Source organism: Cytophagia bacterium CHB2, assembly GCA_030263535.1.
Classification (GTDB): domain Bacteria; phylum Zhuqueibacterota; class Zhuqueibacteria; order Zhuqueibacterales; family Zhuqueibacteraceae; genus Coneutiohabitans.
In genome coordinates, this window is record SZPB01000008.1 from 1 (window position 1) to 45,478 (window position 45,478).

The window sequence follows — 45,478 nt, forward strand, 5'->3', positions numbered from 1 at the left end:
GCGCTCGCCGGTTTGTGGTGGGGCGGAGGCAAGGGCATCATTCCGTTGCCGCCCAATCTCAACATGCCGGATGAGTTGCCGCCCGGCCCGGAGCGCCGCCGTCTCTTCGAAGCCTATGGCCGTTTCGTGGCGAGCCTGGGCGGCATTTACTACACCGCGGAAGATGTCGGCACCAAAACAGCGGACATGGATGCGCTGCTCAGCCAGAATCGTTTCACGACATGTATCTCTGAAAAACTCGGCGGCAGCGGCAATCCTTCACCCTTCACCGCGCAAGGCGTGTTGCGCGGCTTGCAGGCCGCGTGGCATTTTCTCACCGGCTCGGATGATCTCAAAGGCGTGCGCGTGGCGGTGCAAGGCGCAGGCAACGTGGGCCGCCCCCTGATCGAGCTGCTCAATGATCTCGGCGCGCGCGTCTGGATTGCGGATGTGAACGAGCAGGCGATTCAAGCGCTCAAAGCCAAGCAGCCGCGCTTGCAGGTGGTGGGGCCGGATGAAATTTTCGATCTCGAGGCCGACATTCTCGCGCCGTGCGCGCGCGGGGGTGTGATCAATGCGCAAACGATTCCGCGCTTGAAAGTGAAACTGGTGTGCGGGGCAGCCAACAATATTTTGCTGGAAGAACGTTACGATCCCGAGCGCCTGTGGCGGCGCGGCATCAGCTTCGTGCCGGATTATGTGTGCAACCGCATGGGCATTACCAATTGCTGCGACGAATGGCACGGCTATTTGCAGGACGATATTCGCGTGGCCGCCGAGCGCGTCTATCCCGATACGCTGCGCGTGCTGCGGCATGCGCACAATCTCTTTATTCCGCCGACGCAAGCCGCGAACGAGCTGGCAGACGTCGCGGCCAGCGAGCTGCACCCGATTCTCGGACACCGCGGCCGCCGCATCATCGATCATTTGATTGCTTCGAATTGGGCCGATTCGACAAGCTCACGGCAAGCTGGTTCGACAAGCTCACCACAAGTGGGTTCGGCAGGCTCACCGCAAGCCGGTTCGACCGAGCTAGCTGAAGCCTCTCGGCAGATAATGCGAACGCTTTTCGATCCGCCCATCGACGAGCCGGTGCTTTGCGTCACTTGGGAAAAACAGAATCGCTTTCGCGGCGAGGAGAAAGCCATTGCCGCTGCGCCGGTTTCAGCGATTTCGAGTCCCAATCTTTCCTCATTCATGTCGCCGCTGCTGCTAGATGTGCGTGCGCGTGCGCTTGAAATGTTGACGGAAAAACGGCCGCGGCGCGTGCTCGGCTCGGATCACGGCGGGCTGGCGTTACAGTTGGCAATCGAGCGGTCACTGCCTTATGAGCGTGAAGAAGTTGGCCGCGCAGATTTCATCGCGAAATGCCGCGATTATTACAATCGCAACGACGCCGCTATTCGCGAACAATTGCAGCAGCTCGGCATTGGTTTCGATCCGCCGGCCTGGCTCGATCCCATGGCGGAATCCGGCAAGCGCAGCGGTGAACGATTGTTTTACCGCCTCAAAGATGCCGGTTTGCTGGTGCGTGAAAAGCGCTGGGCGTATCATTGCCCGCGCTGCGAAACGGTTTTGGTGTCCTCGGACGTCGGCCGCAGCAAACTGAAAATCGATCATCATTACAGCATTCGTTTTCGCACGAAAGCGGGCGCAGTCGAGACGAAAACCCATTTTCCGGAATTGGTTTTGGGCGCAGTGGCGGTGGCGGTTAAAGCCTCCGGGACGTTTGGCAAATTTGCCGGGCAACAGGCGAAGCATCCGGTGAACGGCAATGACGTCCCAATCATCGCTGTTGATGAGCTTGCGGCAGACGCCGTCTTTTTGGTGCCGGCGCACAACCGCAGCGATGATCAAATCGCGCGTGACGCCGGCATTCGCGAACGCGTGGTCGTATTCGATGAAAAAGGCGCGGTGAGCATCGCCGGTTATACCGAGCTATCGCTTGAGGAAGCGCGCCGCAAAGTGCTGGGGCATATTGGCGCAGACGCCACGCAAATTGCCGGACATGAAGCCATTGATGCGCACCGCTGCCAGCGTTGCGAGGCCGTGGTCTATCAGCGTTATTCCGAGCAGTTCTTTGTCAACGTTGAAAATGGCGCCGGCCATTTGCGCCGCGCGATTGAAACGGGCGCCGTGCAGTTTTCGCACACGCGCTGGCGCGAACGCGTGCTGGCGCATCTTGAGAATTTGGAACCGTGGTGCATCTCGCGGCAACAGTGGTGGGGCAATGTAATCCCCGGCCATCCGGGCGCGGTGTTTTCGACGTGGTTCTCACTGGCCGCGTGGGCGCTGCAAGGCGCGGGCTGGCCGGCGCAACCCGCGCCTGCTCCGATTGACGAAGTCTTTGTCGATCCGGAATTGCTGTTGCGCTGGATCGCGCCCTCGCAAATCGTCGCATTGTTGATCACCGGCCGCCCGGCGTTTCAGCATATCATTGTACATGGCCGTTTGCAAATCTCCGAGCGCGCTTTGCAAACGCGCGCCGAAGTCAGCCCGGAAGCGCATGATGAGGAACGCTTTCTGTTCCGCGCGGTGCGGCGGCCGATGCGGCACAGCCTCGGCAACGTGGTGCAACCGAGCACGCTGATTCGCCGCTTCGGCGCAGATGCGCTGCGCCTCGGTTATCTGCTCTGTGTCGAAAACGGCTTTCAAGAAGCCGCCACCGCTGCCGAAAGCAAACTCAAGCGCGGCCGCAAATCCGTGCATCTGTTGACGGCAAAATTAGCGGGATTATTCAGCATGTTGCGCGAGCCTTGGCACGTTGGCGAGGCGCGGCCGGCGGACAAATTCATCATTGCGCAGGCGACTGCGGCGGCGGGAGAAGCGCGGCGCGCCTATGAAGAACATCGTTACACCGATGCCGCGGTTATATTAATCGAGATGATCGAAGCGTTTGGCCGTTACGTTAACCTCATCTCGGCGCGGCGGCAGGCCGGGCATAATCTCGGCGCTGTGACCGCAGCAACCGCGGCCGTGATGACGCGCATGCAGTCGGCGTTCAGCCCCATTTGTCCGTTTGTATTTGAGAAGATCGGCAAATGGATAGTCGCACAATGCGCCAATGCCGGCACCGAACCACTGGTCGAGCCGTGGATGGATGAATTGCTGAAACAGGCGTCCGTTTTGCGCCAGCGCGAGAGTATCGATTTCATGCAAACGCCACTGGCAAAATTGCCCGAGCGCGAGCGCGCTGAAATCTTGCATTTGACCAAGAGTTTTTTGACATGAAAGGGCATCGCTGCAACGGTTTTGAAGTTTTGGCTTGTCTTTTCAGTTTTGGCTTTTAGATTGTGGAAGGTTCCTGGAACTTCTTCTCGCCTGATGATTTTCCCATAATCTTGTTTTTAGAGCATCATAGAAAATTTTAACGGCTCTTCATGCAGATTTTTAAACAGTTCTGCGCTGGCTGCCGGTTTGCGGTGATATTGGCTTTAAAAAGAATTAAATGACTTTGCTCGAACGTTGGAAAATGTCGCAGTCTGGGATGAATATATTAATACGGAGGGCGCGATATGACGGCATTGAATTCAGGGCTTTTGCGAATTGCTGCGGCGATCTTGTTCGCATGCACTTGCGGGTGTTATCAAACACAATACGTTTATCGTCAGGTAGAGCGTCAGGTTGTTGTGCCGCAAAAGCATACGCCTCAGCGGCTAACCTGCGACATGATCCGGTACTTTGGTATTAGCCGCGAAGAGCTTAGAGGACTAGAATTCCGCCTTGAGAACGCTTTAATTTTGCAAGAGGTTAGACATGACGGTGAAAGCACTGTAACCGGAACTCGAAAATTAGATTTGAAGCGGACGGTCGTTCAGGATGAGATTGTTTTTCCGCACTTCATATGGGGGCAGCCAATTGACGTGCAGTATGATTGGTCACTCTGGTGCCGAGAGCCCACCTTTGCAATTTGGGTTCAGTTTGAAGCTCCGAAAAGCACCAATCCTTCACTAATAAAAAAGCTTACGCTGAAATTTACTCCCAACTTCTGTGGCGAATATGAAGTAGATAAAACCTTTTGGACAAACAAGGTCAGTTATCAGGGCAGGTGGTATCAAAGCTTGTTGTCAGGTGTCGATAATTTTTTGCTCGTTGATACCGATTTACTTGAAGAGATCATTCACCGGCGCAGAATAGTGGCCGGGATCAAATCCGGCCAGTAGCCGTCAGATGTCCGCGAAGCACTTTCTGTTTAAGTGTTGATTTTTCGATGACACCTCAAGATACGTCTCCGGAGCTTGTCTAATCACCAAAGAGGTTTTGTCAATTCTTATTACATTGTCTTTGAGCTTTTATTCAGCCCGCTTCATTATTCATGACGAAGTGGGCTTTTGTTTTGCGGTTCTTCAGTAAATTGCAGCCGTGTGTCACTCGTTTTATGGATAGATAAATGCCCTTGCTTCTCCACACGCATCCCGTTATATTGGAAAAAATAAGCGAGCCCCTTTGAGCCCGGGTTGGTTTTTGAATACGAATTTTGCCATCCCGCATTTTAGTAATGCTCGACAAGTACTGCGTCCGGGTGTACTATCCTTATTTTGAATGCCGAGAGCGCCAAAATGATCAATGCCGGTGTTTTGACATTTCGAGAGTTTGTCATGCGTGAATCGTTGCCGTTGGCCAGCCTTCACCAGGCGGTATTGGAGTTTTTGCACGACCGCAACGATGCCGTTTTATTTGGCGCGCAGGCCGTAAACGCCTATGTCAGTGAGCCGCGCATGTCGCAGGATATCGATCTGCTTTCGCCCCGCGCCGCTGAACTTGCCGAAGAGCTTCGAAATTATTTGAGCAAGTGCTTTCACATTGCCGTGTGGGTGAGAGAAATTGGTGAAGGGAGAGGATATCGCTTGTTTCAAGCGCGTAAATCCGGTGATCGTCATTTAGTCGATCTTAGGCCTGTTGCGAAATTGCCAGCGGCGAAACGTATTGACAAAATATTGGTAATGGCGCCAGAGGAATTGATTGCCAGCAAGGTGATAGCTTACCATCAACGACGTGGAAATCCCAAGTCCGGAACGGATTGGCGGGATTTGGCGATGCTTCTGTTAACTTTTCCGGATCTTAAACAAGACGACGGAGCGGTTGTTGATCGGCTCCTGGCCGCTGGCGTTGATCCTTCGGTTTTGCAAGTCTGGAAGGATTTGGCAGCGCAACAGATACAAGCGCCGGACGAGGACGATGAGTTTTAATCACGTTTTATGTCATTAATCATGAATCTCTTCGAACAAACCGCGCAGGAAAACGTGCAGCGCAGCACGCCGCTGGCAGAACGCATGCGGCCGCAGCGTATCGATGCTTTTGTCGGCCAGGATCATCTGCTGGCGCAAGGCAAGCCCTTGCGCGCCGCGTTTGAGAGCGGTGAATTCGGCTCGCTAATTCTCTGGGGGCCGCCGGGCAGCGGCAAAACCACTTTGGCAAAATTGCTCGCCGGCGCAGCCCGGGCGGATTTCTTCATGCTCAGCGCGGTCGCCAGCGGTGTGAGCGAGGTGCGCGAAGTGCTGCAAAAAGCGATGAATAACCGCAAAGTCGGCAAGCAAACGGTATTGTTTATCGACGAAATTCACCGTTTTAATAAGGCGCAACAGGACGCGCTGCTGCAGCGCGTGGAAGACGGCACCATCACGTTGATCGGCGCGACCACGGAAAATCCCTCGTTCGAAGTGATCTCGCCGTTGCTCTCGCGTTGCCAGGTTTATACTCTCAAAGCACTATCCGATGATGCGCTCCTGCAAATCATCGAGCAGGCGCTGGCGAACGATACGCAACTTAAAAATGCCAGGGCTGTAATCGACGAGAAAGCGCGACGCTTTCTGGTGCAGCTTTCCGCCGGCGATGCACGCGCCGCGCTCAACGGCCTGGAATTGGCCATCCGGCTCGCGAAACCAAATGCCTCGGGTCAGCGCGTTCTTGCGATTGATCATATTCGCGAGGCGGTGCAGAAGCGCGCGCTGAACTATGATCGCGCCGGCGAGCAGCATTATGACACGATTTCCGCGTTCATCAAAAGCGTGCGCGGCGGCGATCCCAATGCCGCGCTGCACTATCTGGCGCGCATGCTGGAAGCGGGCGAAGATCCGAAATTCATTGCGCGGCGTTTGATCATTCTCGCGAGTGAAGACATTGGCAACGCCGATCCCATGGGTTTGGTTGTCGCAACCTCGGCATTCACGGCGATAACTTACATCGGCCTGCCCGAAGGCGCATTGGTGCTGGCGCAAGCCACAACCTATCTTGCCTCTGCGCCCAAAAGCAACGCTTCATATTTGGCGCTCAAAGCCGCGACGCAGGAGGTGAAGGAAAAGCCGTTGGCCCCGATTCCCCTGCACATTCGCAATGCCCCCACCGGTTTGCTGGCAGCCGAGGGCTACGGCTTGGGATACAAGTATCCGCACGATTTTCCCGGGCATTTCGTGGAACAGAATTATTTGCCCGGCAATTTAACAGAGGCGCTGTATTACCGGCCCTCTCAAAACGGGGCAGAAGTCGAGATGAGCAAACGCTTGCAGCAGTGGTGGGAGAAATACCGTAAAGAAAACCCTGAGTCAAAAGATAAAAATGAAAAGTGATGTGCCAGTTTACCGGTTGCCATGGCCGAGGCCTTTTTATAAAATTCTTGTTCGCCTCGCGTTTTCGCGTATCGTTCATTTGCTTGCGGCGGTTTTTACTTTGCCTTCGGCTCTGTATGCCCAGGAACCCACTATCAAGGAAATTCTGTGGTCCGATAGCACGCATACGGCCTTGTTCAAACCGGATTCGATAACCACGGATTCCCTTGAGTCTTCCCCCATCACCGAAAAATCCGATCTTGATGCCCCAATCGATTACACCGCTTCTGCCATTGAGATTCTTGTGCCGGGACGCGTGATTGTTTTGACCGGCAAGGCCGTGGTGAAATACAAAACCGCCACACTCACGGCCGGGCGCATTACGGTTGACATGGACAAGCGCACGCTGCTCGCCGAGCCGTTGCCGGATTCATTGCGCACGACGCCGCCGAAAACAACGGAAGCCGCAAACGGCAAAGCAGAAGGTGAAGACGATTTCCCTACGTTTTCGGATGGCGGCGACAAAATTGTGGGCGAGCAGATGGAGTATAATTTCTCCACCGAAAAAGGCCGGGTCTTGCGCGGGCGCACAGAGTTTGACGGCGGCCACTATTACGGCGCCCGCATCAAACGCGTCGATGATAAAACGCTGAACGTCGGCAGCGGCACCTACACCACCTGCGCGCTCGATGAAAATCCACATTTTCATTTTTGGAGCCGCCAGATGAAAATCACGGTGCAGGATAAGGTCGTGGCCAAGCCGGTGGTGTTTTTTCTGGGCAAAATTCCGCTGGCGATTCTGCCGTTTGCCGTGTTTCCCACCAAAACCGGCCGTCATTCCGGATTGCTTATTCCCAAATACGGCCAAAGCGCGCTCGAAGGCCGTTTCCTGCGTGATCTTGGCTATTATTGGGCGGTGAATGATTATCTTGACGCGCGCGCCACCGTCGATTTCTATGATCGCTCGGGCTGGCTGCTGCGCGGCGATTTGGCTTATGTCAAGCGTTATGCTTATCGCGGCAGCATCGGCGGCTCAATCACGCGCAAAAATTTTGCACTCAGCGATACGGAAGAACGCTCGTGGGATTTGCGTATGAATCACAACCAACCCATTGGGGAAAGTTCGTCGTTGAATGCCTCCGGCACCTTCACCAGCGGCGGGAGTTTCTATAACAACACCACCTCTAACCGCGATCAACAGCTTCGCCAACGCTTGACCTCGCAGGCGACGTATTCGACGCGCCTGGGCAACAACAGCCTCTCGCTCAACCTTTCGGAAAGCAAGGATTTGCAGGACGGCTCGTTCACCCGCACGTTGCCGGCCATCAGCTTCAGCATGCCGCAACGCCCGCTATTTGCTCCGAAAAAAAAGAAGAAATCCGGCGGTGTGAGCACGATCAGCCTGGAAGAGATTCCGTGGTATCAAAACATTCAATTCAGTTATTCCGGCAATGCGAGTTATCAAGTCAGCCGCGGCCGGGAAGTGAACGGCGTGGCGGCGCCCAAGCAAACGCTGGGGCGCGCCAATCACGCGCTCAATCTTTCACAATACAGCCCAAAGTATTTCGGCTGGCTTTCGCTTTCACAATCCGTTGCGATGCGAGAGGATTGGTTTGATCGCCGTAAAGATTATTTTGCCATCGATACTAGCAAAACCGACCTTCCTGCCGGCGCTTCTTTGATTTCCTCGAGTCTCGCCTCGCGCGAAGACAAAGGTTTTTTTCAACGCTATACGTTCAACTACACCGCCTCTGCGAACACAAAACTCTACGGTACTTTTTTCCCAAAAATTTGGTCGATTCAAGCCTTGCGCCACGAGCTGTCGCCCAGCATTTCGTTCTCTTATCAACCGGATTTTGCTGGCAGTTTTTGGAGGTACTATCAAGAAGTGACGCTGCTCGACAGCACAACCCGAAAGCTCGATCGTTATGGCGGCACGAGTCAAGGCACGGTGGCGAGCTTAAACTTCGGCCTCAACAATCTTTTTCAAATGAAGACCGGCTCTGAAGAAAAACCGAAGAAGATCAATCTCTTCAACCTCGGATTATCGACGGGTTACAACTTCGCTGCCGAGCAGTTCAAGCAAAGCCCGTTGTTTTCCAATTTACAGGCCAGCCCGGCGCGCGGCGTGTCGGTGAGCTTGAACGCCTCACACAGTTTTTATGACGTCGATTCCACCGGCACGGAGATTCATCGTTTGCTGTGGAAGAAAAATGGCATCTTCAGCGGAAATTATCTCCGACTCACCAGCGCCTCGTTGAGTGCGAGCATTCAATTGCAAGGGAAAACCGGCGGCGCGCCGGAAGCGGCTCCGGTTTCCTCACAAAATGTTTTTGATGAGGACGAAACGCTGGCGCAACCGCCGTCGCCGTTTGGCCCCTTTTCTCCACAACAAGATTATGTTGATGCGTCAGTGCCGTGGAGCGCAAATTTTGGATTGAGCTACAGCTTGAGCCGCGCCAATCCGCTGCGGCCCACGAAGTATGCGCAACTCAATCTCAGCAACGCGCGCGTGCAATTGACCAAAAATCTCAGCCTGGATTATTCCGCGCAATTCGACCTGGTGCAAAAGGCGGTTATCTATCAAAGCTACAGCGTGTATCGCGATTTGCATTGCTGGGAGATGCGCGTCACGTGGATTCCCTCGGGCACGCGCCAGAGTTTTTACATGAGCATCAGTTTGAAATCGCCGTTGCAGGATATCAAACTCGAAAAGCGCGGTGGGCGGTCGAGTGTGTTTGGAGGGTCGTATTATTAAGAATTTTCTGCCTTGCGTTTTTGAGCGAGGTAGTTTAATTTAAATACAATTACATCCGTCTCGATTTGAACTTACAGCGAAATAACAATAATCCCCTTTTTGCTGACTGAGTTGGGAGAGCATTAGCATGTTCGAGAAGATTGAAATTACCTCAAATTTTACCGACAAAGCCCAAGTAATTATCCATCCCGGAAATTGTTTGAGTTTACTTAAACAAATTCCCGACAATGCACTTCAATTAATTGTTACTTCTCCGCCGTATAACATTGGTAAAAAATACGAACGCAGGCTGAAACTAGATTTGTATATTAAACAACAAGAGCTAATTATCAAAGAGTGTGTGCGGGTTCTGTCGATGACGGGCAGCATCTGTTGGCAAGTTGGAAACTACGTTGAGAATAGTGCAATTATTCCGTTAGATACTATTCTTTTTCCAATATTCAGTAAACTTAACCTCAAATTGCGCAATCGTATTGTGTGGCACTTTGAACATGGGTTGCATTGTAAAAAAAGATTTTCTGGCCGCTACGAAACAATTATTTGGTTCACTAAATCAGATGAATACGTGTTTAATCTTGACGCAATTCGCGTTCCTCAAAAGTATCCAGGCAAAAAGCACTTCAAGGGGCCCAAAGCCGGCCAGTACTCCGGCAACCCTCTTGGAAAAAATCCAGGAGATCTGTGGGCTATTCCCAATGTTAAAAGTAATCATGTTGAAAAGACTATACATCCTTGTCAATTCCCCGTCGAATTGATTGAGCGCCTGGTTCTATCTCTCACGAATAAAGGCGATTGGGTCTTTGACCCATTCATGGGGGTCGGCACAACGATTGTAGCCGCTATTCGTCATGAACGGAAAGGAGTTGGCGCTGAAGTTGTCCCTGACTACATCAAGATTGCTCATGACAGGGTTCAGCAGGAATCGCGAGGGATTTTGAAAACTAGGCCAATGAATCGACCAATTTATGATCCCGTGAAGGCAGGAAATAGTATGACGATTGTTCCCTGGACAAGAAAACAGCACGCCTCACAGTTGTCTTTGATTGAATAACAAAGAAAGTTTGGCATCTCGTGAAGATTATTCAGACATATTCTCATCTTAACGGTCTTGAGTTCCTTTTAGTGCATAAACCAATTCTTTGGAAAGAAATAAAGGCGGTCATAAAAGCTATAGATGCCGAAGCCTGCAGAACAAAGGTTTCTAATGAAAAAGGTATGAAAGGCAAGCTTTTGTATAGTCCCATAGCCATGAATGCAAACTTCAAGGAACTTCTCAGAATTAAGAACTGGAAAGAAAGTCGGGTAAGTTACTGGGTAACCAAGAGTGAAAAGCTCATTCGAAAGACATTGACCATGGCTTCAGATGAACAAAAAAGGAAATTGAAGCCGCGGGTGAAAAGCCTATTTACAGTTATAATCAAACGGATTTCGTTAAAGATCGCGTTGCTATTGAAGTTCAGTTTGGCAAATACTCTTTTGTTGCTTACGATTTGTTTGTCAAGCATCTTGCTTTTTATGTTGGGGATCATATTGATGTCGGGGTCGAGATTTTGCCGATGAAGAGCCTGCAAAGTCAAATGAGTTCAGGTGTAGCGTATTTTGAAGGAGAATTCTACAACGTTGTTCGTCAGGGGCGAGGTGTTCCCGCCGTGCCATTGGTGATTGTTGGCATCGAACCGTAACTGTTAGTCAGCAATTGCTGATCTGACGACAATCCCGTTGAACTCCCTGCCAAATTTCGGATATACACAATATTTAGTTGCTGTACATCTGTCCAGTAGCCGGAATTGACAAATCCTAGCCGTCTGTAAAAATTAGGCTTGCATTTCAGGCCACACTCGCCTAACTTTGTGCCATCTTTCGTGAGGAGATACGGCAATCATGGCGAGGACAATTTCGATTTCGAACCAAAAAGGCGGCGTAGGCAAGACGACGACAGCCGTCAATTTGTCGGCGTGCATCGCAGTAGCGGAGAATCCCGTGTTGGTGGTGGACATCGATCCGCAGGCCAACACCACCAGCGGCCTTGGAGTCGACCCGCGCAAAGTGCGCAACAGCATCTACGAAGTCCTTATCAACGATCTCGACATTAATCAAGCCATCATCAATACCGATCTCAAGTACCTCGATTTGTTGCCCTCCCACGTGCGCCTGGTCGGCGCGGAAGTTGAAATGGTCGGCGCGCTGTCGCGCGAGCAAATTCTCAAACGCGCGCTGTCGCGGCTGGAAAAAAACTACAAATTTATCTTCATCGATTGCCCGCCCTCACTTGGTCTTCTCACGTTGAATTCGTTGACCGCGGCTGATTCGGTTTTGATTCCGATTCAGTGCGAGTACTATGCGCTCGAAGGCTTGAGTCAGTTGTTGAACACGATACGCCTGGTGCAAAAGCATCTTAATTCACGCCTCGAAATCGAAGGCGTGTTGCTCACGATGTACGACGGCCGCCTCAATCTCAGCCGGCAAGTTGCGGACGACGTGCGCAAATATTTCGGTGACAAAGTTTATAAAACTTCGATTCTCAGAAACGTTCGCTTGAGTGAAGCGCCGAGCTACGGCAAGCCCATCATTCTCTATGATGCGGTGTGCAGCGGCGCGGAAAATTACATGAGTTTGGCAACCGAGATCTTAAAGAATGGCTACGAACCGGTTAGGAAGAGGGCTGCAAGCGCTCATTCCCGAGCTTAGCAACACCGACAGCGGCAAGTTAGATGCGGTTCGTGAGATCGAAATTGCCAAGATCTCGGCCAATCCCTTTCAACCCCGCCTGGAATTCGACTCTGCCCGCCTCGCGGAACTCAAACAATCCATTTCGCAAAACGGTTTGATCACGCCCATCACGGTGCGGCCGCACGGCTCCGGCTATCAATTGATTGCCGGCGAGCGCCGTTTGCGCGCGGTGCAAGAATTGGGTTACAAAGGCGTGCCGGCGTTCGTGCTGGACGTGAAAAACGATACGCAAATGCTCGAGCTGGCGATCGTAGAAAACGTGCAGCGCGAGGATTTGAACCCGATTGAGGAAGCTCTGGGTTATCAGAAATTAATCGAAGAATGCGATTTCACCCAGGAAGTGGTGGCGCAAAAAGTCGGCAAAGACCGCGTGACGATTGCAAACGCCCTGCGGCTGTTGAAACTCGCGGAGCCGATTCAAGAGAGCGTGAAGAAAGGCGAGTTATCTGCCGGCCATGCGCGCGCGATTTTGGCCGCGCCGGACAAGCAAAAGCAGCTTGCGCTGTGGAAGAAGACGATTAAGAATCAACTGAGCGTGCGGCAGGTGGAAAAACTCGCGCGCGCGGAAAATGGCGGCGCGGGTAAAGCTGCCAAGAAAAAAGCGCGCAACGTCACCGCAGATGTGCAGGAGGCGGAAGATATGTTGCGCCGCGCGTTGGGCACGCAAGTTCGCATTGAGAAGAAGGGCAAGGGCGGGACGATTGAAATCGAGTTTTATACCTCAGACGATCTTGAACGCATTCTCGAGTTGATTCAGAAGGGGTGAAGCATCTTCTCAACCTCCATGTTCGTTGCACACATTCCCCCCAAAACAAAAACTCCAATAGAGAATAACGGCGATATCAGTCGCCGCGTGAGAAAACTGCACATTGACACAGATGAAACACGGATTTTACTACTCGGAGAGTGAAATACTTTAATTTTTCCTTAATCAAAACCCGCTAAAATAGGGAATTTTCTTCATTTCTCAATTAAGCTTTATCATGCTCCGAGTAGTAAATAGACAAAGCGTTTAGACTCCAATTTTTCTGCTCTGAAATTGATGAGCAGCCTGACGTCTATTCCCATTGCTTCCTTCTCTTCTTCGTCATACCCCGCGCCAAACCACATAGATCCATCGAAATTTCACGTGCGGGTGCGCGATAACACAAACATTCCCCCCAAAAAGAAAATCATATTTCCCAACCACGCGCCAATGAGCGGCGGAAGTGAGCCGTTTTGGCCGAGTGATTGCCCGGTTTTGACCATGCCAAAATAGAGAAACGTAATAACCAGTGTGAGCGCCACGCCCACCGCGCCGCCGGAGCGCACACGCCCGGCAGCCAGCGGCGCGCCAAACAATACAATGATGAAGCTCGTGAAGGGAAAGGCAATTTTGAGATAAAGATCGACGTACCAGCGCTGCGGATCACCGCCGTTGTCGGCGACTTCTGCAATAAACTTGTTCAGCTCACGATACGACATTTCTTCGGGGTCCTTTTGCACTTTGACCAGCACTTGCGGCGTGAAAGAAAGCTGCGGCAATTGCAGCGTGTCGAACGGTGTTGCGGTTTCGCTTTCACCGGTAAACGTGCGTTGATACCCGTTGACCGCCTGCCAATACGTGCCGCGCCAATGCATCATTTTCGCATCGATGCGGTGCACGATGAAGACGCCCTCATAATCCTGAATGCTGATTTTGTTGGCGCTGCTGTCCGCGGCGTTATAATAGCCGATGAACACGCGCCGGCTGCGGCCGCCGTTTGCAGGCGCGCCGTTCTGCTGCTCGGGCAGGCGTTCCTGCAAATAAAGATTCGAGAGACGCGTGGGCAAATTGCGCGGCAGGCGATCGATATACTGGCTTTTCAACTCGGCTTTGCGTTGATTGGCCTCGGGCATCACGATTTCCGCAAAAGCCAGCATGAGCAGGCTCACGAACAGGGCCAACCCGAAAATGGGTGCGAGAATGCGATACATCGAAATGCCGGAGGACTTCATGGCGGTCAACTCGTTGTATTTGCCAAGCTGTCCAATGCTGAACATGGAGGCAAGCAGCATCGCGATGGGCAGCATCAACACGATGATGTAGGGAATGAAATAAAAATAGTAGCTCACGATAACCACGGCCGGCACCTGCCGGTCGATGTAATCCGATAAACGCTCGACCAAATCGATGATGATAAAAATGCTGATGACTGCCACCAGCGAGAACGCCAGAATGAACAGGAATTTTTGAATGAGGTAACGATCGAGCAAGCGCATACGATGCCAAACAAGTGGTTATTGATATTTGCAAGCGTAAATGGAAAATTACCGGGCGAAAACGTCAAGCACAGGTATTTTGTTTTATTGCGCAGTTGTATTCGATTCTGCCGGCAATGAGTCGCCGTTGCGCCAGTTTGAACTTGCTGCTGAAGTTGTGCGCCGTTTGAAGATTTGCGGCAGCCAGGATAAATCCGCGGTGGCGCGCACCGTTGCTGAACGCATGAGAAAAAAAATCCCGGCGATACCGACGATGATATTGGCCGACCACATTGCCATGAACGGAGAAATGATTTGGCGTTTCGCCAAATCCTCACCGCTGATGAGCGAGGTCCAATAAATCAAAAAAAAGAGCAGACTGAAACCGCCGGCGGTTGCCATGCCGCCGCGCCGCGCCATGGCGCCGAGCGGCGCGCCGATCAACACGAACACGATGCAGGCCACCGGGATGGAGTATTTTTTTTGAATCTCGACGTCCAGGGATTCAATCCGGCGCCGGTCTTGTTGAATCGAAGCCAATTGGCGATTGACTTGCGCCTGCACATGGCGTTGCGTATTCAAAAGATCGACCAGGCGCGCCTTTGGCGTTTGTCCGCCGGAATTCTGTTGCAAATGATTTTGGCCTACGGACAAGTTGGCCCGTTCGCGCGCGGCTAGGGCGCTGCCCGGCAACGGTTGCATATCTTCCGGCGAGGCGGCCGCGGTCGTGGAATCTTCCGGCATATCGAGCCATTGGCGCAGCGGCTGCGGCAAACTGAGTGCAACAGCGGCGTTGATTTGCCTGTGGCTTTCGGCGATTTCATTGCGATTCTTTTGCACTTCGTCGCGCATGTATGCCGCGCTTTTTTCGCGATCGCCGCGATATTCCGACTCGCTGCGGCTCAGGAACATGTCATCGACCGGAATAGAAATTCTATGCCGCGGAAACGCAATGCGCCGAAATTCTTCGGACTTCTTGAGGTCGATTTCCTGCATTTCACCGTCAAAGAGCGTCAACACCAGCGCCCCGCTCGCCTGGCTCAACTCGATCAAGCCGCGCTTTGCCGAAATCGTTCGGCTCAACTCCGTGCTGGTATAGTCATTGATGAGCAGGTTGCGCGCTTTCGCCACGCCCGCGCTGTCTTCCAGCTCTTGCACGAGCAAGCCGTAATTGGGAATGTCATCATACCACACGCCGGGCTCGATGCTGATGGTCGGTCGCTTGCGCGCGATGTCGCTGCCGAGTAGTCGCGTACGGTGATTGAAATCCGGCAGCACGTTGTTGTTGAACCAAATCATAAAAACCGTCAGGCCGGCGGCAGCGATGATTGCCGGACGGATGATGCGATAAATGCTCACGCCGCTGGCTTCCATTGCGGTAATTTCGTTGTCCGCTCCCAGCCGTCCAAAAGCCATGAGTGTGGCGGTGAGCACGGCCATGGGCACAGCCAGCGCAACGATCCACGCCAGGTTGAGCATGAAAAATTCAAGCACCACTGGCCACGGCAGGCCCTTGCTCAAGATGCGGCTCAATTCACGAAACAGCAGATTGAGCAGGAACAACAGCGTGATGATAAAAAACGCGAAGAAAAACGGGCCGACATGTTCGCGCAGAATGTAGCGCGCTAAAATGAATTTGGGCATGGCGCAATATAACCAACGCCGGATAGCTTTGCTATAAAATTTTCCCGGACTCACTTGCTCGAATGCATTTGCATTCGTGAAGCGTCTTTCAACAACTCTTTCACCGTTTCATAATAGTGCCGCATCTGCGCCTGATAGCGCTCGCCGGTTCCCGGGCCGTGGAAACCAACGTGAATCGCATGCACCCGGCCGTCGCGGCCAACGAAAATCGTGGTGGGATATGCAAAGAAATCATCTAACTGATTTGAGAGGCGGACTTGCACGTTGGCTTTGGCGGTGCTGCCGCAGAAAATGATGGGGAAGGTGAGGCCGTAACGCTGCTGAAACATGCCGAGATTCTTTTGCGCGGCAGTGAAATCGCCTTTGATTTCAAAGGCCAGCGAAATCACTTCCAAACCGTCGCCGTGAAATTCTTCATAAAGCTGCTGCAAGAGCGGCGCGGCATCCATGCAATTGTGGCACCAACTGCCCATGATGTCGAGCAACAAAACCTTGCCCTGCAAGCGCGGATCGGCGCTGGTGAGCGAATCTCCGGCTAGCGTCACGCCGCTGAATTGAAACGGCGCTGCCGGATTTTTCATGCGCGTCTGGCGCGGGTTGTGAGCCGGCGCCGGCAGTTCGCGCAGCGGTTTTAGTTTGAAATGAGAGGGCTTTTCGGAGCGAACATAAAGCCTGCCGGCCCAATCTCCCTGTGTTTGTTCCAATTCGACCAGCAATGCCTGCCAGCCCGTGAAGCGATTGAGCTGCACGCGATTTTTATCTTGCACGCCTGCCAATAAACCGTAATCGCCGCTGGGATCGAGGATCGTGCCGAAGATCGAATCATGTTTCACCCAGAAAGTTGCCGTGCTCGCGCTGTCAATGCCGTTGTCATATTCAAAATAAACGCGATAGGCGCCGACCGGCGGCACGCTGGGTTTTACTGCGCGCGCTGCTTCTTCCGGCGTTGCCGGACCGGCGACAAACGTGAACGAAGTGGTGTCCTCGCGAAAGCGCAAATACTGGCCGTGAAGCCAGCCGTTTTGCCATCGCGCCTGCATCAGCGCGCCGTATTCCGAAAAATTGAGCAGCAGCGAGTCGCCGCGCTGCGTGATTTCGGGAATGGGTGTGCGCTCATCTCCCACGAGAAAATAGCCGGAAGGAGGCGTCGCGGTGAGATCAAGAAACATGTGAAACGGCAGTTGGCGATCGTCGGCGAGTGAAGCAGTTCCCCACCAAAATGATGTTTTAGGAAATGTGTGTTGTTGACAGACTAGGCTTAAGATAGCAGCAAAGAGTATCTGGGCGAAGCGAAAGTTTTTGGCTTTCATGTGGCTCCCAAAATGGTTGACGAGATTTGATTTTTGATATAGGGATTCGTCAGTAAATAATCAACCCCAATTCCGTCTTGCCTTTGCCGGTGAAAATCAAGATATTTGCTCGCGATTTCAAAGGGATCAACAAACGCGAGGCTGAGACGCAGTGTTTTTCAATAAAACATTACGAGGCATTTTTTATAACACGAGCGCGCTTGTTCTTTTGCTCTGGCTGCCGGCGTTCGCAGATTCGCCGCACGCGAACAACAACGTTCCCACACCCGAATCCTTCTTCGGTTTTCGCTTAGGCTCGGATAAGAAACTTGCGGATTATCATCAGATCGTCGACTACTTCAAAGTGTTAGACGCCGCCTCCGGGCGTTTGCAGTTGCAAAATTTGGGTAAAACCACTGAAGGCAATGATTTGATTGTAGCCCTCATCAGCTCGGCGGATAATCTCAAACAACTTGCCAAATGGCAAACGCTGCAAGGCGGGCTGGCCGATCCGCGCAGAATTCGAGAAACCGAGTTGCCGGCACTTCTGGCTGCGGCGCGCAGCGTGGTTTTGATCAATTGCAGCATTCACGCCACTGAAGTGGGCGCAACTCAAATGGCGCCTGAGTTGGCGTTTGATTTGATCACGAATGAATCGCCTGACGCGCAAGAGATTTTGCACAACGTGATCACGTTGTTAATGCCCTGCCACAATCCCGACGGCCAGTTGCTGGTGGTGGATTGGTACCGCAAAAATCTTGGCACCGCGTTCGAGCAGGCGGACATGCCGTGGCTGTATCACAAATATGTGGGCCACGACAACAATCGTGACTGGTTCATGTTTACTCAAAGGGAAACGCGACTCACGGTCGAAAAGCTGCACAATGTTTGGCATCCGCATATTACGATTGATATGCACCAGATGGGGCGCAAAGGCGCGCGCTTATTCGTGCCGCCTTATATTGATCCGGTCGAGCCGAATGTCGATCCCATCATCGTGTCGTTGCTGAACATGCTCGGCACCCACGTGCAAGGCGTGCTGACGGCGCAAGGTAAAACCGGCGTGGTCAGCAATGCGATTTTTGACGCCTGGACGCCGGCGCGTGCGTATCCGCATTATCACGGCGGTTTGCGTTTTCTCACGGAAGCAGCCAGCGCGCATCTTGCAACCCCGGTGATGGTTGCTCCGGAAACGCTGGGCAGCGGGCTGGGCTACGATGCGCGCAAAGTCTCATGGAATTTTCCCGCACCCTGGCCGGGTGGATTATGGACGTTGCGCGATATCGTTGACTATGATTTTGCCGCGGCCAAAACGATTTTGCAGCATGCTGCGCGGCATCGGGAATTCTGGCTGCGCAGTCTGTTCGAGGTACAGCGCCGCACTTGCGATTCCAACCGCAAGCCGATTGCCTACGTGATTCCGGCGCAGCAGCGCGATCCGCAAGGTTTGCTCGATTTGCTCAACATTTTGCAAACCGGCATGGTGGAAATACATCGTGCAGAAAAAAAATTTCGCGTGCAGGGCGCGCCGTTTCTGGCAGGCGATTATGTCGTCCGGCTCGATCAACCTTATGGCAATTTTGCCAAAGCCTTGCTGGAAGCGCAGGAATACCCGCACGTGTTGGCGAGTGACGGCCGGTCGCGCACGCCTTACGACATGACGGCGCACACGTTGCCGCTTTATCTCGGCGTTGAGGTTTTTGCTGCAGAACAGTTGCCGGCAGATGATCTGCGCTTGCTTGAAAACGTGGAAATGAAATCCCGTTTGACGGGAAGCGCCAATTCGAATGTGGTTGCGCTCGATCGCCGCAACACAGCTTCCTTTCGTGCTGTGAACGCCTTATTGCGCAAAGATATTCCGGTGTTCACCGCGCCCCAAGATTTTCTTGCCTCCGATGTAGTCTGGCCGGCTGGCACTTTTCTCGTTGAGGGCCGTGGGCATATTAAAACGATAAAAGAATTGCTGGGGAAAAATAATTTTGATGCGCGTGAACACGTCACCCCCATTTTTGTTGAATTTTGGAGTCTGCCGCCAGATCTGAAAGTCGAACGAATCTCCGTAAAGCAAGCCAAAATCGGACTTTACAAAAGCTGGATAGCCAACATGGATGAGGGCTGGACACGCTGGGTCTTGGAGGAGAACGGCTTCGCATACAAAAATCTCTGGAATGCCGACATTCGCGCGCAAGACTTGCGAAATTCATTCGAGGTCATTATCTTGCCCGACCAAACCGCGAGCAGTATCATGAACGGCCACAGCGCAGAAGAAATGCCGGCAGAGTATGCTGGCGGTTTGGGAGAAATCGGCCTGCGCAACCTGCGGCAGTTTGTCGAAAGTGGCGGCACGTTGATCGCCTTCAACGCCGCGTGCGAGCTTCTGCTGCAACATTTTTGGCTGCAAGCAACGGATGTTACAGCCGGCATCGAGCGCAGCACATTCAATGCGCCCGGTTCGCTGCTGCGGGTGCTTGCCAATCCGAATCATCCACTGGCTTATGGCGCGCAACGCGAGGAAGTCATTTTTTTTACGAATAGTCCGGCGTTTCGCGTGCATGAGAGCGAATCGGTTTTGACTTATCCGCCGCGCAATCTTTTGCTTTCGGGATGGCTGCACGGTGAAGACTATTTGCGTGAGCGCGCCGCGCTGGTGGAAGCGCCGCTCGGCAAGGGCCGCGTGATTCTGTTTGGCTTTCGGCCGCAATTTCGTGCGCAAACACGCACAACGTACAAGTTTTTTTTCAATGCTTTGTTCGCAAGCGACTGAAGCTTTTTGATTTTTCCAAAGGATTCAGCCGCAATTCCCTCCGGGGCTTCCGCTCCCGAATCAAGGAAAGTGAGTATTGTGCAGAGGATTCTCATGGCAAAAGTCAAGACGCACCGGAATTACCTCTCCGGCGTTAAGGATTGGAAGGTGCGTAACATGATTCAGGGCTATTTGCAGGCCTGTCATGCCTACCAGGAAATGCGGCAGGCCCGCGTCAGAAAACAGCGCGCCCCCTCGTTCGAGGTGTTGAAGGAGATCAGCGACACGCTTTACCGTGTGAAAGAAGATCATCACCTGGTTTTTCGCCGGCCGGATGAAGCAAATTCCAAAAACAGCGGGCACAAACTGGTGCCGGGTTATGCTGACACGGCCTTCATCGACCATGTTGGCCTGCTCTTTCACAAAATCATGGTGGTGCGCGAGTTGCGCTACATTCTCGAACATTATGCGCACAACAAAGAAAACTGGGAAGCGCATTTTCAGGCTCTGCAAACGAACTTGCAGCTCATCGACGAGGTGTTCGAGAAAGGCCTTGCGCTGGTGTTAGAATTCATGCGCAGCCATTCCGACAATACCTTGCTGCTGGCTTTCTTCATCGAGCACGACAAGAAAATTGCCAAATGCGTCAAGCTTGATGCCAAAAAAGTATTGCACGAGTTGATTACAAAAGTCGATTTGCCGCAGGCTTATTTCAAGGTTGCGCAATATTATTACGACAGCGGCTGGCCTGATCGCGCCCTCAAGGCGGTGCAACGATGTTTAGCGGAAGACGCCCGGCACGCCGGAGCGCGGGAGTTGCTGCAGCGCGTGCGAGCGAACGCTCCGGCGCACAATGGCGCGGGCAGCATGAGCCACGATTCGCCGCCAGCCATCGAAGCCACCACCGTTGCGTCATGATTGTTGCCGCAAATAAGCTCGCAGCAGGGCAAAAACAGGCAAAACGTGAGACGGGTGGCGCGGGCTTTGTTTAAGTCGAGCTTGTGAAGATCATGAGGGAAAAGGAGTCTTGGTTGAAGTTGGTTTATCCATCACGGACGCGCAGCCTTTGCCGGGTAGCAAGCGGAAGTATAGGGTTCAGAGGTGGGAGAATGTTCTCTGAAAAATGGATTTGGGGAGCACGAACGCGCGTTTTTTTCATCGGTCTCGCGGCGGAATAAATCAGATGCGCTGCCTGTCGCTTTTGAGCGCATCGCCTTTCGCCCTGCCAGACCCCAAACATTCATTTCATGTAGGAGAGGTTTTCTCATGAGTATTCGCTCTAAGGTTGGAGTCGCCGTAACGTCCGTTGTGCTCGCGTTGTGTTGTGCGGCGTTGCCCCTGGCTGCGCAACAAAAATCGTTGACCCGCCAATTCGACCCCATCGTGTTTGACGCCGTCAATACGCCCCTTTTGTTAGGCTTGCAGATCGACTCGCTCACGGCCTATCGCTACAACGCCGCGGGCGATCAATGGATTGCGATTCCCTTTCAAATCGACAAAGTCGACGCCAGCGGCAGCTTCTTCGGCAATGAAACCGGACCCATCGACGCCAATGATGAAGTCGTATTCATGCCCGGTGACGCCGGCGACCGCGCACCCGCCGACAAATGGTTGAATGATGCTGGCGCACGCCAGGCCTCGCGTTTCGAGCTTGAAGTCGAGGATCCGCTGACCCCCGGGCAAAAAGCGTGGGTTTATCTTTATCGCAACGTCACGAATCAGCCCACGGTGCCAGGCTATATGAGTTATGATCGCGGCGCTTCACAAAACGCCGGCACGGATACCGTCTTTGGCGCGAGCTACAAAGTCTCGCACGCCACGAATGGCTTGCCCAACTTCACCGCCGTCAAGCAGGGCAATGGCGCCTTTTCGCCGAATTTGATCGATCGTTTGAAAGTGCGTGTCAATGGCGTGGCTGCCGGCCTTTTGCCCTACAGCGTTAATGAACAAGCCAATCTGAAGTTTGAGAGTTTGCGCTTTGCAACAGGCCCGGTGCGGGGATATCGCTCTCTGACGGATACGCTTTCGGTTTTATTCTTGAATCAAACGTTTTCGTTTGAAATGCAGTATTTCCCCTATTCGTCCAGCATTATTTTCAAGAACGCCCGCATCGACAGCGCGGATGCGACGCTGTACGGCATCAACTTTATCCGCCAGTCGCTCGATCTGAATGAAAACGCTGCCGGAATGACGCGCAAATTTTTCAATGCGCAAAACGCCGGCGGCGTTACGATCGATGGTGTCGCCGATAACAGCATTGCCACCGGCGTTGTCGACAATCGCGTCAATTGGTTCATGGCGTCGCAACAAGCGCCCGGCAGCAATCCCATGGCCCTGCTCGTGCTGGTCACCGTGCCTCAAATCGGCAATGCGCGCAGTTTATATTACAAAGATGACAGCGCCGTGGATGCCAATGATACCGGCGATCAAAAATCCTTCGGCGACTTTGGTTTGCAGGTCACGGGACAGCGCATTCAAGGCCAATTCAGTTTTGATTTCACGACCTTCCATTTGAGTGACATCACCAATGAAGCGGCCACCGGCGAGCAATTCAAAAATTGGCAGGAAACGCCGGTGACGGTTACGGCTCTCGAACAAAGTGTGCCGAGCGCCGTTGCCGGCCATGGCGGCGACACGCCGATGACGTTCGGATTGTATGACGCCTATCCCAATCCATTTGCGCCGCAACGCGAAGCGATTCGGTTGTCATTCAGCACCGGCGCAGCACGCGAGGGCGCGCAATTGTTGATTTATAATTTGATGGGCCAGGAAGTGATGCGTTTCACCGGCCTTGCGCAACTTCGCAGCAATGCCGGCCGCCAGCAAGTTTCCTGGGATGGCGTTGATCGTTTTGGCCGCGCCGTGCCTGCCGGCGTCTATTTTTACAAGCTGCAAGCCGGCAATCAAGTGGCAGTGAAGAAGTTTGTGCTGGTGCGCTAAAACAAAGTTGATCTACCGGGGTGCAATTCCCAGAAGTTGGTGCAGTAAATATGTCACCCTTCGGGATTTTCGGTTCGGAAAATCCCGAAGGGATGACATGATTATAGTCATTTGGCGTTTTTTCTTCATGAAACCACGAAGTGGTGATATAATTTTGTGGCTCGATGAAGGGATATTTTGAAACACCTACTTTTGGGGAATTGCTCCCCCTCCGCACGATTTTGATTGCCGCCCGGGAAAATTTTCTCAAAATTAAAACGCCCCTCGTTGGAACTTGAACGAGGGGCGTTTTGCGTTTCAGTTAATACAAGCCGTGAGATGCTCAAACTGTATCTACGGCGTTTCGCGATGGGCGGCAAACCGGCCCTTGAGATAGGCCATCACCTCATCGTCAGTTCTCGCCCGACGGCTTGCCGGTTGTGTGCCCTCCTCTGTTGCCGCCCCGGCAGGCTGCGGTTGAGATCCTGCCCTATTATTTATCGCCGTTCGCATGGAATTTTCTGCGGCCGGCAGCGCCGACTTGGATGTGCTCGCCGCGGGCGTCTCTCGCGGTTTCGCCTCGCGATATTCATTCGCGAGTTGTTGCAACTTGGTTTGATGCTGTTGCGCCACTTGCAGAGCCGGGGCATCGTTGTAGATCATGCCGTCGAGCACGGCGGCGGCGCGTGTAAACACTTCGATGATTTCTGGCGTGACTTTGAAAATGCCCTGCAACACGCGTTCGGCAACCTCTTCCAGCGTGCCGGCATATTCGGCGATTTTATGAAACTCCAGCATCTGCGCCGAGCGATTGATGCCCTCCATTGACAGCTTGATATTCTGCCAGGTTTCCCCATCTTGCGGGTTTGCCATCAGATAAACAACCGCTTCCTGCAACGTCTGCAAATTAACCAGATTTTTTTCTTTGAAGGATTTTTGCTTCGATAACAAACCTGCGATCGGCCGTGAGTTGAAAGCCACGGCGGGCGGCGGGCCGGCAGTCGCCGATTTTGGCTCAGACGGCGCGGGCGCTTTTGCCGGAGCTGGCGGAGTGAATTCAATTTTTGTTTCGCTTTTGGGTGGCTTTCCCAAAGAAGCCTTTGATTCTTGCGGCTGCACCGGTTTTGCCGCTGGCTTTGAAGGCTCCGGAAATCGTGGGGTGTTGGCTGGAGTCGGAGAAACGGTATTGCCAGTGGAATTTGTCTGTGCCGCTGGCGGACGAACTTCTTGTGGCATCGCCGGTTGAACCGGCGCTCGCCGGATATGATTAGTGTTCAACTCGTCTTCATCGAGTGGGGTCATATCCAGCGAAACGTGCAGCGGGCGGGAAGATTTGCCAAAGCTTGGCGCGGCTTTTTTGGCCGGCCGCGAAGGCGCAGGTTTCATTTTTTCCTGCGCCGGTTGCGTCAGCTTTGTTGCCGCCAAATATGTGTTCGCGTCGTGACTCGCGTTCTCCGATTTTCCGACGATGGCCGGCGCGGCGATTTTAGCTGCTGCTGCAGATTCTTTTTGCAATTGCAGCGTGCGATCAGCGCCGAGCATCAAATTTTTGCCTTCTTGGAAATTCGTTACGATAACCATGGCGCGGACGGAATTTCCCATATCCGGATCGATGCGCGCGCCCCAAATAATCTTGGCGGTGGAATCAAGTTTTTCGGCCACGATTTTCATTATCGTGCGCGTATCCTTCAGCGACATTTCCAAACCGCCGGTGATGTTGATCAACGCATTGCGCGCTCCGGTGATGTCGATATTGAGCAAGGGATTCTGCAGGGCCATTTCGATGGCGCGTTGCGCGCGGTCGGGGCCTTCGCTCTCGCCGAGGCCGATCATGGCCGTTCCGCCATTTTGCATAATCGCGCGGATATCGGCAAAATCAAGATTGACCATGCCCTTGGTCGTCACCAGGTCGATGATGCCTTTCACGGCATTCACCAAAACTTCATCGGCGACTTTGAAGGCCTGCCCGAGCGGCAAATCCGGCGCAATCTCATAGAGCTTGTCATTTTGAATGATAATGATGGTGTCGGCATTTGCGCGCAGCTTTTCCAGGCCAAGGCGCGCATTCTCCCAGCGCATCACGCCCTCTTCCCAAAACGGCAGGGTCACCACCGCAATAGTCAATGCGCCCATGCGTTTTGCGGCTTCTGCCACGATCGGGGCTGAGCCGGTGCCGGTGCCGCCGCCGAGACCACAGGTGACGAACACCATATCTGCGCCCTGCAACGCTTCTTCGATTTCCTTCCGATTCTCGCGCGCGGATTCTTCGCCAATTTGCGGGTTGCTGCCGCCGCCGAGCCCCTTGGTCAGCACGCGGCCAATGAGAATCTTGTCATCAGCCTTCGCGCTCAACAAATCTTGTGCGTCCGTGTTGATCACGAGCGTGTCGACTCCCGTCACGCCGACTTCCATCAATCGTGTCACGGTGTTGTTGCCGCCGCCGCCGCAACCCACGACGCGAATGCGGGTTTGATGCGATTGCAGCAGCGCTTCGATTTCTTGGTTTTTATTGACAGTCATAACGGAGAGGTTTTTGTCAGCAACCTGCAGTTTCACGGAATCCCTCGAATTGTCTTGTCTTCACAATAGAACCCTTGCTTTAATAATTGCATATACCTACTTTTCAAGTGGGTGCGGAAGTCGGCAGCCCGCGAACGGTGATGCGTGGAATGGAGTTTGTAATGGTATTTACGGCACATAGTCATCACCAACTATTTTGTGGAACTGCGATGATCAGAATAGCTTACAGATTTTTGGGAATACTGTGGGTGAGTTTGTTGAGCAGTGCCGTTTTGGCGCAAGCTCCCCACATACAAGACCAAAAAGTGAAAATAGATTCACTGCTTCAAAGCTTGCTTGAAGTTCAAACCAAACAGAAGGTTATGTCGAGGCAGGCTGATAGTTTGGCGCGTGCGATTGGCGCACTGAAGCAGCGCCAAACCTCGCCATTCGAGGCGCGCAACCTGGAGGCGGCGCTGGCACGTTCGCAACGGATTGCCGATTCGCTTCAGCTTGTGCAAGCTCGGGAGCAGAATCTGGATCGTTTGGTGCGGCAAAAAGCTGAGTTATTGCTCAAAAATTTGAACGATGAGATGTCGCGTCTCGCTGAATTAGGCAAGCAGGCAAAAAAATCAGGCGACACCGCAGAACGCGAGCGCGTGACGCGCGAAATTAAAACGTACCGGCAATGGCAATCGTTCTGCCAGCAAATTTTGGCGGAACCGCCCCCGGCGATTATTATTTACGAAGTTCGCGCTGAGCCGAACGACGATGAAGCGGCGCTCAAACGCAAAGCCGATTTTCTGCGTGATCAAGCCGATCGCCTGGCGCGCGAAGTCAAACGCCTCGATCAACGGCTTCAAGACGTTCGGGAAGAAGAGACGATGCGGCGGCGTGTGAATGAATTCGCCTCGGAAATTGCATTGCTGGAACCGCTGAATGAGGGCGTGCGCAGCAGCAATTCCCAAAGCACGGCGAGTTTCGGACCGGCGCAAACAGATAATCTCAGCGTCACCGAAGGTGTGACGCGCAGCGCAGAAGTTTTCTCGGCTGCATCGACGGGCGGCGCGATCGTTGCATTTAACCTGCCGGCAAAAATTTCCGATCTCTCCAGCCAGGACTTGCGCAAGTGGCAGGAACGCTTGCGGCTGCTGTTGGAACAGCGCCAGGCCCAGGTGGATAGCTTGAAGCGGCGCGCCGAGGCGTTCGAACAGCTCGGTCGTACCCGCTCGCATTGAAAGAGTGATTCATCTCGCCAGCCATCTTGCCGACTAAAACTCTGTATGCTTCGGGCAGAACAATTGCAAAAAATTGTCTTGCCCGAATTTTTTATTTCGGCATGGATAAACGCGGATTTCCGCTGCTCTCTTGGTAATTGATCTGTTGGCACTTTCAAATGCTAGAAAGTCAAGTCGAACGAAGTTAATCAGGCGAAAGATTTTAGTATTTGTCCTCCCATTTTTTCTTTTTAAAATAATCTGAAGAATTGCGTTTTTCCCAGGTTTAAAGTATTTTCTCTGCAAGCGTCTCTAAAATTCGTGGCGATCATGTAAATCAGCAGGCCTAAACCCGATTTCCGCAAAGTGCCCGCAGCAAATGGCATGATGATCTCTGTGCGAAAATAAAAGATCCAATGCACGATTTTCGTTATCAACTCCCGCGGTTTTTTTCCGCTTTCGCATTGCACATTCTTCGACCTGCACTCCCCGTCCTTCTGTTCCTTTCCCCTTCGACCTCGTTTGCGCAAAAACCCTGGCAGCTCGATTATCGCTTACAAGCCGGTTTTGAAAACGACAGCAATATTTATGAATCCAGCGTCGCGCCGGTTTCCGCGCCGGTTGGCCGCCTCTTGTTGCAAAGCAAAGCCGAACGGGTGAGCAAAAATGTGCGGCTGCTGTTCGATTATTCCGGTGCGCTGCTCTTGTATCACGCGCACAATGACGAGCATAAATTGCTGAATGATCTTAAAGGCGGGATTACATTGCGCGCCAATGACTGGCTGCGTTTCTTCGTGCAGGGCGAAGTGACTCTCAAGAATTATTTGAATAATACCACAGATTATGGCGCCTCCGGCGGCATTCTGGGCGCCACCACCGCCCTGTCCGAGCGCGCCGCGCTTGAAGCTGGCGTGGAAAACGGGCAACTTGATTATGCCGCTTCAGATTCGCTGTTTGACTATACCTTTTGGGGCGCGTTTCTATCTTTGCGCCACCGCCTCGCGCACAGCACTGTTCTGGAACTCACGGCGCAGCGGCGCCGGCTCGACTATCTACGTTTTGCGTATTTGCACGTCAACTCAACGCTGGTACAGCGCGCGCCTTATGCGCAACAGGAGAATTTCAGCGCCTTGCGCCTCACATTCACGATGAGCCGCAAATGGCTGCTGCGGGCCAGCGTCGAGGCGCAATTCAATCGCTCCAACAGTCTGGGGTATGATTATGATCGTCTCCGGCTGCAGGCGCTCGCGGCCTGGAGTCCGGCCAGGCGCTGGCTGATTCGCGCCGCGGCCATGGTGCAAACCAAAAGCTATGCAGAATCCACTCCGCCCATCGTGCCTCCGGAGTTCGATGCCGAGCGCGAACAAAGCAACAATCTGATTTTGGATGTCTCACGCGACCTTTCGAATGAACTCACGCTGCTCGCTCGCATCTCCTATCACGACAATGAATCCCCGATTCGAAGCGTGTTTTACCGCAAAACCGTCTTTTTCACCGGGATGGAATTGCGCTTTTGAGGCACATTGACTCTCAAATAAAAACGCCGCCCAACTCTGGATTGACAACGAGGTGAGTAGAAAATCATTTGATTAATCCATCCTGTTTTTGCCCTCGCTATACGATTAGCTTTTCAAGATCAGAACAGATTTCTGAAAGTTTATGGCAGAACGATATGAAATAATTCTGTCGATAAATCATCTTGCCATTTTTTGGGGGCGATGTTCGATGACTTTGGCGCATTTCGGCAGAAAAGCTTTGTCACCGATGATCACCGAAGACGCCGAGTTTCGCCGAATATTTTTTGCTGTTTCGCAGAAGCTTTGATTTGCCGCTTGCTTGCAAATCGGGGCAGGCCATAAGGCGCTCAAAGTTAGAATAAAATTCTGAAAGTGTTTCGTCCGCTGAAATGAAATCCCACCGAAAAGGCTTTATTCTTTCTGTCGCAGCTCTACTTCTGTAGGCGAAGTTTTCAAAGCTGCTCGAAGAGCTTCGATTTTCAGCTTGTCTGAAATTCGGTGTAAAAATTTATGAAGTCCCAATAAAACAAGATACCCGAGCCTGTGGTCGGAACCGCCTGCCTATTTGATGTATCTTTTTACGCCGAGATAAGCAGCCACAAGGCCGAGCAGAATGCCAAACCCGGCAAGCGCAGGCATGAAGTAGGAGGGGAAGCGAATGATTTCAGGGTAGGACGAAAGCAAAAATTTTTGCAGTAGATAGAAAAAAGCCCATGCCAAAGCGCTGCCGGCAATGCCTTGAAACAGGCCTTGCAGCAGCAGCGGCGTAGTGACGAAAAAGCGGGTTGCACCAACAAGCTGCATCGTTTCAATGGTGCGGCGCTTGGCATACGCCACCAGCCGCACGTGATTGATCACCACGAAAAACGAGCCCAGACAAACCACCAGCCCGATGATGAGGCCCGCAAGCATCGCAAAATCGATGTAGCGTTCCACCTGTTGCACAAAATCGCGGCGGTAAACGACTTCATCAACGCCGTCGAGCGCGCGCAAGCGGCTGGCCAGTTGCTGCGCTGCGAGGCTGTGTTGATGCGATTTTTGCAGCGCAACTTGGAACGAAGGCGGCAGAGGATTCGACGCGAGCAGGTCGATGAACCCGTCGCCGAATTCCTTGCGGAAAATTTCCGTAGCTTCTTGCCGCGAAACATATTTGACCTTGGCCACGCCCGGAACTGCCTCGATTTGCCGGCGCAATTTTTGGATGCCGGACTCGTCGCGCGCATTATCAACAAAAATTTCCAATTCGATACGGCTGCGCAGAGAGCCGGCGATCTCGACGAAATTGTGCGTGGCCAGCGCAAACAATCCCATGAGAACGAGTGCGCCTGCCATCGTGAGGGCTGCGATGAGCGCTGCCAGTTTCGCGCGCGTTAATCCGTCAAATGCCTCTTTGAGGCAGTACCACCAGCTCAAGATGTCGTCACTCCTCCCTCGATGCGCACGACGCGCCGGTTCACGCCTTCCACGAGAGAATACGTATGCGTTGCCATCAAAATTGCGGTGCCGCGCGCATTGATTTTGTCCAACAGCTCCATGATGCCGGCGCTGGTCGCCGGATCGAGGTTGCCGGTCGGCTCATCCGCCAATATCATAAACGGGTTGTTGACCAATGCGCGCGCAATCGCCACGCGTTGCTGCTCGCCGCCGGACAACTCGTGCGGCATGCTGTAACGCTTGTGGCTCAACCCCACCTGGGCAAGCACACGCAGCACGCTGCGTTTGATGTCTTTTTGTTTGCTGCCCGTAACAATCAACACGAAGGCAACATTGTCATAAACGTTGCGATCTTCCAACAAACGGAAATCCTGAAAGACGATGCCAAGCTGCCGGCGTAACAATGGAATTTGTTTTGCCGTCACCGTCTTTGAATTGAAACGCCCGACCACCACCGTGCCCTCCGAGGGCTTCTCGGCCATATAAATCATCTTGAGCACGGTGCTTTTTCCGGCCCCGGTCGGGCCCACGAGAAAAACAAACTCGCCTTTGCGCACGATCAAATTCACGGACTGCAAGCCATCCCCGCCGGGATATTTGAGCGCAACATTTGACAGCCGAACGAGATTCATAATGAAGAATTGCTTTGATCAATATCCGCATTTCGCTTCAGCACGAAATGCACACGCTCCGCCCGCTCCTGCCCGGGACGACGCGACATCCCGCTAAAACGGCCGACTTCCTGCCAGAGGCCGCTAGCCATAAATTGCTCACCCATTTCGCGAATCGAATAAACGCGCTGAACATGCCGCTCGCAATATTCCTGCTCACGATTCGTTTCATCAATAATCTTAAAATCATTGAATTGCAATTTTTTGTAGGCTTTGTAATAAGCATGGCGCGTGTAGGAAAAGTCTGAGGTGGCATCACGCTCGATATAATTGCGGAAATTTCTGCTGCAATTGTGTTGCGTACAAATATCAAAAATGAACAAGCCGCCGCCGCGCACGAGCTGCGCCACACTTTTAAACACCCGCTGCAAATCTTCCGGCGTCAAGCAGTAATTGATGCTGTCGTACAGACAAATCGCGGCATCGACTTGAGCGACTGCGGCAACCTCACGCATGTCTCCACACCACAAGTTGGCATGCCGGCCCTCGCGCATGAGCCGCTGCCGGGCCACGCGCAACATGGCCGCCGAGCGATCACTGCCGAAAACTGTGAATCCCGCTTTTGCAAGCTCAACAAGCATTTGACCCGTGCCGCACGCCAACTCCAAAACCCGCGTGACTCTGGCCCGCGCGGCGGTTGCGCGAGTTTGCCGATCATCTGCCAGCGGGAACAGCGACATGACATAGCTTGCCCAGCGCTCATAATTCACGTGGCGCATGAGATGATCGTAAAACTCCGCCACCAGGCTATACGGCGCGATCTCCGTCGTTCTTTGTGATGATGTCCACCGCAAGCTGTATTGCCTCGATCATACTCGTGGGATTCGCAATGCCTTTGCCGGCGATGTCGAAAGCCGTGCCATGATCCGGCGAAGTACGCACGATCGGCAGCCCGGCCGTGTAATTCACTGCCCGGCCAAAGCCAGCCATCTTGAGAGGAATCAGGCCTTGATCGTGATACATCGTTAGAAAGGCATCAAACGATAATTTTTCATCGCCGGCGCGATTTGCATATCTTCCAAAAAGCGCATCTGCCGAAAACGGGCCGCTTGCAGCAATGCCCTCGCGTTGAGCCTGCGCCAACGCCGGTTTAATGATTTCTTCTTCTTCCTTGCCCAACATACCGGACTCACCGGCATGCGGATTCAAGCCGGTGACAGCAATTTTAGGCGCGAGAATGTTAAAACGACTGCGCAATTCACGGTGCAGCACACGCAGTTTATCGATAATCTTTTCCTGCGTGATTGCCGCCGCAACGTTGCGCAATGGCAAATGCGTCGTGACCAGCGCAACGCGAAAGCTGCCAGCGATCAACATCATGGCAAAGTGTTTTACGCCCTGGCGCTCCGCGATAAATTCGGTTTGGCCGGGATAGTTGTAACCCGCCGCCGCCAGCGCGACCTTCGCTATTGGCCCGGTGACGATGGCATCGATCAATCCAATTTTTGCCCAAGCCGTGGCATGAAGCAGCGCCTGTGCGGCAACGCTTCCGGAGGCGACTGTCCATTTTCCAATTTCAATTGCCGCATCGCCACAATCGGTTTGCATCAGGGCAACTTGTTCATCAGCCGGCCACTCTGCGAAATTTCGAATGATAGAAAAGTTTTGTTCGATTCTTAACTTCTTTTGCCAGAACTGAACGGCCGCTACCGGCGCGACAATGGCAACGCGAACGGTTGCTGAAGGCAACCATTGCGTCAAAGCTTTGAGAACAACCTCGGGTCCAATGCCGTTGATGTCGCCGAGAGTGAGGGCGAGGGTTTTGAAGTTTAGATTGTTTCTGTTCAATGCGGATTCCTGCTGTCCATCGAATCTTGCCGCCAAACTTCACAGGATTCCAACTGAATGACAACGAAGAGAAATATTGTCTCCTGAGCAACGCAGCAAAACTCACGTCTTTCTCTTCTTCTTCTTCGCCGCCGGGAATAAAATATTATTCAGAATCAAACGATACCCGGGCGAATTCTTGTGCAAGGATAACTGCGTCGGCGGATCATAGACCATGTGCTGATAATCCTCCGGATCATGGCCGCCATAAAACGTAAACGTGCCGCGGCCAACATTGCCGTGAATGTACTTGACCTGTGGCGTGCCCGGCACATCCGCCAAAACAGTCACAGATTTCTTAATCAGCTCGCGCTTGAAGCCGGTGGTTTGCCCCATGAAACCCTTCACCACTGAGACGTGATTTTGCGTGAGCATGGCCGGCACCGGGTCATATTTGGCGGAGAACTCGAACAGCGTAAAAAAATCCGCTTCCGCGCTGCGCATGCCGGGATTGTAACTCGGCGGATAGTCGATATCCGAAAACTCGTAAACCATCGGGTTCATTTCCAGCGTGAAATTCGTAAATGCCAGGGTTTCATTGTAATCCAGCTCCTGCTTACAGTTGGGTGAGGGCGGATCGTAATCGAAAATCGCCGCACAAATGTCGGTGTTTCTCGCCGCCAGGCCGAGATCAATGGTGTCGGTGGCGGAACACATGGCAAACAAAAATCCGCCGCGCGCGGCATACTCCTTGATTGTGCGCGCAACTGCTTTCTTCAACTCCGACACCTTGTTAAAACCAAGCTTCTTTGCCATGGCTTCATTCTTGATCACTTCTTCCTGATACCAGGCTGCGGAATGATAGCTTGCATAAAACCGCCCGTACTGCCCGGAAAAATCTTCATGATGCAAATGCAGCCAATCATACTCGTCAAGTTTGCCGGTCAACACTTCTTCATCCCACAACGTGGTATAGGGAATCTCGGCATACTCCAACGCCAGCGTCACGGCATCGTCCCAAACTTGTTTGTTCTGCGGTGTATAAATGGCGATAGCCGGCGCTTTTTCCAGCAGCACGACTTCCATGTTTGCGCCTTCAATCTCGGCATAAATTTGCGCCGCTTGCCCGCCGCCGAGATTTTGAAACGCCACGCCCCGCACCCGGCATTCGCGCTCAATTTCAGCGTACTGATCCAGCATAAATGAGCCGCCGCGATAATTGAGCAGCCATTCTACGTTGATGCCACGATCCAATGCCCAATACGCAACGCCATAAGCTTTGAGATGATCGGTTTGCTGCAAATCCATGTAGATCAGCGTTTTTTGTGAGAACGCTGGCGGCGCCAAAATGTAAAAGCTAACAAAAGCGGCCCGGATAAAACTGCTGAAACGAGGCATTTTGTTTATCTCTCTTGATAAAGTCAATCACGCATTCGAGACGAATGTTGGGCGCTGCGACGCCCCAGGGCTTATATACCGGTTTACCACGCTTGCATTTTGGGATAAAAATCAAGACATTGTTCCGTCCCAAAGTAAGGAGAACGGTTATGAGTGAAACCATTCGAGGCATTTATCGCAACGGTGTCATCGAGCCTGTCGAACCGCTGCGCCTCGCAGAGGGGACGGAAGTCTACGTCACCGTGCCGCGGCCGAACCGGCGCGAGGAAATACTCGCCCTGTATAAAAAACTGGAAGAGCAGGGCTTGGAATTAGAATACAATCCCGACAACCTTGGCAAGCCTTTTCCGGAAGTAAAGACGGTGACAATACAAGGAAAGCCGCTTTCCGAGACGATCATCGAAGATCGAGGCCCGAGGTGATTTATTATTGTGACAGCAGCGCACTCGTCAAAATCTATGTCGAGGAAACCGGTACGGCATACATGAAAAATCTTCGCCAGCAGACGGACGCTGGTGATGCCATGATCACCAAGATTGCTGGACCCGAGGTTTTGTCCGCCCTGTATCGACGTCTTCGCATCGGTGATCTAACCCCAGAAAAGGTTTTTGTAGCGCGCCAAAATTTCCAAGGAGATTTTTCTGGATTTTTTTCGCGCCTCGCGGTCTCAGATGCGATTATTGATTTTGCCATGCAACTGATCGACAAATACCCTTTGCGAGGATACGATTCAGTGCAACTGGCTACGGCACTGCAACTGCAAAGCTCACTGCGCGCTTCCAATGGTAGAAACGTCACCTTCCTGGGCTCCGATAAAGTATTGAATAGCGCCGCAGCCAACGAAGGCCTCGCCGTCATCAATCCTGATGAACAAGAGTAAATTGCTCTGCTACATCGGCCTCACCTTCTCCGACAAGCTCCGCACCCGCCGCCGCGCTTCTTCCAGATAAAGACTGTTGGGATATGTCTCCAACAGCTTCTCAAATAACTTTTGCGCCTGCGGATAATCCTGCATTTTGTCTGCGTGAATTTCAGCCAGCCGGAACAGCGCGCGATCACCGACAATGCTTTCACCATGCTTTTCGGTTACGGCTTGCAGCGTCGCTACGGCGCTGGGGTATTGCCCCTCTTCGGCGTAGAGTGAGCCGAGATGATACATCGCCTGCGGCAGAATTCCCGCGTTGGGATATTTTTCAATGAGATCATTCAACGTATCGATTGCCGCGCGGCGATTCTGCTTGAGGTTGAGAAATTCGGCATGCGCATAACTCCGCAAAGCGCCGGCGCTGTCCGCAAAATTGGCTTCAATCAGCAGCAGCATTTCCAGCGCATCATTCACCATGCTCTCTTCCGGATTGCCCTTGGCGGGCTGCGCCACAATACCCTCCAGCATGTTCTTCGCATTGCGAAAACGACCTTGATAAAACTCCAGGCGCGTGAGCGCAAATTTCACTTTGTCACCAACGCCCGGCCGATTGCCGCCCAAGCGCCGCGCCGTTTCATACCAATTCACCGCTTGCGCCACCTCGCCCAACGCGAGATGGCAATCACCGAGGCGAAAGACAGCGTCGAGACGTTCCTTGCTGTTGGGTTCAGTAGCGGTGTCATAAATTTTTTTGTAAACCGCAATGGCAGCAGCCATGTCTTTCAGATGCGTGAATTGAATGTCGCCCTGTTCGAGCATGGCGCGAAGGACCCAAGGATTGCGCACATTCGTCCCGGCTTTGGAAATAAGATTCTCCAGCGCTTCCAGCGCCAGGCGGTGCTTGCCTTGTTGCTGATAGCACTCCGCCAGTCCCATCATCGCCGGATTGGCATACGGGGATTTCGAGCTATTGGTGAGTATCAGTTGATACGCTTGCTCGGCATAATCCCACGCGCCGGCAGCACGCACCTGCTCGGCAAAGTTGAAAATTTCAGCGCCGGTATTGTTGGCGCCGGCCAGCTTGTCGAGAGTTTGATATTCAGCCAGCGCACGCGCGTATTCTTTATTTTCGAGCAGAATCACGGCCAAGAGGCGCCGCATGTCAGTGGTATTGGAGGTTTGGCTGAGATGCCGGCTCACTGCTTTTTCGATTTGCTGCGCCGCCTCTTCGGAGCCTCTTGCCAGCTCGACCAAGCGGCGCTGCACGAACGGCAGTTGCCGCGTTTCAGCAGCAAGATAGCGCAAATATTCATCCGCCGCAGCTTCATACTCCAAACGCGAGGCGTAAAGATCGGCAAGCTCGAGCGCGAACAAATTTTCCTGGCCGAAACGCTTGCGGCCGTCTTGATACACGCGCAACGCCTCGTCGAAGGCGCGGCTGTCTTTCATGCTCGCGGCCACACTGGCGTACGTTCCAGGGGCGGGATATTGCTTGAGCAGGTCGTTCCAATGTTTGATGGCGCCGGCTTGATCATTCTGATTGTAATAAACCACGCCGATGTCGATGCGGCTGCTGAGATCGTCCACCACCGTCAGGCGTCGCTGAATGGCGGCGAGCAAATCATCATAGCGCCGCACTTGCATCAGGCAACGTTTGAGGCCTTGATAGTAAATGCCGTTGCGCGGATCGGACTCGAACAGCGATTTGTAAATCTCTGCAGCACGGTCGAAATACCCAACCCGTTCAAACGTTTGCGCCTGATTCAAGCGTGCGGAGTTGAGCTGGGGATTTTGGGCAGCAAGATTGAATGTTAACAACAAACAAGACAACAGCAAAAATCTCACGCAGTGACGCGGAGACGCAAAGACAACGTAGAGAAATTCTTTACGAAGCCTTTGCCGCTTTGCGGCGTTGCGGGCATTTTTTTTAATCATTAGCATTTGGCCAGCGCTACATGTTTTAACAAAAATCTAAGGTTTTGAAGCTACGCCGCCTTGCTCACCAACGTCATCGCGAGCGGCTTTTGCCCGCGCAAAGCGCTGAGTTTCAAGATGGAAAATCCTATGATGTTCCCGATACCATCCACCTTTTCCATAACTGCATCATTGGACGTTTCCCGAAAGTACCCCTCTTTTTCCTCAAAGAGAACTTCGAGGTAATCCCCTTCTTCATCGTACCAGACTCTTAATTCTTTGGCCATAGAATCTCACCTTTCTTGATCGTGTCAGTGAAATAAGCAGTTATAATGAACGTATCTTCTGCTGGTGCTTTCACGACAATGCACAGATACTTTCGAGTGACGGGTGTTGAGTCGTAATGCCGATAGAACAATTCGACTTGAGAATCTGTTTTTGATCGCACAATCTTTTCGGGAGCAGACAAAGTTTCTCGAAGCTTATCAAGCTGGGCGCGCATTTCTGGATGGTCGATAATGAAATGTTCCTCACGTTCTTGAGTCAGCCGAACATCTCGATTGTAAATGTCTTTTAAAATGCGCATATAGCTAACGCATTTATTGAGCTAAAATTGAATGTTGTTGTATAATCTCAAACAGATGCAGACTCAACTTCCCGGGCATGCAAAATCTCAGACGACAATCGTGGGCGGATCTCATCTGCGGTCACCGTGAGCAGCGCAACGGTTTTGCCTTCTGCCGTGAGAAATTCCACTTCAAAGGCGGCATTATCTTTGTAGCAGTTGACGACGGTTCCAATATCGCCTCCCGTTAAGGGATAGCCTGCGATGTCGTGATTGAGAACGACCAAGTCCAATTCTTTAATCATGTCGTACTTGATGAGGTATCCATAAAATTACTCTCAATACAGCGGAAAGCCCGGGATAAGATTGATAACCATTCATCTCAATTCTTCCCCTCCTCCTGCTCCCTCGCCAACGCCTCAAAATACTTCTGAATCAGTTCGCGGTAATCGCGCGAATACTTCTCGCGCAGGGCGTTCATCAAATCTTCCTGAATTTTCGTTTTGCGCTCGCCGAGATCGCCCGGCAAGGCGCCGGGATCGAGGCTGCGATAGGTTTTCGAGCGTTCAGCCTGCCGTTCCTTGCTGTGATCGCGCTCGCGCATCGAGCGTTGCGCGTCCAGCATGCGCGAGAGAATTTGCTGCTGCCGCTCGAGCGTCTGGCGATCGACGCGCTGCTGCTGCAAATCCTTCACAACGTCTTCCATATCTTTCGCGGTTTGATCGAGCCGGCCTAAAATCTCGCCCTTGTTGCCGAATTCCTGCATCAATTGTTCGAGACTTTTCTGCACCGCCGCCTGCTGCGCCGCCATGCGCGCCATCGCTGCCTGGCGTTGCATTTGGCTCATGCCCTGTTCGCCGAGTCCTTGCGTTTCCTGATTGATGCCCTGCTGCTGCCCCGAAAGCCCGAGCATGCGCTGCATGAACTGCTCCATACTCATGCCCATGCCCTGCTGCCCGCCCATCTGCTGCATCGCGTCGCGCAAACCGGCGACGGCCTGATCCAATCCCTGCATGGCCTGACGCTGCGCATTGCCGGCTTGCCGGCCATTGCGCTGCTCGAGTTGACGCAGCGCTTCCTGCATTTGATTCATCGCCTGACCAACAGAACGCGCCACCTCGGGCGTGATCGCAAAACTTTTCTGTGAGGTTTCATACAATTGCTCGGCCACTCGGCTGAGTCCCGACAACAACTCCTGCTGTTGATCTGCGCTGTTGTTGAACTGGCCGGATTCGCCAGAATTATTTTGCATTTGGCCTGACTGGCTGCCAAGCTGTTCCTGCCGTTTCGAAAGTTGCAGCAAATCATTCGAGCTGCGCTGCAAGGCCTGCGTAATGTAACGCTGCTGGCTCTCGCGCATTTCTTTTTGCGCGCCGGCAAGCGATTGCTGCATGCGCTGCAACGTTTGCGCATTGCGACGGCCGCGTTCCTGCGCCTGCGACATTTGTCCCTGCTGCAAATTCTCCGACATCTGCTGCATTTCGCCGGCAAGATCGTTGGCCTGCATCGTCTGCGCCGCTTCATCGACTTTCTGCGCCGGCGATTGCTGCTGCAACTCGTTCATCAAATTTGACAAGTCTTGCAGCGACTGCTCCAGCGATTCACTGTCTTGTTGCAACCCCTTTTCTTGCTGCGCCAGATCGTTGCGTTCGTTCGCGTCCGGATTTTTCCCGGCTTGTTCGGTGATCTCTTCCTGCCGTTCGAGCAAATCCGCGGTTTTCTTGAGCGCTTCATCGAGCTTTTGCTCGGTCTGCACCTGCTTGAGCAAATTCATCGTGCGCTCGATGCCCTTCAAAAACTCTTCTTGCGAGAATTGAAAATTCTTCATTGCTTCAGCGAGTTTTTCGGGATCAAGATTCTCCATGGATTTGCGCATTTCTTCCAGCGCCTTTTGCAGCTCCGGCGAATTCAACTCCTGCAACAACTTTTGCAGTTCGAGATACTTGTCGAGCGTCTCGAGGCTGAGCATGTCGTTGCGCTCCATGGTGTCGATCATTTCCTGCAACCGTTCCTGCATTTGCTGCACGCTTTCGCGCATCTGCTCGGTGGCGCCCGCGGTTTCGTTGAGTTTTTGCCGTTGCTCCCAATCGGGATTCGGGTCTTTCTTTAACTGCTGCGCCAATTCGTCGATCTTTTCTTTCGTTTGTTTGGCTTGTTGATACAACTGCTGCAAATCCTGCGAAGTCTCGTCCTGGGCGCTCGCGACTTCTTCATAAATTTCATAAAGCGAGGGAAAGCGAACCTGGTAGGTTTGGCTTTGCGCGGATTTCGGGCCGGAAATCACGTCATTGTCACGCACTTCAGCGTAGTAGCGCACAACATCATCCGGCTGCATGTCGAGTTGAGTAAAATCCCAAATCGTTTGCAGCGTGAGCCTGGGTTGATGGCGATCGTTGAACGGCAGCGGCCAACGCCCTTTTTGCAGCTCGCCGCCCAGGCTCGACAGATGCTCGTACACAATTTCCGCCGAAGAAAAACCGTAATCATCCTCGGCAAGCACGGAAAGCGGCACACTCATGCTTTCGTCGAGATCGACATCCTGGCCGGGAAACGTAATGGTTACTCTCGGTGATTGATCGGTTTCCAGTTCGATGCGATATTGAATCGGATCGAAATTGCGCAGGCCTTTAGCGTCCTCCAGTGAAATGGCGTAGGTTCCGGCTTTTTCGATTTTGAATTCGCCCGTGGCGGTTTCTTCATTCACTTGCAATGGCGCAGCCGCGTCCCAACTGAATTGCAGCGCCGCGGCGCGCAATTCTTTGTTGGCAGTGAGCCGCAGCGAGACTTTCGAACCGGGCAATGCAACGATATCGCCGAGATTTTCTGGGAGTACCTGCGGTTCACGCCGGGTGTAGTTTGGATAATTGACGGTGATTTGCAGCGAACGAATCAGCGGCGGCTCAACCACCGTGACATTGTACCAACGGCTGGTTTCCTTGCCGAGTTGCACGCGGTAGCGCAAACTCTCACGCACACGTTCAATGTTGTGCGTGAATTCCAAATTGCCGGAGCTTTTCATGGCAATTTGATTTGCAGCTTTCGCGCCCTCGGACTGCCACTCAAGTTGCGCCTGCTCAGTCGTCAGGCGATTGACCCGGGTGTTAATGAGCAAATCCTCGCCTTTGACGATTTCGACATCGCCAGGCTTGACGGAAAATTGTGTTGCGGTTTCGAGAATTTGGCGATGCGGATTGAGCACGACGGCCGCGCCTTCCGACATAAATTTCGGCGCAAAGCCCCAGGCAAGTAAGCAAGTCGCAAGCGCAGCAAGTCCGGTCAAGGCGCGTTTTCGCGGCGTCTTGCGATCGATAATCTCCCCGAAATCAAGGCCGCGGACTTGCTGATAAGCCTGCTCTAGTGCTGACGCCGCCAGCGCTTTGCGAACGTCGCTAACATTATTTTGTGTAGATTCACTATATACTTGCAAAGCGTTGGCAAAGCGATCATGCACCTCATCTCGCAAATTGCCGACACGCAATGCGAGATCGATGTTCTGCGCATCACGCGGCTGTGAAAGCGAACGCATAATCGGCTGCGCGACGAATCGCCAAACGGCATAGCCAAGGGCAGCAAGACACGCCAACGCCAGCGCCCAACGAAACGTTTCGCTGGCAGCGACGCCATGCGCCAGCACCGGTGCGGCAAGCGCGATTCCCGCAAGCGCGAGGAGAAACAAACCAACCCGGGCGAGCCATAGCTGCCGGTTTTCATTCCGTCGCAACTCGCGCAGGCGGCGCATGAGGTCGAGATAGGTTTCGTGGAGGGACATTGTGGGTTTATTGCGTGCTAAAGATATTTTTTGTTCCGAAAGTTTCAGCGCATGCGCGTGATTCGAAGCGGTTTTATTGGTCGATTGGCAAAGCGATTCGGGCGTGATTTGCTGAAGTCAAAAGCGTATTCTGGACGCATGTCATCTGACATGATCTCGCGAGACTTAGAAGCTTGTCTTTTCTTCATAACGCTTACGCTCTTTGGCTTCGTCAGAAGGCTTGTTCATATTTGTTTGTTATTATGATACAATGCTCATCTAATTTTTCATGAGAACGTTGAAGCCCGCCTGCCTGAAATGATCGTCAAAAGTCAACGCATTTCTGACTTCGTATTCACGCATCACGATAAATGAAATGCAATCCACCATACCCCAATCCTTATCAGTATATTTTTTATAAAGCTCAAAAGCTTTGTCGAAGAAGTCAAGACTTAGCTCAACAATCAAAACTTCTTTGGACGTACGAAAAGATTCGATGATTTCGATTGCTTCTTTTTTGTAATCTCTAGCTAAAGCATTGCCGATTTCGAGCAAAACAACGTCGGTGATAATGAGCGGTTCTGTCTCGTACATTTCAGAGAGATTTTGGGCTTTGGCATGATATTGATCATTCGAATTGACCAGGGCAACGACAAATGCTGTATCGACAAAAGTTCGGGTCATTGCTGCGAGCCTCCCGAGGCATACAAATCAACCTTTTGAGAAAAGTCGCTGGAAGCAGAAATTTTAATGCCGCGCAATTTTGCCATTAGGCTTTGTTCCGGCTCGCCATTATCATCTCTTTTTTGGGCTTCAAAAGCCTTGATGAGGCGATATAATTCATCCAGAAGGGGTTCTGGGATTTTCGCAATTTCGCTAATAATGGCTTCTCGAGTAATCATGGTCGTTCCTCCACTAGATTTATTTCATCAACGCATACACCACGATATTCGTCCCCATCCGCAGCGGTTGCTCGCGCACCTCGGGAAGATCTTCTGAAATTCCATGAATTGATAACCGTAACGCGTGAAGCAGTTCTCAAGACTCAGTCGTTAGAGGCTTATCTACCTTTTGTTTGACAGGTTCGCACCACTTTGCACCCGGCAAGACTCTGTTGCAACTCTTCACGCACAAGCTCTTTCACACCTTTCGCAGACAACCATTCCCGCAAAGCTTGATCGATCAACTTCTCGCAGCCTTGTGCTTGCGGAGTAAGCTGTTGAAACTGCACGAGTACGTCATCGTCAATGCGAATGGTAAGCCGTGAAACTGCCGCATTGAAACGTTGCTGGCGCGCCTTCGTCCCTCGATGAATCTTGGCGGGATCTGGAGGCGATTTTCGCGTATAAGCTTGATAATCAAAGCCCCTGTCTCTTCTCTGAGAAAGCATACCAGGAGTTGATTATTTCAACTTCTCTAAATCAGCCAAATCTTGTAAGCGTCCGACCGTCTTCTTGTTCTCCTTCAAGTTCTTCAAATCAATAAAAGTAACTTCAACCCCGTCGATAGTCGTCAGAACTTTTTTTGCGTAACAGTTCTCGAAATCCACGCCGGCAAGTGCAGTCAAAATATCGATGCGATTGGGCGGATGGCCGAGTTGAATGACTTGATCCGGGTCGAGAAAATCCTTGGCCTGCAAGCCAAGAGAAGCAAAGCCAAATTGCGCCAGCGCGGCAACCATGCGCTCGGCGTTTTCCTGGCTCAAATCGATCCAAACGTCCAGGTCTTTGGTGTAACGCGGATGGCCGTGAAACGCAACCGCGTATCCGCCAATGACGAGATAACGCACGTGATTATCGTTTAACGATTGTATAAACTCTTTGAAGTCTTGGCTCAGCACCGTATCTCCAGCCGTGATATTCCCGCCGGATCTGCTCCAGCGCCGCAATACGCGCTTCGTGCGATTGCGTCTGCCAATAAGCATAATCAGACGGTTGTTCTGTGATGCTCACTTTGGCAACGACTTTTTTGATTTTGGTTGAGGGCATAAAGTATTGACCGTACCTCCGATTTTTTAATTCATCAACGCATACACCACAATATTCGTGCCCATCCGCAGCGCTTGCTCGCGCACTTCAGGTGGATCGCCGTGTACTTCCGGGTCGGCCCAGCCGTCGGAGATGTTGGTGTTCCAGGTGTAATAGACGATCAAGCGCCCCTCATGGAACAAGCCAAAGGCCTTGGGCGGGCCGCCGTCGTGTTCATGCGTTTTGGGCACGCCGCCGGTGAACTCGAAATGGCTGTGATAAATCGGATGGCTGAATGGCAGCTCGACCCATTTTTTGTCTGGAAAGACTTTAGCCATTTCTTCGCGGAAGAATTTGTCCATGCCGTAATCGTCGTCGGCATAGAGAAAACCGCCGCCGGTGAGATAACGCCGCAATTGCTGCGCCTCCTCCGGTGAGAACTGCATGCGGCCGTGTCCGGTCATAAAAATGATGGGATAGGCGAACAACTCGTGATCCGTCAACGCCACCTGGCGCTCATCCTGATCAAGATGCATAGTCGTGTTTTGCCGCATGAACTTCAGCAAATTGGGTATGCAGGAGGGATCATTATACCAATCGCCTCCGCCGCGATATTTGACGCGGGCGATGGTAAAAGCGCTTTGCGGCTGTGTTTGAGCCTCTAGAATGGAACACGGGAAAAAAAGATTTGCCCACAGAAGCAGAAATCCCAGCGAAGCGAAACGCTGAAAACTTTTCTTCTCTGCCAGTTTTTTGAGGGCGGGCGGGCTTTTCCAAGCTCTTTTGCTCGCCGCCTCACCTCGCCAGGAGCCGGGACGGTTGATCCTGCCTTTTGCCATTTGCATGCTTGCCTCAGCTCTGATCGGCGATCTTGATATACAAATCCTTTTTGAGCGCATCGACCCACTTGCGAAATTCCTGCTCCGCTTTGAAATTAAGCGCCATATCTTCAATCTGATCCCAATCTTCTTTAAGATTGAAGTCGCGCGGCTCGCGGCGTTCGTCAAGGCGGACGATGTGATAGCCAAATTGGGTTTTAATGGGTTGTGAAATCTCGCCGGGCTTCAACGACTTTGCTACATCCATAAATTCCGGCACTTGCAGTTGATCAATCTCGAACCAGCCGAGATCGCCGCCTTTCTCGTTGGTGGTCAAGTCATTGGAATATTGCTTGGCAGCGTCTTCAAATTTGATTTTGCCGGAAACGATTTCTTCGCGCAGGCTCTTGAGCTTTTCGGCGGTACGGTTTTCGTCGCCCGCGCTCATCGCGACGCGAATAAGAATGTGCCGTACATTGATTTTTTCGCCGCGGCGATCGATCATTTGAATGATATGAATACCGAATTGCGATTGCACCAGCCCGGAGATTTCACCCGGCTGCAGGGCAAATGCCGCTTCCTCAAACTCTCGTACAAAATCACCGCGTTGAATAAAGCCCAACTCGCCGCCGCGCTTTTGCGAGCCCGGATCTTCGGAATATTTGCCGGCCAGCTCTGCAAAATTTTCGCCGGCGCGAATGCGCGTGAGTAACTCTTCCGCTTTGGCGCGTGCGGCCTTGGTGGCTTCATCGCCCGCCTGGATGTTCAACAAAACATGGCTCAACCTTACGGATTCTTTGATGCCGGGCAGGCTGTCTTTCATGGCATGATAGAACTGTTCAACCTCCCGGCGCGAAATTCTGACCTCGCGAAACTTCTTTTGCTGCAGCGTGCGCACCAGCATGCCCTCGGAAATGTCGCGGCGCAGCGTGCGTCGAATCTTGCGCATGGGCTGGCCAAAATATTCTTCCACTTTTTCTTCCGAACCAAGCTGCTGCGTCATGGCTTTAATGCGATCGTCCAGCACTTGATCGACCTGGCGCTCATCCACCACCACGCTGTCCTCCGCCGCTTTGACCAGCATGGCTTTTTGATCAACCAGACTCTCGAGCGCATTCGTCCGCAGCGCGTCGAATTTGGCGGCGTCGCGCCGCGGGTCGATGCCCATCTGAATCGCGAGTTGATAAGCATATTGACTCAACTCGGATTGCAAGATGATCTTATCGTCTACCGTGGCCACGATTCGATCGAGAACTTCCTGGGCGCTCGCTTTTTGCGCAACCGGGACTAGAGTCAAGAGCAAACAAACAAACATGAAATGGCGCGGCGCCGAAGAAAAAAGAGTGTGGACGATTTGCCGCGCTTTCCTGGCGACCGGGTGTCTTTGCTTTATTTTTTGAACTCCCAAAATATCAGCTTGCTCCAGAATAACATTCCCAGACAACTTGCTAAACATAATGCCTCCGTTTATTTCGCCGGACTGCCGGTCACAATCGAGTCCGCAACGAAATTTTCGAGTAGGTGAAAGTTTTTTTCGATTTTGATATTGGCGGCCAATTCTGCCAGCAGGCTGCGATAGCGTTCTTCCTGCTTTTGCGCTTTGAGCTTGGCTGCGATCTCGTCGCGCACGAGGCGAAGCGGGCGAATGCTTTCGGGCCGAAAACGTTCAACAACGAAAAACAAATGATAATCGTCTTCAAACGCGATGGGTGAGCTGATTGCGCCCGGCCGCAGCCGGAGAATCTCTTTCGCGGCTTCAGGCACTTCCGATTCCGGATAATAAATTTCCCAGGGGATCGTTTCGCCTTGCGCTTGTGCGCGTTCCTGGGCCAGGCGGCTGAACGCGGAATTGCCAGCAAGCGCGCGCCGCAGCGAGTCTGCTGATTGCAGATTTGAGGTGACAAGGTGCCACACGAGAATTTCGGCTTCCGCGCGCTTGTAACTCTCGTTGTTATCATTATAAAATTTTTGAATCTCGCCGTCGCTCACCTGCCAATCACGGCTGTTCAACTCCTTCTCCACCAGAGCGTCGCCCAACAGCTCGACTTCCACGCGCTTCAACCGCCATTGCAATTCAGCTTGCTTATCAAGCCCGCGGCGCTTGGCTTCTTGATACAATAATTGATGGTTTGCCCAGCGCATGGCATGGCTTTGCAATTGTTCGCCGCTGAGGTTGCGACGCACCGAGGGCGGAATCTCAGAGACGAGTTGCTGCAAGGTCAACGCCTCATCTCCGACGCGCACAATGACATCATCGCCGGCAACGGAAGA

The 45,478-nt window shown here is 52.7% G+C and carries 37 protein-coding genes and 1 pseudogene; 16 read left to right on the forward strand and 22 right to left on the reverse strand.

The annotated features are described in order from the left end of the window. The 9 genes and pseudogenes from FBQ85_01810 to FBQ85_01850 all read left to right on the forward strand — a co-directional run. Nucleotides 1-3,210 (forward strand): hypothetical protein (locus FBQ85_01810; GenBank protein ID MDL1873900.1); only part of this gene is annotated, 3,210 nt, incomplete at its 5' end. 284 nt (nt 3,211-3,494) lie between these two features. Next, entirely contained in the window at nt 3,495-4,142 is a 648-nt protein-coding gene (locus FBQ85_01815) for a hypothetical protein (protein ID MDL1873901.1), read from the forward strand. 396 nt (nt 4,143-4,538) lie between these two features. Continuing rightward, nucleotides 4,539-5,168 (forward strand): nucleotidyl transferase AbiEii/AbiGii toxin family protein, encoded by a 630-nt coding sequence (locus FBQ85_01820; GenBank protein MDL1873902.1) that lies wholly within the window; start codon nt 4,539-4,541, stop codon nt 5,166-5,168. Nucleotides 5,169-5,189: 21 nt separating this feature from the next. After that, nucleotides 5,190-6,545 (forward strand): replication-associated recombination protein A, encoded by a 1,356-nt coding sequence (locus FBQ85_01825; protein MDL1873903.1) that lies wholly within the window; start codon nt 5,190-5,192, stop codon nt 6,543-6,545. Nucleotides 6,546-6,645: 100 nt separating this feature from the next. Next, nucleotides 6,646-9,282, forward strand: a complete 2,637-nt coding sequence (locus FBQ85_01830; protein ID MDL1873904.1) for a hypothetical protein — start codon at nt 6,646-6,648, stop codon at nt 9,280-9,282. A gap of 127 nt (nt 9,283-9,409) precedes the next feature. Then, the gene (locus tag FBQ85_01835) at nt 9,410-10,333 is read left to right on the forward strand and encodes a site-specific DNA-methyltransferase (protein ID MDL1873905.1); all 924 of its coding nucleotides are present in this window, start codon (nt 9,410-9,412) and stop codon (nt 10,331-10,333) included. A gap of 20 nt (nt 10,334-10,353) precedes the next feature. Continuing rightward, nucleotides 10,354-10,964, forward strand: a pseudogene (locus tag FBQ85_01840) (restriction endonuclease). A 199-nt stretch (nt 10,965-11,163) separates the two neighbouring features. Then, nucleotides 11,164-11,970, forward strand: a complete 807-nt coding sequence (locus FBQ85_01845; protein MDL1873906.1) for a ParA family protein — start codon at nt 11,164-11,166, stop codon at nt 11,968-11,970. Next, nucleotides 11,918-12,778 carry a ParB/RepB/Spo0J family partition protein gene (locus tag FBQ85_01850; protein MDL1873907.1) on the forward strand — a complete coding sequence of 287 codons (861 nt, stop codon included), beginning with the start codon at nt 11,918-11,920 and terminating at the stop codon, nt 12,776-12,778. The genes FBQ85_01845 and FBQ85_01850 overlap by 53 nt, the downstream gene beginning before the upstream one ends. Before the next feature lie 359 nt (nt 12,779-13,137). Here FBQ85_01850 and FBQ85_01855 read toward each other — a convergent pair whose 3' ends face one another. The 3 genes from FBQ85_01855 to FBQ85_01865 form a co-directional block, all read right to left on the reverse strand. Then, nucleotides 13,138-14,253 (reverse strand): YjgP/YjgQ family permease, encoded by a 1,116-nt coding sequence (locus tag FBQ85_01855; GenBank protein ID MDL1873908.1) that lies wholly within the window; start codon nt 14,251-14,253, stop codon nt 13,138-13,140. Between the two features lie 84 nt (nt 14,254-14,337). Continuing rightward, on the reverse strand, nt 14,338-15,876 hold the full coding sequence (locus tag FBQ85_01860; GenBank protein MDL1873909.1) for a YjgP/YjgQ family permease: 1,539 nt from the start codon (nt 15,874-15,876) through the stop codon (nt 14,338-14,340). Between the two features lie 50 nt (nt 15,877-15,926). Then, nucleotides 15,927-17,186 carry a TlpA family protein disulfide reductase gene (locus FBQ85_01865; GenBank protein ID MDL1873910.1) on the reverse strand — a complete coding sequence of 420 codons (1,260 nt, stop codon included), beginning with the start codon at nt 17,184-17,186 and terminating at the stop codon, nt 15,927-15,929. Between the two features lie 151 nt (nt 17,187-17,337). On the opposite strand from FBQ85_01865, the gene FBQ85_01870 reads away from it, so the two are divergent. The 3 genes from FBQ85_01870 (at nt 17,338) to FBQ85_01880 (ending at nt 22,848) form a co-directional block, all read left to right on the forward strand. Next, on the forward strand, nt 17,338-19,929 hold the full coding sequence (locus FBQ85_01870; GenBank protein ID MDL1873911.1) for a hypothetical protein: 2,592 nt from the start codon (nt 17,338-17,340) through the stop codon (nt 19,927-19,929). Nucleotides 19,930-20,022: 93 nt separating this feature from the next. Then, entirely contained in the window at nt 20,023-20,826 is an 804-nt protein-coding gene (locus FBQ85_01875) for a hypothetical protein (protein MDL1873912.1), read from the forward strand. A 348-nt stretch (nt 20,827-21,174) separates the two neighbouring features. Beyond that, nucleotides 21,175-22,848, forward strand: coding sequence for a T9SS type A sorting domain-containing protein (locus FBQ85_01880; protein MDL1873913.1), 1,674 nt, complete (start codon nt 21,175-21,177; stop codon nt 22,846-22,848). Between the two features lie 333 nt (nt 22,849-23,181). Here the strand turns inward: FBQ85_01880 and ftsZ are convergent, their stop codons facing one another. Further along, the gene (ftsZ, locus tag FBQ85_01885) at nt 23,182-25,347 is read right to left on the reverse strand and encodes a cell division protein FtsZ (GenBank protein MDL1873914.1); all 2,166 of its coding nucleotides are present in this window, start codon (nt 25,345-25,347) and stop codon (nt 23,182-23,184) included. A gap of 362 nt (nt 25,348-25,709) precedes the next feature. Between ftsZ and FBQ85_01890 the strand changes: the two genes are divergently transcribed. After that, entirely contained in the window at nt 25,710-26,564 is an 855-nt protein-coding gene (locus FBQ85_01890) for a hypothetical protein (protein MDL1873915.1), read from the forward strand. Nucleotides 26,565-26,959: 395 nt separating this feature from the next. Further along, nucleotides 26,960-28,060, forward strand: a complete 1,101-nt coding sequence (locus FBQ85_01895; protein MDL1873916.1) for a hypothetical protein — start codon at nt 26,960-26,962, stop codon at nt 28,058-28,060. A gap of 561 nt (nt 28,061-28,621) precedes the next feature. On the opposite strand, the gene FBQ85_01900 is transcribed toward FBQ85_01895, so the two are convergent. From FBQ85_01900 to FBQ85_01920, 5 genes are all read right to left on the reverse strand, one after another. Further along, complete coding sequence (locus FBQ85_01900; GenBank protein MDL1873917.1) at nt 28,622-29,473, reverse strand: ABC transporter permease; 852 nt, start codon at nt 29,471-29,473, stop codon at nt 28,622-28,624. Further along, a complete protein-coding gene (gene ftsE, locus FBQ85_01905; GenBank protein MDL1873918.1) occupies nt 29,470-30,126 on the reverse strand; it encodes a cell division ATP-binding protein FtsE in 657 nt (218 codons plus the stop codon). The genes FBQ85_01900 and ftsE overlap by 4 nt, the downstream gene beginning before the upstream one ends. Then, a complete protein-coding gene (locus FBQ85_01910) occupies nt 30,123-30,959 on the reverse strand; it encodes a class I SAM-dependent methyltransferase (GenBank protein ID MDL1873919.1) in 837 nt (278 codons plus the stop codon). The genes ftsE and FBQ85_01910 overlap by 4 nt, the downstream gene beginning before the upstream one ends. Continuing rightward, nucleotides 30,913-31,989 carry a 4-hydroxythreonine-4-phosphate dehydrogenase PdxA gene (gene pdxA / locus FBQ85_01915; protein MDL1873920.1) on the reverse strand — a complete coding sequence of 359 codons (1,077 nt, stop codon included), beginning with the start codon at nt 31,987-31,989 and terminating at the stop codon, nt 30,913-30,915. The genes FBQ85_01910 and pdxA overlap by 47 nt, the downstream gene beginning before the upstream one ends. Before the next feature lie 66 nt (nt 31,990-32,055). Beyond that, nucleotides 32,056-33,330 (reverse strand): asparagine synthetase B, encoded by a 1,275-nt coding sequence (locus FBQ85_01920; protein MDL1873921.1) that lies wholly within the window; start codon nt 33,328-33,330, stop codon nt 32,056-32,058. A 14-nt stretch (nt 33,331-33,344) separates the two neighbouring features. On the opposite strand from FBQ85_01920, the gene FBQ85_01925 reads away from it, so the two are divergent. Beyond that, nucleotides 33,345-33,752 (forward strand): DUF104 domain-containing protein, encoded by a 408-nt coding sequence (locus FBQ85_01925; protein ID MDL1873922.1) that lies wholly within the window; start codon nt 33,345-33,347, stop codon nt 33,750-33,752. Continuing rightward, entirely contained in the window at nt 33,749-34,210 is a 462-nt protein-coding gene (locus FBQ85_01930) for a type II toxin-antitoxin system VapC family toxin (protein ID MDL1873923.1), read from the forward strand. The genes FBQ85_01925 and FBQ85_01930 overlap by 4 nt, the downstream gene beginning before the upstream one ends. Nucleotides 34,211-34,219: 9 nt before the next feature. On the opposite strand, the gene FBQ85_01935 is transcribed toward FBQ85_01930, so the two are convergent. The 13 genes from FBQ85_01935 to FBQ85_01995 all read right to left on the reverse strand — a co-directional run. Beyond that, entirely contained in the window at nt 34,220-36,136 is a 1,917-nt protein-coding gene (locus FBQ85_01935) for a tetratricopeptide repeat protein (protein MDL1873924.1), read from the reverse strand. Nucleotides 36,137-36,180: 44 nt separating this feature from the next. After that, entirely contained in the window at nt 36,181-36,396 is a 216-nt protein-coding gene (locus FBQ85_01940) for a DUF2283 domain-containing protein (GenBank protein ID MDL1873925.1), read from the reverse strand. Continuing rightward, on the reverse strand, nt 36,381-36,695 hold the full coding sequence (locus FBQ85_01945) for a hypothetical protein (GenBank protein MDL1873926.1): 315 nt from the start codon (nt 36,693-36,695) through the stop codon (nt 36,381-36,383). Before FBQ85_01945 ends, FBQ85_01940 begins: the two co-directional genes overlap by 16 nt. A 47-nt stretch (nt 36,696-36,742) precedes the next feature. Further along, complete coding sequence (locus tag FBQ85_01950; protein MDL1873927.1) at nt 36,743-36,979, reverse strand: DUF4926 domain-containing protein; 237 nt, start codon at nt 36,977-36,979, stop codon at nt 36,743-36,745. Nucleotides 36,980-37,056: 77 nt separating this feature from the next. After that, entirely contained in the window at nt 37,057-40,443 is a 3,387-nt protein-coding gene (locus FBQ85_01955) for a DUF4175 domain-containing protein (protein MDL1873928.1), read from the reverse strand. A gap of 258 nt (nt 40,444-40,701) precedes the next feature. Next, on the reverse strand, nt 40,702-41,106 hold the full coding sequence (locus tag FBQ85_01960) for a type II toxin-antitoxin system VapC family toxin (protein MDL1873929.1): 405 nt from the start codon (nt 41,104-41,106) through the stop codon (nt 40,702-40,704). Next, the gene (locus FBQ85_01965) at nt 41,103-41,324 is read right to left on the reverse strand and encodes a hypothetical protein (protein ID MDL1873930.1); all 222 of its coding nucleotides are present in this window, start codon (nt 41,322-41,324) and stop codon (nt 41,103-41,105) included. The genes FBQ85_01960 and FBQ85_01965 overlap by 4 nt, the downstream gene beginning before the upstream one ends. A 158-nt stretch (nt 41,325-41,482) precedes the next feature. Next, on the reverse strand, nt 41,483-41,812 hold the full coding sequence (locus tag FBQ85_01970) for a hypothetical protein (protein ID MDL1873931.1): 330 nt from the start codon (nt 41,810-41,812) through the stop codon (nt 41,483-41,485). A gap of 12 nt (nt 41,813-41,824) precedes the next feature. Further along, on the reverse strand, nt 41,825-42,262 hold the full coding sequence (locus FBQ85_01975) for a hypothetical protein (GenBank protein ID MDL1873932.1): 438 nt from the start codon (nt 42,260-42,262) through the stop codon (nt 41,825-41,827). Beyond that, on the reverse strand, nt 42,216-42,395 hold the full coding sequence (locus tag FBQ85_01980) for a hypothetical protein (GenBank protein MDL1873933.1): 180 nt from the start codon (nt 42,393-42,395) through the stop codon (nt 42,216-42,218). Before FBQ85_01980 ends, FBQ85_01975 begins: the two co-directional genes overlap by 47 nt. A gap of 41 nt (nt 42,396-42,436) precedes the next feature. Beyond that, nucleotides 42,437-43,228, reverse strand: coding sequence for a DUF4159 domain-containing protein (locus FBQ85_01985; protein ID MDL1873934.1), 792 nt, complete (start codon nt 43,226-43,228; stop codon nt 42,437-42,439). Between the two features lie 13 nt (nt 43,229-43,241). Then, complete coding sequence (locus tag FBQ85_01990; GenBank protein MDL1873935.1) at nt 43,242-44,663, reverse strand: parvulin peptidyl-prolyl isomerase; 1,422 nt, start codon at nt 44,661-44,663, stop codon at nt 43,242-43,244. Between the two features lie 11 nt (nt 44,664-44,674). After that, nucleotides 44,675-45,478: hypothetical protein (locus FBQ85_01995; GenBank protein MDL1873936.1), on the reverse strand; the 804-nt coding region annotated here is incomplete at its 5' end.

Excerpts from the sequence above, each read along its gene's own strand:
- FBQ85_01990 (MDL1873935.1), bottom strand. The coding sequence starts at position 44,663 with ATGTTTAGCAAGTTGTCTGGGAATGTTATTCTGGAGCAAGCTGATATT.
- FBQ85_01850 (MDL1873907.1), top strand. The coding sequence starts at position 11,918 with ATGGCTACGAACCGGTTAGGAAGAGGGCTGCAAGCGCTCATTCCCGAG.
- FBQ85_01875 (MDL1873912.1), top strand. The coding sequence starts at position 20,023 with ATGGCAAAAGTCAAGACGCACCGGAATTACCTCTCCGGCGTTAAGGAT.
- FBQ85_01945 (MDL1873926.1), bottom strand. The coding sequence starts at position 36,695 with ATGCGCATTTTAAAAGACATTTACAATCGAGATGTTCGGCTGACTCAA.
- ftsZ (MDL1873914.1), bottom strand. The coding sequence starts at position 25,347 with ATGACTGTCAATAAAAACCAAGAAATCGAAGCGCTGCTGCAATCGCAT.
- FBQ85_01820 (MDL1873902.1), top strand. The coding sequence starts at position 4,539 with ATGATCAATGCCGGTGTTTTGACATTTCGAGAGTTTGTCATGCGTGAA.
- FBQ85_01825 (MDL1873903.1), top strand. The coding sequence starts at position 5,190 with ATGAATCTCTTCGAACAAACCGCGCAGGAAAACGTGCAGCGCAGCACG.
- FBQ85_01960 (MDL1873929.1), bottom strand. The coding sequence starts at position 41,106 with ATGACCCGAACTTTTGTCGATACAGCATTTGTCGTTGCCCTGGTCAAT.
- FBQ85_01855 (MDL1873908.1), bottom strand. The coding sequence starts at position 14,253 with ATGCGCTTGCTCGATCGTTACCTCATTCAAAAATTCCTGTTCATTCTG.
- FBQ85_01895 (MDL1873916.1), top strand. The coding sequence starts at position 26,960 with ATGCACGATTTTCGTTATCAACTCCCGCGGTTTTTTTCCGCTTTCGCA.
- FBQ85_01890 (MDL1873915.1), top strand. The coding sequence starts at position 25,710 with ATGTCGAGGCAGGCTGATAGTTTGGCGCGTGCGATTGGCGCACTGAAG.
- FBQ85_01845 (MDL1873906.1), top strand. The coding sequence starts at position 11,164 with ATGGCGAGGACAATTTCGATTTCGAACCAAAAAGGCGGCGTAGGCAAG.
- FBQ85_01985 (MDL1873934.1), bottom strand. The coding sequence starts at position 43,228 with ATGGCAAAAGGCAGGATCAACCGTCCCGGCTCCTGGCGAGGTGAGGCG.
- FBQ85_01920 (MDL1873921.1), bottom strand. The coding sequence starts at position 33,330 with ATGCCTCGTTTCAGCAGTTTTATCCGGGCCGCTTTTGTTAGCTTTTAC.
- FBQ85_01955 (MDL1873928.1), bottom strand. The coding sequence starts at position 40,443 with ATGTCCCTCCACGAAACCTATCTCGACCTCATGCGCCGCCTGCGCGAG.
- FBQ85_01860 (MDL1873909.1), bottom strand. The coding sequence starts at position 15,876 with ATGCCCAAATTCATTTTAGCGCGCTACATTCTGCGCGAACATGTCGGC.
- FBQ85_01835 (MDL1873905.1), top strand. The coding sequence starts at position 9,410 with ATGTTCGAGAAGATTGAAATTACCTCAAATTTTACCGACAAAGCCCAA.
- FBQ85_01865 (MDL1873910.1), bottom strand. The coding sequence starts at position 17,186 with ATGAAAGCCAAAAACTTTCGCTTCGCCCAGATACTCTTTGCTGCTATC.
- FBQ85_01880 (MDL1873913.1), top strand. The coding sequence starts at position 21,175 with ATGAGTATTCGCTCTAAGGTTGGAGTCGCCGTAACGTCCGTTGTGCTC.
- FBQ85_01965 (MDL1873930.1), bottom strand. The coding sequence starts at position 41,324 with ATGATTACTCGAGAAGCCATTATTAGCGAAATTGCGAAAATCCCAGAA.
- FBQ85_01935 (MDL1873924.1), bottom strand. The coding sequence starts at position 36,136 with ATGCTAATGATTAAAAAAAATGCCCGCAACGCCGCAAAGCGGCAAAGG.
- FBQ85_01950 (MDL1873927.1), bottom strand. The coding sequence starts at position 36,979 with ATGATTAAAGAATTGGACTTGGTCGTTCTCAATCACGACATCGCAGGC.
- FBQ85_01815 (MDL1873901.1), top strand. The coding sequence starts at position 3,495 with ATGACGGCATTGAATTCAGGGCTTTTGCGAATTGCTGCGGCGATCTTG.
- ftsE (MDL1873918.1), bottom strand. The coding sequence starts at position 30,126 with ATGAATCTCGTTCGGCTGTCAAATGTTGCGCTCAAATATCCCGGCGGG.
- FBQ85_01970 (MDL1873931.1), bottom strand. The coding sequence starts at position 41,812 with ATGCTTTCTCAGAGAAGAGACAGGGGCTTTGATTATCAAGCTTATACG.
- FBQ85_01940 (MDL1873925.1), bottom strand. The coding sequence starts at position 36,396 with ATGGCCAAAGAATTAAGAGTCTGGTACGATGAAGAAGGGGATTACCTC.